Below are 54130 nucleotides of genomic sequence, written 5' to 3'. Positions count from 1 at the left end.
GCTGGACCACCGGCACCGCCTACGATCCCGCACAACACCGAGCCCTCCAACGACTCCTCAACCAAGATCAAACCGTGGCGGGTTGACACAGGGCTACTCATGCGAACTCCTCGTAGTGCAGTTCCGGACGGGTCAACGGGGCCGGGACCGGCCCCGTTACGGGACGCGCTGTAAGGGGGCCGGCGGGGCCACGGGCAGGAGGGCGGCGATCCGGTCGGCGAAGACCGACGGGCGGTGGTCGCGGTCGACGGCGGCACGGGCCAGCATGCTCTGCGCCGCGTACCGGGCCGGGTCGTCGCGGAACCGGCGGACCAGGGACGGCGCCTCGTCCGGCGTGCACGCCACGGCGGCGTCGCCGAAGGCGCCGGCGAGCCGGTCCGGGACGAGCACGACACAGCCGGTAGCGGCCGCCTCCAGGGCCGGGCGGGAGATCGGCTCGGCGGTCTGGTCCGGTGGGAAGTGCAGGTAGAAGTCGAGCTGGGCGGTGAAGGTGCGCGGGTCCAGGTCGGACGGCTCGTAGACCAGCCAGTGGGCGGGCAGCCCGGCCGGGCGCAGCGGGGTCTCCGGCAGGCGCAGGCGCACGTCGGCGTCGGTGCAGCGGCGTGGCACGTCCAGGGCGGCCGCGAGGTCGCCGGGCCACTCCCCGGCGTCGCACAGGTCGACGCCGACGACGGCCGGGCCGCGCGGGCCGGGCAGGGGCCGGGCCACGTCCAGCGGCTCGACGGCCGCCGGCAGCTCCGGCACGTCCCGCGGGCACCACTGGGGCTCCCCGCCGAAGAGCCTCCGCGCCGCCTCCGTGACGGCCGGCACCGTGTAGCGACGGTCGCTGCCGTCGCTCCGGGCCGGGGCCCGGTCGGGGAGGATCAGGGTCCGTCCCGGCCGGAGCAGGACACCGTCCTCGGGCGCGAACTGCAGCACCTCCGGCTGCCGTACCAGCAGGAGGCCGGCCGACACCGGATCGGTCTCCAGCACCTGGTCCAGCCGCCCCGCGTTGATCAGCCGCTGCACGTCCGGGCTGAGCGACCGCCGTTGCCGGTGCACCGAGCGCAGCGACTCCAGGTGCAGGATCGCCACCGAGAGGCCGGCCGCGTGCAGGGCCCGGATCTCGGCGAGCGCTGCCCGCTGCGTGCCGGTGAGGAACCGCCAGTCGGCGGCCACCACCACGTCGAAGTGGCGGGGCTGCGACACGCCGCTCAGGTGGGCGGGCACCACGAACGGACGGTCCGCCCGCTCCCGATGCAGCGGGCGGGTGGTGGCGTGCCAGCACCGGTACGCCGACATGTACGCGGTCCGCGCCGGATGCATCCAGTAGGCACGGATCTCCGCACGGGACAGCGAGCCCTCGGAGAGCCTGATCAGCGCCAGGGGGTGCGCGACCCGGCGTACCGCGCCGGCGCCGAAGGCGGTCTGGATCCTCTCCAGGAACTCCGAGTCGGCCGCCTTGCGCACCCTGTCGAACCAGCCGATCCGCCCGAGCACCGCCGCCCGCCGGAACAGCAGCGACGACACGTTGACGCGGCCGCGCCGGATGCCCGGACGGGTCATCACCAGCCGGTCGGTGACGCTGATGCCCTCGGAGGTGGTGGCGACCACGGCCGGGTCGGTGAGCAGCGGCTGGACCTGCATCTCGACGCGGCGCGGATGGGACCAGTCGTCGGAGTCCTGGAAGGTGACGAAGTCGCCACGGGCCGCCTCCAGCCCGGCGTTGCGGGCCGCGTAGGTGCCGCCGTTGGCGGGCAGCCGGATCAGCCGGACCCGGGGGTCGAGGTCCTCGGCGGCGGCCAGGATCGCGTCGTGCTCCGGCGGCGACGCGTCGTCCACCACGATGATCTCCAGGTCCGGCCACGACTGGGCGGCGATCGACCGGACCGCGGTGAGCAGCCCCTCCCCCGGCCGGTACGCGGTGACGACCACCGAGACCCGCTCGCCGGCCGTGTCGGTGAGGTGCCCGGCGGACCCGGTGAGCCGGTCGAACGGCGCCTTCTCCGGGGCGGCCGCCAGGACCGGCCCCGGCTCCGGGAAGAGCGCCCCGAACCTCGCCGTCCAGGTCTCCAGCTCGGCGGACTCACCGGAGCCACCGGCGAACGGGTTCGCCAGGTCGATCTCCAGCGACTCACGGGCCGCCGCCGGGATCCGCCGGTACGCCCCGAGCAGCTGCCGTGCGTTCGCCGGCCCCTGCCACGCGTAGACCAGCTGGACGTGCAGCGCCTGATGGGCCGGTGGCAGGGCACGCGCCCCGCGGGCGGTACGGATCAGCGCGTACAGGGCGAGGGCGTCGTCCCGGTCGCCGGGCAGCTCGTCCTGCAGGGCGATGGTCTGCGCCAGCCCGGCCAGCAGCACCGGGTCGACCGGCCGGCGGATCCGGCGGGTGTCGCCCCGGCGAGCCGCCTCCAGCACCTCGTCCAGGCCGATCCCGGCGGCCCGCGCCAGCACCCGGCGGGCGGCCACCGAGCGGTTGCGCATCGCCGTGTTCGGCAGCGACACCTCCGCCCCGGCGCCGGCGAGGGCGACGTGATCGTCCAGCAACGCGACCGGCTGAGCCTCGGTCATCGACTCTCCGTCCGTACCCGGCAATGTCCTTTCGGATCAACGCGGGCACGACAGTGGAGTGACGCTAGACGGCGGCGAGGACGGCCGCCTCCACCCGGTTCCGTTCGTCGGCCGAGGCCCACGCCCCGACCAGGTAGAAGGCGTCGACGACATCGCTGCCGAGGGTGGAGATGCGGGCCGCGCGGATCTCCGCCCCGGCCTCGTCGAGGGCGTGCGTCACGCGGTAGAGCAGGCCGGGCGAGTCGGCGGCGCGCAGCTCCAGCACGACGGCGTCGGTGGCCACGTCGCGCTGCCACACCACGCGGGGCGACGCGGTCCCGCCGCGGGCGCTCATCGCGCGGGCACGCACCCGCTGGGTCACCGACACGTCGCCGGCGCCGACCCGGCGCAGGTCGGCGGCGAGAGCGACCGGATCGTACGGCGACCCGTACCGCGGCGAGGTGGAGAACTCGACGATGGCCCGCCCGTCCACCGTGCTCGTGTCCGCGGCGACCACGTCGAGCCGGTGCATGGCCAGGCAGGCGGCCACCCCGGCGAGCAGCCCGCGCCGGTCGGCGGCGGCCACCGCCACCCGGTCGCCGTCCAGGTGCACCACCGGCAGCGCGCCGTCGAGCAGCTCCGGGTCGGGTTCGGGCGGCTCGGGCAGGGCGCCCGTGTCGAGCGCGGTGTCCACCTTGGTGACCAGATCGGCCATCAGCCGGCCCTTCCAGTCCGACCAGGCGGCCGGGCCGGTGGCCAGCGAGTCGGCGCGGGCCAGCGCGTGCAGCAGGTGCAGCGTGTGGGTGTCGCCGACCGCCTCGGCCACGGTGGAGATGGTCTTCGGGTCGCTCAGGTCGCGCCGGGTCGCCACGTCCGGCAGCAGCAGGTGCAGCAGGACCATCTTCTCCACGGTGGCGACGTCGGCGGGGCGCAGGCCGAGCCGGGTGGCGATGTCGGCGGCGATCGGGGCGCCGGCGATGCTGTGGTCACCGGGCAGGCCCTTGCCGACGTCGTGCAGGAAGGCGCCGATCAGCAGCAGGTCGGGGCGGTCCACCTCGCGGGCGAAGGCGGTGGCCTCGTAGGCGGCCTGCACCAGGTGCCGGTCGAGGGTGTAGCGGTGGATCGGGTGGTGCTGCGGCAGGCTGCGCATCCGGGCCCATTCGGGCAGCCACGCGTCGATCAGGCCGTACCGGTCGCAGGTCTCCCAGGTGGGCAGCAGACCGGGACCGGAGCCGAGGAGCGAGACCAGCGCGGCGCGGGCCGCGGGCGGCCAGGGCGACGGCAGCGGCGGGCAGAAGGCGGCGAGCCACTCGCAGGTGGCCCGGGCGATCGGCAGCTGGGTGATGGCGGCGGCAGCGGCGACCCGCAGCGAGAGGCTGGGGTCCGGGACGGGGCCGATCGCGGTGCGGGCGAGCACCAGCTCGCCGTCCTGTTCGACCACGTCGCGGGCGACCGGGCGGCGGCTCGGCGGGGCGGACGGCCCGCCGCGGCGTCGTCCGCCGCGCAGGCGGTCGATGGCACGCCAGGCGTCGTCGACGGCATGGGCGACGGTACGGGCGTCGCCCGCCACCCGGCGCAGCAGATTGTCCGGGTCGTCGATGTCGAGCAGGTCGGCGACGGCCTTGCGCTCCTGGGCGACGAGCCGGTCCACGCGGCGGCCGACGGCCAGGTGCAGGGCGTCGCGGGTGTCGAGCAGGCGCAGGGTGGCGGCGCGGACCGCGGGGCGCATGGTGTCGGCGATCCCGGCCCGTCCGATGCCGCGCAGCAGGGTCACGTCACGCAGCCCGCCGGACGCCTCCTTGAGGTCGCCCTCGAGCAGGAAGGCCAGCTCGCCGTGCTGGGTCCAGCGGCTGGTGGTGAGTTCGCGCAGCTGCGGCATCATCCGGACGGCGGTGCGCCGCCACTGGTCGGAGACGGCCGCGATCACCTCGGCGGAGAGGCCGGCGTCGCCGGCCAGGTGCCGGGCGTCGAGCAGGCCGAGGGCGACCTTCACGTCGTCGTGGGCGACGGACAGGGCTTCGGGGAGGGTACGCACGGAGTGGTCCAGCCCGAGGCGGGCGTCCCAGATCGGGTACCAGAGGGAGGAGGCGATCCGGTCGATCCCGGCGGTGCCGTTGTGCACCAGCACCAGGTCGAGGTCGCTGTAGGGGGCGCAGTCGCGCCGGCCGAGCCCACCGACCGCGATCAGGCTGACGCCGGGCAGGTGGGACGGGAAGAGCTGCTTGAGCCAGAGTTCGAGGGCCGCGGCCCGTTCGTCGCGGGCGGCGGCGCCGATGTGGTGCTTGAGCTCGTCGAGTGAGCCACCGGCGGCCGGGCGTGCCGGAGGGGCCGGCGGCTCACTCAACGGGTTCGTCATGGGATCAGAGGGCGTCGAGGCCGCGCTCGCCGGTACGGACCCGGACGACCTCGTCGATCGAGGTAACCCAGACCTTCCCGTCACCGATCTTGCCGGTCCGCGAGGCGCCGACGATGGCGTCGACGATCTTCTCGACGTCGATCTCGTCGGTCAGCACCTCGACCTTGATCTTCGGCAGGAACTCGACCGTGTACTCGGCGCCCCGGTACACCTCGGTGTGGCCCTTCTGACGGCCGTATCCCTGCACCTCGCTCACGGTCAGCCCGGCGACGCCCAGGGCGTGCAGAGCCTCCTTCACCGCGTCGAGCTGGTACGGCTTGATGACCGCGGTCACCAGCTTCATGCTCAGTCCTTCCATTGCAGCCATCGGGGGAATCTAGCTGGAGACCTTCTGGCTGACGGAAGCCTTGCCGTCAGCGTCCACGGTTTCCTTGGTGCCGATACCGGCCAGGGCGAACGCGCCGCCCCCGCCGGCCCCCGCGGCCGGGGTGAAGTCGTAGCCGCTCTCGCCGTGCGAGGTGATGTCGATGCCACCGACCTCGGTCTCCTCGCTGACCCGGCCGAGCTTGACCAGCTTGAGGATGAGGGCGAGCACCGCCGCGACGGCGAAGGAGTAGACCGTCACGACCGCGCTGCCCTCGAACTGGCGGAGCAGCTGGGTGGCGCCGCCGCCGTAGAAGAGGCCGTTGCTGGCGTTGAGGATCTTCTCGTCGGTGATGCCGGCGTTGACGGCTTCGTTGGCGAAGAAGCCGATGGAGAGCGAGCCGATCCAGCCGCCGACGAAGTGGACGCCGACCACGTCGAGCGAGTCGTCGTAGCCGAAGCGGTACTTCAGGCCGACCGCCAGGGCGCAGACCACACCGGCGATCAGGCCGACCAGGACGGCCGGGAGCGGGGAGATGAAGCCACAGGCCGGGGTGATGGCGACCAGGCCGGCGACCGCGCCGGAGGAGGCGCCGACCAGGGTGGGCTTGCGGTCCCGGATCCACTCGACGGCCACCCAGCCGACGAGCGCGGCGGCCGTGGCGACCTGGGTGTTGATGAAGGCGATGACGGTGGTGCCGTCGACGGTCAGCTCGGAGCCGGCGTTGAAGCCGAACCAGCCGAACCACAGCAGGCCGGCGCCGAGGGCGACGAACGGCACGTTGTGCGGCCGCATGTTCTCCTTCGGCCAGCCGATCCGCTTGCCGAGGATCAGGGCCAGCGCCAGGGCCGCGGCGCCGGCGTTGATGTGCACCGCCGTACCACCGGCGAAGTCCAGTGCGCGGATCTTGGCGCCGATGAAGCCGCCGCCCCAGACCCAGTGTGCGACCGGGACGTAGACCAGGGTGAACCAGCCCAGCGCGAAGAGGACCCAGCCGCCGAACTTGAAGCGGTCCGAGACGGCGCCGCTGATCAGGGCGACGGTGATGACCGCGAACATCATCTGGAAGACGAGGAACGCGTATGTCGGGATGCCGGTGTTGGCCCCGAAGAACAGCCACTCCTCGGTGATCTTGTCAACCGGGGTGTTGAGGTAGCTGAAGTTGCCGATGATGTTGTTCAGACCGGCGTTCTCGTTGACGCCGAAGGCCAGCGAGAAACCGTAGATGACCCACAGGACGCTGATCAGGCCGATGGCCGAGAAGCTCATCAGCATCATGTTCAGAACGCCCTTGGACCGGTTGAGGCCACCGTAGAACAGCGCCAGACCCGGTGTCATGAGCAAAACGAGCGCAGACGACAGGAGCAACCAGGCGGTATTGCCGGTGTTGATCTCCACGCTGCCTCCTCTCGGAATAAGGTGTCCTCGCACACCGGACCTGGGGCAACGCCGCCTGTCGGCCGGTTCGGCGCGAAGCTTTCCGGCCTGCTGTTTCGAGCACGGTCTTCGCGCGATTTCCGAGACGTCACGCGTTGTTTCCGACGTGTGAAGAAAACCTCACAGTCCGCGAGGAGGGGCGCTCTGAGCTGCCACGATATAGGCGCTTTCGCCCCATCGCAGGGCTTTAGCGCAGCGCATACTCCAGCGTGTGGCGCTCGTAGTCGAGCAGCCGCAGGTCGCGCATCGGGCGCCGCAGGTGGCCCTTGTGCACGATCCGCACGAACGCCGGATCGCCGGCCGCGGCCATCCGCCGGATGCCCTCGACGTGGTCCACGATCCGCTTGCGGATGGTCCGCACCAGCCGGTGCCGGTCCCGCGGGATCAACCCGTACGCATCCGCGAACAACCGCAGGCGACGAGGCCGGTTCGGCCGTTTCCACCCGAGGGTGTACGAATCCCGGTCGCTGAACAGCGGCACCCAGGTCCACGCCGCATACGCCACGTCGTAGAGCCGTGAGCCGGGCGACGCCAGATCGAAATCGATCAGGGCGAGGGTGCCGTCGGGCCGCCAGACCACGTTGTGCGGGGCGGCGTCGTGGTGACAGATCACCTCGGTGTCCGGCGGCGGTGGCCCGAACGAGCGCCAGACCGAGCCCGGCGGTGGGACGAAACCATACTGCGCGTCGTGGAACATCCGCAGCATGGTGCCGACGGTGACCAGCGCCTCCTCGGTCACCCAGTGCGGGGCCAGCGGATACTCGCCGCACTCCCCGTCCAGATAGGAGAGGACCTCACGACCCTTCTCGTCCATGCCGAGGGCGTGCGGCGAGCCGGTGAAGCCGACCCGCTCCAGGTGGAGCAGGAGAGCGTGCACGGCGGGCGTCCACGGCCCCGCGTTGCGCCGGACCGTGTCGCCGATCCGGGAGACCGTAGAGACGTTTCCACCGTGCAGCGGTATCTCGCGCAGCGGCTCCTGCGTCACTCACGGCCTCCCAGAGAGATGGTGCACACCCGCGAGCCTACGCGTCCCCGCCCACAAGGGCCTCGACGAAGGCCTTCGGCTCGAACGGAGCGAGGTCGTCCGGACCCTCGCCGAGGCCGACCAGCTTGACCGGGATCCCGAGTTTGCGCTGCACGGCGATGACGATGCCGCCCTTGGCCGTCCCGTCGAGCTTGGTGAGCACCACACCCGTGACATCCACCACCTCGGTGAACACCCGTGCCTGCTCCAGACCGTTCTGACCGGTCGTCGCGTCCAGCACGAGCAGGGTCTCGTCGACCGGGCCGTGCTTCTCCACCACCCGCTTGACCTTGCCCAGCTCGTCCATCAGGCCGACCTTGTTCTGCAGGCGGCCCGCGGTGTCGATCAGTACGGTGTCCACGCCCGTGTCGATACCCCGTTTCACCGCGTCGAACGCCACGCTGGCCGGGTCTCCCCCCTCCGGGCCGCGGACGGTCTCGGCGCCGACCCGCTCACCCCAGGTCTGGATCTGGTCGGCCGCGGCGGCCCGGAAGGTGTCGGCCGCGCCGAAGAGCACGCTGCCGCCGTCGCCGATCAGCACCCGGCCGATCTTGCCGCACGTGGTGGTCTTGCCCGCGCCGTTGACGCCGACGACCAGGACCACCGCCGGGCGGCCGTCGTGCGGCGCCGTCCGCAGGCTGCGGTCCATGCCCGGCTCCAGGGCCCCGACCAGCTCCTCGACCAGCTGCTCCCGGACCTCGGCCACCGTCCGGGTGCCGAGGACCCGGACCCGCTCGCGCAGCCGCTCGACGATCACCTGGGTCGCCTCGATGCCGACGTCCGCGGTGATCAGGCTCTCCTCGATCTCCTCCCAGTCCTCCTCCTCGAGGTGGTCCCGGGAGAGGACGTTGAGCAGGCCGCGGCCGAGCGCGCTCTGCGACCGGGCCAGGCGGGCCCGCAGCCGGACCAGCCGGCCGGCGGACGGCTCCGGCTTCTCCAGGAGAGGCTTCTCCTCGACCACCGGGGGCGCCTCGACGGGCGGCTCCTCGACGGCCACCGGGGGCGCCGCCTGCTCGATGAGCGGCGGGATCTCCTCCTCCACCGGGGGCACGGTGGGCACGGCAGGCGGTGGCGGGAGATCGCGGCGCCGCATCTTCGGCACCACGAGCCCGACCGCGCCCACGATCAGGACGACGAGCAGGATCACTGCGGCGACCACGTATTCCATGCCCGAATCCTGACAGATGAGCCGTCCGGCCGTGGCGCAGGCCGTGCACTGGCGGTTCCGGCCCGGATTGACGGAGGATGGGACGCCCCCTGAATCGGCGTGGAGGACCCCCATGCGTCACACCCCCGGCACCGCCCGGTGACCGCTCAACTACTCATCGGACCGGTGCTGCGCAGGGTCGACGGCGACCGCGCGACCCTGTGGCTGGAGACCAGCGCGCCGGCGCAGGCCCGGGTCGAGGTGGACGGCGCGGGCGCCGGGTCCGCCCGGACCTTCTCGGCGTACGGCCACCACTACGCGATGGTCACGGTCGACGGGCTCGCCCCCGATGCGGCGAACCCGTACCGGCTGTTCCTCGACGACCGGCAGGTCTGGCCCGAGGCCGGCTCGGAGTATCCGCCGCCGGTGATCAGCACCCGGGCCGGCGACGACACCGCCCAGCCGGTCAGCCTGATCTTCGGCTCCTGCCGCAAGGGCACGCCCCAGGTGAGCGGGCGCTGGCTGCCGCCGGACGCGCTGGACGCGTTCGCCCGCCGGCTGATGGTCGACGCGGAGACCCGGCCCGACCTGCTGGTCCTGCTCGGTGATCAGGTGTATGCGGACGAGACCTCACCGAAGGTGCGCCGTTTCCTGCGGGCCCGCCGGCGCAACGGCCATCAGGGCCCCACCGACCAGGTCGTCGGCTTCGAGGAGTACACGAAGCTCTATTTGGAGTCGTGGCGTGACCCGGAGGTGCGGTGGCTCTTCTCCACCGTGCCGAGCGTGATGATCTTCGACGACCACGAGCTGATCGACGACTGGAACACCTCGGCGTCCTGGCGCTCCGACATGGCCGACCAGCCGTGGTGGCGGGAGCGGATCTCCGCCGGCCTGGCCTCCTACTGGATCTATCAGCACCTGGGCAACCTGAGCCCGGACGAGCTGGCCGCCGATCCGCTGTTCCGCAAGGTGTCGGAGGCCGAGGACGCGACCGACCTGCTGCACGAGTTCGGGTTACGGGTGGACGAGCCCGGCTCCGCGGAGAACACCGATGTGCCGTACCAGTGGAGTTTCGCCCTGGACATCGGCCGGACCCGCCTGATCGTGCTGGACAACCGCTGCAACCGGGTGCTGACGCCGGGCGCCCGGGCGATGCTGCCGGCCGCCGAGTGGAACTGGTTCGTCAACCGGGCCCACGGCGACTACGACCATCTGGTGGTCGGCTCGTCGCTGCCGTGGCTGATGCCGCCCGCCATCCACTACCTGGAGGCGTGGAACGAGCGGATCTCCGAGTCGCACCGGCCCCGGTCGGCGGCGTTCGGCGAGAAGGTCCGCCGCACCTTCGACCTGGAGCACTGGGCCGCGTTCGGCAAGTCGTTCGCGGCGCTGGGCGAGCTGTTCCGGCGGCTCGGCGAGGGCGGTCCGGAGGCGCCCGGCCACCGGGTGGGCGCCGGTGGGGCGTATCGTGCGCCGGCTTCGATCAGCGTGCTCTCCGGTGACGTTCATCACTCGTATGTGGCACGTGCCGATTTCGGGCAGGCCATGACGACCCCCGTCTACCAGCTGACCTGCTCCCCGATCCACAACGAGGTGCCGCTGCCGCTGCGCCCGCTGATGCGGGTCGCCTGGTGGCCGGGGGTGGTGCAGTCGGTGCGCGGGCTGGCCCTGACCATGTCGGTGCGCAAACCGGCGCTGCGCTGGAAGAAGCTGGCCGGACCGTACTTCGGCAACGCGATCGGCACCCTGCGGCTGGACGGTCAGGCCGCCACCGCCCGCATCGAGGGCACCACCAAGGACGGCGCCCTGCACGACGTCGCCGCCGTCGACTACCGCACCTGACACGACGAGGGCCCCCAGCGAGACGCCGGGGGCCCTCGTCGTGGCCGGCTCAGGCCGGCAGGTCGAGGACCTTACGCAGGTAGGGCACGTGCTCCGGGCCGGCCCAGCGGTATCCGGAGAGGCCCGCCGAGCGGGCGCCGCGGATCACCCGGTCGTCGTCGTCGACGAAGAGCACGTGCTTGGGCAGCACCCCGAGCCGGGCACAGGCCTGCTCGAAATACTCGGGGGCCGGCTTGTGCACCTTCAGCTCCCACGAGCTGAGGACCAGGTCGACCTCGTCGGTGAGCCCGAGGGCGTCGAGGTCGGGGCGCAGGCGGTCGGTGGCGTTGGTGGCGATCGCGACCTTCCGGCCGCCGGCGCGCACCTCGCGGACGAAGGCGAGCGCCTCGGGGTCGACCTCGCCGCGGTACGACTGCCACTCGGTGACCGCGGCGGCGGCCCGCTCCGGCTCCAGCGGCAGCCGGTCGGCGACCAGCCTCATCCACTCGGCGTCGGTGATCTCGCCGGCCATCGCGGGCCGGTAGATGTCCCACGACATCGCCGTCTCCAGCAGTGTGGCGGGCTTCAGCCCATACCCCACCTCGACGGCGATCATCGGGGCCGGGTCCCAGCGGCGCAGCACGCCGTCCAGGTCGATCATCAGGGCCTGGGCGCGGTCGCGCATCGACTTCCTTACTCCTCCGGGTCGCGGGCGAGGCGCTGGCTGATCACCTGGGTGACACCGGCGCGCATCGTGACGCCGTACAGCGCGTCCGCGACCTCCATCGTCCGTTTCTGGTGCGTGATGATGAGCAGCTGGCTCTTCTCGCGCAGCTGCTGGAAGAGGGTAATCAACCGGCCGAGGTTGACGTCGTCGAGGGCCGCCTCCACCTCGTCCATGATGTAGAAGGGCGACGGGCGGGCGCGGAAGATGGCACACAGCATGGCCACCGCGGTGAGCGAGCGCTCGCCACCGGAGAGCAGCGACAGCCGCTTGATCTTCTTGCCGGGCGGGCGGGCCTCCACCTCGACGCCGGTGGTGAGCATGTCCTCCGGGTCGGTCAGCACGAGCCGGCCCTCACCACCGGGGAAGAGCACCTGGAAGACGGTCTGGAACTCGCGCGCCGTGTCCTCGAAGGCCGACGTGAAGACCTCCAGGATCCGGTCGTCGACGTCCTTGACCACGGTGAGCAGGTCCTTGCGGGTGGCCTTGAGGTCCTCGAGCTGGTCGGAGAGGAACTTGTAGCGCTCCTCCAGGGCCGCGAACTCCTCCAGCGCGAGCGGGTTGACCTTGCCGAGCAGGGTGAGGTCGCGCTCCGCCTTGTTGGCCCGCTTCTCCTGGGTGGGCCGGTGGAACGGGGCCGGCGACGGCTCGGGCTTGCCGTCCTTCTCGGCCTGGGCCACCTCGGCCTGGGTCGGCGGGACGAGCTGGTCCGGGCCGTACTCACTGATCAGCGTCTCGACGTCGAGCGAGAAGTCCTCGGCGGCCTTCGCCTCCAGCTGCTCGATGCGCATCCGCTGCTCGGCCCGGGCCATCTCGTCGCGGTGCACCTCGCTGGTGAGCCGCTCCAGCTCCGACACGAGGCGCTTGGCGTGCGCGCGTACCTCCTGGAGCTCGGCCTCCCGGCTGGTCCGCTCGCTGGCGATCCGGTCGCGGCGGTCGGCCGCGGCGGCCAGCGAGACGGCGACATGTTCCAGGGCGGCGGCCGCGCCGTGCGCGACAGCGCGGGCGATCTCGGCGCCGCGGGCGCGTGCCGCGCGCCTCGCGGCGGCCCGTTCCCGGGCCTGCCGTTCCTGGTTGGCCTGGCGCATCAGCGAGTCGGCGCGGCCGGCGATGGAGGAGACACGTTCCTCAGCGGTACGGACCGCGAGCCGCACCTCCATCTCGTTCTGCCGGGACTGCGGCACGAGCGCGGCGAGCCGGTCGCGCTCCTCGGTGGACGGCTCCTCGTCGAGCGGGGTGTCCTCGGCGAGGCGCAGCCGCTCCTCCAGCTCGGCGACCCGCATCAGATCGGCCTCGCGGGCCGCCTCGGCCTTCTGCCGGGACGCGCCGAGCCGCTCGCTCTCCGCCTTCGCGGACCGGGCGGCGGCGCCGAGCTCGGCGAGCCGGCGGGCGGCCGCGTTGCGCTCGCCCTCGGCGGCCCGCTTGGCCTGCGCGGCCACCGCGACCGCCTGCTTGAGCTCGGCGACCTCGGCGCGCGCGGCGCCGAGCTGCTCCTTGACCTCGGCGATGGTCTGCTCGGCGACGGCCCGTTTCGCCTTCGCCTCGTCGACAGCGGCCTGCACCTCGATGTAGCTGGTCGCCTTGGCCGAGCCGCCGGCCGCCGCGTAGGCGCCGAGCAGGTCGCCCTCGGGGGTGACCGCGCGCAGCTCGTTGTTCGCCGCGACCAGGGCGGCGGCCGTGGCCAGGTCCGGGACGAGCACCACGTCACGCAGCGCCCGGTTGACGGCGGGCCGGAGCTGCTCGGGGCAGTCGACCACCTCGGGCGCCCAGACGGCGCCCTCGGGCAGGCTCGGCCGGAGGCTCGCGAGCGAGCCCTGCATGCCCGGCCCGGCGGATCCGGCGACTACCAGGTCGGCGCGCCCGGCGTCAGCGATCTTGAGGGTACGCATCGCCTCGATCGCCTCGTCCACACCGGAGAGGGCGACCGCGTCGGCCAGCCCGCCCAGCGCCGCGGCGAGCGCCACCTCGTGACCGGGCCGGACGGTCAGCAGCGACGCGAGGCTGCCGAGCAGGCCGGGCACCTGACCGGCCCGGGCCAGCAGCGCGCCGGCGCCGTCCTTGCGCCTGAGGCCCATGGCGAGGGCCTCCTCGCGGGCTTTCCAGCTGGCCGCGTCCTTCTCGGCGGCCCGCTCGGTGTCGCTCAGCTCGCGGACCACGGCGGCGGCCCGGTCGTGGGCGGCGACCGCCTCGTCGTGCCGGGCGTCGAGGTCGGCGTTGTCCCGGTCGGCCTCGGTGGACTCGGCGGACACCAGGTCGACCTCGGCCTGTGCCGCCTCGGCCCGCATCAGCGCGTCCTCGTGGGCGATCGCCAGGCGCTCGATCTCCTCGGCGGCGCTGGTGGTCCGGGCGCGGGCCGCGTTCACGTTGCCGGTGAGCTTGGCCAGGCCCTCCCGGCGGTCGGCGATCGCCTTGGCGGCGGCCCGCAGCTCGCCCTCGGCGGCGGCCAGCTGGCGCTCCTGCTCCTGCCGGTGCTCGACCGCCTCGGCCAGGCGCATCTGGTCCTCGGTGAGGGCCTCGCGCAGCTCCTCCTCCTGCTCGCGGACCCGCTCGGCCTCGGCCTCCAGCATCTCCGGGTCGCGGCCGGGACGCTCGTCGTCGGGGGTGGAGGCCAGGTGCCGCAGACGCTCGGTGGCCAGCTGCTCGGTCGACCGGAACCGCTCCTGCAGGGTGGACAGCTTGTACCAGGCGTCCTGCGCGGCCTGCAGCAGCGGCGCGTCCTCGGCGTGCGCGAACTCCAGGTCGGCCAGCATCCGCTGGACCTCCTGGTTCTCCTCCTCGACCTGGCCGCGGCGCTCCCGCATCGCCGACTCGTCGGCGATCTCCTTGTCCAGGGTGGTGCGCAGCGTGTGCAGGTCGTCGGCGAGCAGCCGCAGGCGGGCGTCGCGCAGGTCGGACTGGATGCCGGCGGCCCGGCGGGCCACCTCGGCCTGCCGGCCGAGCGGCTTGAGCTGCCGTCTCAGCTCGGCGGTCAGGTCGCCGAGGCGATTGAGGTTGACCTGCATGGCGTCCAGCTTGCGGATCGCCTTTTCCTTGCGTTTGCGATGCTTGAGTACGCCCGCCGCCTCCTCGATGAACGAGCGGCGGTCCTCGGGTTTCGCGTGCAGCATGGCGTCGAGCCGGCCCTGGCCGACGATGATGTGCATCTCCCGGCCGATGCCGGAGTCGCTCAGCAGCTCCTGGATGTCGAGCAGCCGGCAGGAGTTGCCGTTGATCTCGTACTCGCTGGCGCCGTCCCGGAACATCCGGCGGGTGATCGACACCTCGGTGTAGTCGATCGGCAGGGCGCCGTCGTTGTTGTCGATCGTGAGCGTCACCTCGGCCCGGCCCAATGGGGCGCGGCCGGCCGTGCCGGCGAAGATGACGTCCTCCATCTTGCCGCCGCGCAGTGCCTTCGCGCCCTGCTCGCCGAGAACCCAGGCGATGGCGTCGACGACGTTGGACTTGCCGGAGCCGTTCGGGCCCACCACACAGGTGATGCCGGGCTCCAGCCGCAACGTGGTGGCGGAGGCGAAGGACTTGAAGCCCTTGACCGTCAGGCTCTTGAGGTGCACGGATCTCCGGAGGGTCGTCTGCGTTCGTCTGCTGGGAGGCAGGCTACCCGCCGATCGCCGCCGAGACAGGAATCACGTGGTGAGAAAAAAGCTGCGCGCCGCCACGGGAGTGGAGGCGCGCTTTTTCTCTGGTGCGTCTGTTGTACGAGGGGATGTGACGCCGGTTGGCTACCCCGCAGTACCGCCCGGCATCAGGTGGGGCTCAGGTCAGCGCCGGCTCGGTCAGCCGTGCGAACTCGTCTGCCTCCGCGGCCGCCGCCGCGAGACGGTCGTTCTCCGCCTGAAGACGGGTGACCTCGAACTCCAGGGACTGGACCCGGGAGCGCAGTCGGGTGACCTCGTCGAGGAGGCGCCGGTCGGGCGCCGCACCTACGTGGCCAAAGAGGGCCTTCGCCATCGTGACTCCTTGTGACGCGCTGCGTCGATTTTGTGTGGTGCGCTGTCTTTTTTCGCTGCCGGAAAAGCCGGCCAGCGTGGCGCCCTTTTCACGCACCCGAGCGGTTCAGTGCGCAGTGAACCTCATGCGAACCGACACACCACATGCTCACGGGCACGCGTGAGCGCAGAATCCCGCCAATCGAACTGCGGGACACTTTATGGTGCGGGAACTCAGGCCGCGGTCAAACCGAGACAGTGCTCAAACCGAGGCATGAGTGGGCGCGACTGGCGACAACTCCATAGTCCGCCGATACCCATCCTCCGTCAAGCCGAGGCAGTGCCGGTTGGGCGCGCGAGTCAAGTGAATCACGCCACCAAGCCGTCTCGAGGCCGCCTCAAGGCTCCTGCGGGGGCATCCCACCAGGCCTTATACATCTTTCGCGGACATGTCGATCTCGTCAAGACCGGTCCGTTTCCGCAAGATCCGGCGCACTCGGACGGGCTCGTCCCGTTCCGTCCGGCGGTCCCGCGGCGGGCGCCGCACGGACGGTCTCCGGCGGGCGACGAAGGGTCACCGCGGGGCGGTCCGGCGGTGGGCGAGCGAGAGATCGACGAGCCACGGGGGTACGGACGGCGCCGCAAGCCCTCGACCCGGCTCGCACGTCGTGGCCTTTCGGGCAAAAACGGGCAAAGCTGGCTGACAAATCGCCTCAAAAGGGACGTAATTGTGTCGCCTAGCCGACATGCTCCGGCACCTTCGGCGGTTTGCGTCGTTGCCTCCAGCGTGAATCCGACCCCGTCCCGCGAGCGCATCTGTCTGCTCACCGGCGGCGGGTACCCGTACCGGCGGGACGCCCTCGGAGGATGGTGCCGGACCCTCGTCGAGGGACTGCGCCGGTTCCACTTCGAGTTGCTGACCGTCACGGACCGTGAACTACCGTCCGCACCCGCGTACCCGCTCCCGTTCAACGTCGGCTCCGCCCACGCCGCCGCGCTGGGCCGGGACCCGGCGCGAGCCGAACGACGCCGCGGCCCCGTCCCCGACGGCGCGGCCGGCGCCGCCGCCCTGCTCTGCCGCGGCCTCCTCGGCGACGAGACGCCGGTCACCGCCCTGTTCGCCGACGGCCTCCGGCGGATCGCCGGACTCTGCCCGCCCGGCGCCGACACCGACCCGCTGGCCCCCCTGCCGCTGACCGACGCCCTGCAGGAGGCCTGGCGGGACCGGCAGACCGCCGCCGACGAGCCGCTGCCCCGGCTCAGCGTGCGCGACGCCCGCACCGCGGCCACCCTGCTCCGCCACGCCCTGCGGGCCCTCGCCGTGCCGATCCCCGAGGTCGAGCTGGTGCACTGCGTCGGCGGCACCACCCCGCTGCTCGCCGCCCTCGCCGGGCACTGGCGCGACGGCACGCCCCTGCTGCTCACCGAGGCCCGCGCCGCCGTGCCCCGGCAGCGGCCCGCCGAGGAACGGCTCTCCCCGAGCGTGCGCACCGTGCTGCGCCGGTTCCGCACCGCCGTCGCCCGCACCGGCTACACCGAGGCCGAGCTGATCGCGCCGCTCAGCACCTACCACCACGGCTGGGCCCTCGACCACGGCGCCCCGCCGGCCCGGCTCGTCCCGGTGCCCGCCGGCGTCGACCCCCGCGAGTACCCGGGCGCCGCCGAGATCGCCGAGACACCCACCGTCGTGTGGGCCGGCAGCGGCGGACCGGACAGCGGGCTGGCCCTCGTGCTGGAGGCGTTCACCGAGGTCGCGGCGGCCGTCCCCGGCGTGGTGCTGCACCTGGTCGGTGTCACCGCCGCCCACGAGGAGCACTGCGCCGAACAGATCGAGCGAACCGGGCTCGGACGGGCGATACGGCTCCACCCGCTGCCCGCCGACCCCCGCGACCGGTACACCGTCGGGCAGGTCGTCGCGCACGTTCCCGGGCCCGCCGACCCGCCCTACCGGCTCGTCGAGGCCATGATGTCCGGCCGTGCCGTGGTCGGTGTCGACATCGGGCCGTCCGGCGAGACCCTCGGCGACACCGGGATCCTCGTCCCGCCCGGCGACCCCTCCGAACTGGCCATCGCCATCGTCGGCCTGCTCCGCTCCCCCGGGCGGCGGCGGGCCCTCGGCGACGCCGCCCGCCAGCGCGCCCTCGGCCACTTCACCGTCGACCGGGTCGTCCGGGTGTACGGCGCGCTCTACACCGACCTGGCCGCGCCACCACCGGCGACGGCCTTCGAACTGGCGCTCACCGTTCCCGCGCCCCGCAACCCGACCCCCGCAACCGTGCGCTGGCTCACCCGGGAGACCTCATGACGATCACGCCACGTGGCACCGGCGGGACCGCGACCACACGTACCGCCCGCAACCGCAACCGCCGCCGGAACGCCGCTGCCGCCACCGGTGAGCCCCGCCACGCCGCGCCCGCCCAGCCGGAACTGGCCCCGCCCCGGCGACGCGGCGGACGCCACGCGGCCGAGGAGCCACTCGCCGACGACACCTCGGTCACCGACGCCGCGGTCGCCGGCACTTCGGCCGCTGACGTCTCGGACATCGACTCCGCGGTGACCGGCCTACCGGTGGACGACGCCTCGGTCGACGACGTCGAGTTTCCGGCGCCGGCCTGGGATCCGTGGGCCGCCGGCACCCGGCAGGCGCTGTCTCCTGGCGCCCCCCACCACCCACACGGGTTCGCCGGGAGCGGTGACCACCGAAACTTCCTGGCCGACGCCGAGGGCCGGGACCACCGGGCCTACCTGAACGACGGCGAGGGCAGGGACCACCGGGCCTACCTCAACGGCGAAGCGGACCCCGACCATTGGGCCCACCTCAACGCCGACAACGACGAAGCGGACCCCGACCACCGGGCCTACCTCAACGACGCCGAGCGCTATGCGCGTCGGGGCGGGCCGGTGGGAGCCGGATGGGGTGATTCCGCTGCGGAGCCCGTCGCGTGGGGCGGCGGCCGGGCCGGTGCCGAGGTCGAGGGCCTGCCGGAACGGGCGACCGGGTGGGACGGCGGTGGCGGGGCCGGGCACGTCGCATGGATGGATCAGACCGGTAGCTGGGTCAATGTCGCCGGCACCGGTCACGCTCCGGTGGAGTCGCCGGCCGCCGGATGGATCGACGGTGAGGTGGCCGGGTGGGGCGACAGCGTGGGGACCGGGCTCGGGCGGCGTAACGGGTGGGCCGACGCCGGGAGTCACGGGGACGACTGGGCGCTGCACACCGGGGTCGGGATCGGCGCCGTCGGCGACTGGACCGACGGCAGCGGATCGCCGGCCGGGTACGCAGAGACGGCCGGAGCGCCCGCGGTACACGGGGAGACGGCGGGAGCGGTGAGCGGGTGGGCCGGCCCCTCCGTGAGCCGGGACGGCGCTGCGGACGGTGTGGTCGAAGGGCTCTGGCTTGCCCTCGACGAACCGGACGACTCCGCCGGGGGGCCGGGAGGCGAGGAAGCCTCTTGCGAGGATGCGGCCGGGCGTGGTCCGTACCGCCGCAGGGGTGTGCCGGAGGCCCGGAAAGCGGGACGGCGGCACATCGGCCGCTGGTCGCATGCGCGGCGGACGCGAAGCGCCTATCTGAACAACGCCCTGGTGCGTTGCGGGCTCTACCTCGGGGCGCTGAGCGTCGCGGTCTCCGCGGCCGAACCGCTCGGACGGGTCGCCTGGCCGGTTCCGGCCGTCATGGTGCTGCTCGGATGGACCGCCGCACAGGGGCTGACCAGCATCGGCGTGACCGTCGCCGGCCGTGGGGGGCCGGCCGCCGCGGCCCGGACCGTCGGCGCCGGGTTCGCCGCGGTCATCGGGCTGTGGTGCTCGCTGGTATGGATCGCGCCCGACGCCCTCCTCGGACCCGACCGGCTGCTCGCCGCCACCGTCGGCATCGGGGGGCTGGCCACCCTCGCCACCGTGACCGCCGCCCTGGTCACCCGCGCCGAAGGGGTGATCGCGGGCTGGTACGCGCCGTGCTGGCTGCTCGCCGCCGCCGTCCTCGCCGACGCCGGCGGGGTTCGCGAGGCCGCCCTCGTCCCGGTTCAGACACTGCTGCCCGCCGCCATGGTGGCGGTCGGGATCCGCGCCTTCCGTCCCGCGTTGCTGCCCCGGCGAGCCGCGTCCGGACGCCGGTCCCGTCTCACCGCCGCCGACCGCCGGCGGGCCGCCGCCTACCTGATCATCGGGGCCGCGCAGGCGATCTCGGTGATCCTGCTGTGGCGCGGCGGACCGGCCGTCATGCCGCTGCCCGCCGCCCTGCCCCTGCTGGTCGCCGTGCCGCTGCTCGAAGGGCTGATCGGCTGGCACACCGACCGGATCGACGCCGGGCTCGACGCCGCCGAGACCCCCGAGGAGCTCGACCGGCACATCCGCAACGTCACCGCCATCACGCTGGCCGGACTGCTGCCGCCGCTCGCCGCCGGATGCGGGCTGCTCGTCGCCGCGTACCGGCTGCCGTACGGGTTCTCCCTCGTCCCCGGCGCACGGGAGGCCGTCCTGGCGCTAGCCGCCGCCACCCTGCTGGGCGGGGTGTTCGCGGTCACCTTCCTGCTCGCCGCCCGTACCCGGCACGGGATCGCCGCGACCCTCGCCACCATCCCGCCGCTGGCCGCGACCGTGCTGGCGCTGTCCGCGCCACCGGCCGGGCTGCTGCCCGCCGCCGTCGCGGTCCTCGCCGCGACCCACCTCGCCGGCCTGCTCATCGTCGCCCTGACCGCCGCCGACCTCCGGAGGACGCCGTGAAAACCCTGTTCCCCCCGTACGCCCATCCGTCGCCCGAGCTGGAACTGGACGCCGACACCTGGATCGTCCGCGAACAGCCCGGCGACCGCCGCACCCTCCACCAGTCCCTCGGCCGGATCGACCTGGACTGGGGCAGCCGCTCCCTCGCCGACGTCCTCGCCGACGTGGACGCCTGGCGCGCCGACGGTGTCGAAGGGCTGTTCCTCGACCGGGCGCCGGCCGGGTCCGGAGGTGTCGGGCCGGTCGCGCTGACCGTCCGGCTCGCCGCCCGGCGCGGCCTGCACCGGGTGGTCCTCAACCCCGGGGTGCCGACACATCCGCTGTACCGGGATCTCGGGGTGCGGATCTGCACCTTCGAAGGGCCGTGGTCGGCGTACCAGAGCTGGGACGGTGACGGGGTGCGGCCGGGAGACGGGCACATCGTGTACGGGGTGCCCGCCCCGCTCCTGACCGCCGCCCGTCGTCTGATGGGCCGGCGGGGCGCCGGGTTCGGGCTGGCCACTGATGCCGTGCCCCGGGTCGGCGCGGCGCCCGCCACCACTCCCGGATAGCCCCCCGGCCGGTCCCGGGAGCTGTCCGACGGCTCGGGACAGCTCCCAGGGCCGGCCCGGGCGGTGACCACCGCACATGCCCGGCGGACGCGCTGGAGGCCGGGACCACCGGCCGCGTCGCGCGGGAGCCACGGGAGGTGGGGGCTGCGGTCGAGGGCGGCCGACGGCGTACCGGCTCAGGCGGTTTTGCGGGGTTTGGGCTGGCAGCGAGGGCAGCTGAAGCTGGACCGGTTCATGAACTGCTCGCGGCGGATGATCGCGCCGCAGCGGTGGCACGGCTCGTTCTCGCGGCCGTAGGCGTTGAGGGACCGGTCGAAGTAGCCGCTCTCGCCGTTGACGTTGACATACAGCTCGTCGAAGCTGGTGCCGCCGGCCACGATGGCCTCGCCGAGGACGTCTCGGACGTGGCCGAGCAGCCGGGCGACGGCCGGGCGGGTGAGCTGGTCGGTGGGGCGCGTGCCGTGCAGTTTGGCGCGCCACAGGGCCTCGTCGGCGTAGATGTTGCCGACGCCGGAGATCAGCGTCTGGTCGAGCAGTGCCCGCTTGACCTCGGTGTGCCGGCCGCGCATCCGGGCGTTGAACGCCGCGTCGTCGAAGAGCGGGTCCATCGGGTCGCGGGCGATGTGGGAGATCTCGTCGGGGAGTTCGGCGCCGCCCTCGGAGACCGACAGGCCGCCGAACGTGCGCTGGTCCACGAAGCGCAGTTGCGGGCCGCCGTCGGTGAAGGTGAACCGGATCCGCAGGTGTTTCTCGTCCTCGGCGTCGGCGGGCTGCATCAGCAGCTGGCCGGACATGCCGAGGTGGCCGATGATCGCGTCGCCGGAGTCCAGCGGGAGCCACAGGTACTTGCCGCGGCGGGAGACGTCCAGGACCGTCCGCCCGGTGAGCACCGCGGCGAAGTGGGCGTCGCCGGGAAGGTGCCGGCGGATCGCGCGGGGATGCAGCACCTCGGCGGTGGCGATGGTGCGGCCGGTCACCCACTTCGCCAGGCCCATGCGAACGGTCTCGACCTCGGGAAGCTCGGGCACGTCAACGTCCTTTACAAGGTGTACGGCCAGACGGTCACCAGGTAGGCGCCATACCAGAGACCGAACAGCGCCCAGGCGGTGATCGACAGGACCGCGACCCGGGGGCGGGCGCGGGCGGCCGCCACGACGGCGGGCAGCAGCGTCAACAGTACGGGCAGCAGCAGCCGTGGCTTGGAGTGGTAGAACCCGGCCTGGCCGTAGACGAGGATCATCGCGACCACGCCGTAGACGGCCAGCGGCAGCCACGGCTTCTGGGCCAGCGCCACCCCGGCCGCGGCGAGCGCCGCCAGCAGGATCAGCGCGACGCTCATCGGGATCCAGCCGTCGCCGGAACGCAGCGTGGTCCAGAGGAACTGGCCGGTGCTGGCGCCGTAGTCGAACGAGGTGCCCCAGCCCGCCGTCTGGATCTTGAACCAGGCGGTGAGGTCGCCGACCCGGTAGGCGACCCAGCCGAGGTAGGCCGGCACGCCGGCGAGGGCGACCGCCGCGGCGGCGAGCGGCTTCCACTTCGGCTGGTCGTCGTGTTTCAGGGCGAGCAGCGCGGCGACCGCGAGCCCCAGCGCGGCGGCGGCGCCGGTCGGCCGGCTCAGCGCGGTGAGCAGGCCGAGGAGGCCGGCCGCCCACCAGACCCGGCGGTGCGCCGCGACGAACATGCCGGCGACGAGGGCGATGAAGAGGCTTTCCGAGTACGCCATCGAGAGCACCACGGACGCCGGGGCCGAACAGCAGATGGCGACCAGCGCCCAGCCGGCCCGTTTGCCGTAGAGCGACGAGCCGAGCAGGTGCAGGACGATCCCGGCGGCGACCGAGGCGAGCCAGGCCACGGTGAGGGCGGCCGCGCTCGGGTCGATGCCGATGGCGGCGCCGGCCCGGATCAGCATCGGGTAGACCGGGAAGAAGGCGAGCTCGTTGCCCTCCAGCTGGCCGGACGAGCTGTAGGTGTAGCCCTCCGGGTAGCCGTCCATCGCGACCCGTAGGAACCAGCCGGCGTCCCAGATGAGCAGCCGTTCCCAGAGCGACCGGGGCTCGGCGACGCCACCGTTCAGCCAGTTGATCATGAGTAACTGGCCGACGCGGGTCAGCGCCAGGATGCCGACGGCGGTGAGCACTCCACTCAGTTCGCCCGCTTTATCCCATAGTGTCTCTTCTTTTTGGGTTTCTTCGACCATGGTCACGGTTCGGTCTTCTCCGACTGTTCCGTAAGGGTGCGCCACGCCGCCGCGGCGGCACGCTGCTCGGCCTGCTTCTTGCTCCGGCCCTCGGAGCCGCCGTACCGCTCACCGGCGACCACCACCCAGGCGGTGAACGTCTTCGCGTGATCCGGGCCGGAGTCCTCGATCTCGTAGTCCGGCACGCCCAGGCCCAGCGCCGCCGTCAGCTCCTGCAGGCTGGTCTTCCAGTCGAGCGCGGCGCCCCGGCCCGCCGACTCGGCCATCAGCGGGTCGAACAGCCGGTGGATCACCTCGCCGGCGATCTCCAGCCCGTGCTCCAGGTAGATCGCGCCGAGCAGCGCCTCCAGAGTGTCGGCCAGGATGCTCGCCTTGTCCCGGCCGCCGGTGGTCTCCTCGCCCTTGCCGAGCAGCAGGTGCGGACCGAGCCCCTCCGGGCCCAGGCCGCGCGCCACGTCGGCCAGCGCGTGCATGTTGACCACGCTGGCCCGGAGCTTGGCGAGCTGGCCCTCCGGCAGATCCGGGTGGTTGTGGAAGAGCGCTGAGGTGATCACCACGCCGAGGACCGAGTCGCCCAGGAACTCCAGGCGCTCGTTCGTCGGCAGGCCACCGTTCTCGTAGGCGTACGAGCGGTGGGTCAGCGCGCGTTCCAGCAGCTCCGGCTTGAACGGGACACCGAACGCCTCCTCCAGCGGTTCAGTGGAGGGGCGACGACGCTTGTCAATCATGCGATACCTCGCTGAGCGCTCAGAAGATCGGCGATCGCCGCGACCGAGTTGCGGCGGTGCAGGTCGGCCGCGAGCGCGATGCCCGCGGCGAGGTCCCGGCCGGTGGCCGCGCCGTGGCAGACGACGACCGTGCCGGAGACCCCGAGCAGCAGCGCCGCCCGGGGAGGTGGATCGGTGTTGCGAGCCGGCGGACCGGAGAGCGCGTACGCCGTCTCCAGCCCTTTCAGCAGGACGTTCCCGGTGAAGCCGTCGGTCACCACGACATCGGCGGCCCGGCCGGTCACGATGTCGCCGCCCTCGACCAGGCCGGCGTAGCGGCCGCCGCCGGGCAGCGGCAGGTCGACGAGGCGGGCGGGCAGGGCGCGGCGCAGGCGGTCGCCCTTGCCGGGCTCGGTGCCGATGGTGAGAAGGCCCACGCGGGGCGAGGGCATGCGCAGGACGACCGAGGCGTACGCCGCCCCGAGCCGGGCATGCCAGGTGAGGGTCTCCTCGTCGGGGTCGACCGACGAGCCCACGTCGAGCAGGACGAGACGGCCGGCGGCGGTGGGCAGCACGGCGGTCAGCGCGGGACGACGGACTCCGGGCCAGCGGCCCATCTCGCGGGCGGCGGAGAGAACCGTGGCCCGGGTGTCACCGGCGGAGACGAGCGCATCGGCCCGGCCCTCGGTGACGGCGTGCACCGCGGCGCCGACCGAGTCGGCCGGGGCGGTGACGGTGGTGATACGGCGGCGGTCGCCCGGTTTCAGGGCGGCCAGAACCGCGTCGGCGGCATCGGCCGGGCCGACGAGCGTCAGGTGAAGGGCCGGGTCTGCTTTGCAAGCGCGCAGAGCGCCGTCAACCACGACGGCGGGAGCTTGGTCCCCGCCGAGGAGGTCGACGGCGATCCGCGCGATGCCCGGCTCCCCGACAGTGCGCTGTCCAGGAGCCGTGGCACCGGTGGCTCGCCACCGCTCGGGCACGACCCGCCCGATGATCGGGCGCGTCACGCGGCGGCGTCAGACCTCGAGGACCTGGCGGCCGTTGTAGGTGCCGCAGACCGGGCAGGCGGCGTGCGGCAGCTTCGGCGACTTGCACTGGGAGCAGGCCGCGGTGGTCACCGCGGTCGCCTTCCAGTTCGCCCGGCGCGAGCGGGTGTTGCTGCGCGACATCTTGCGCTTGGGGACGGCCACGGTTCCTACTCCTTGTTGTTTGACAGGTTGCGCAAAGCGGCCCACCGGGGATCGACTTCCTCATGGCTGTGATCAGCCGGGAGGTCGTCGAAGTGCACCCCGCACTCGGGGCACAACCCTGGGCAGTCCGGGCGGCAGAGCGGATTGGTCGGCAGCATCAGGACGATCGCGTCCCGCACCGCCGGCTCCAGGTCCAGCAGGTCGCCCTGCATCCGGCCGACCTCGTCCTCGTCGGTGGTCTCCTCCGTGGTGCTGTCCGCATAGGCGAACAGCTCCGCGATGGAGACCTCGAACGACTTGTCGATCTCGTTGAGGCAACGCCCGCACTCGCCGGTGAGCGAGCCGCTGACGGTGCCGCTGACGTAGACCCCCTCGGAGACCGACGTCAGGCTCGCATCGAGCGTGAGATCGGACCCCTCGGGGACCGAGATCATCTCCAGACCGAGGTCTGCCGGGGCCGGCACCACCCTGTTCAGGGCACGCGTCGCACCAGGCTGCCGCGGCAGTTTCGTCGTGTCGACGACCAGCGGTTGCCTGGGGTCCAGGTGGCTCTGCGGTGACTTGGGCATCGTGATTCCTCAGCCATGGGTAGGCCGACCGAAAACATTACCTGAGCTTGCTGTACGTCGTCGAATCGGGCTCTTTAAAAGGGGAGCGGTCGCTCCGCGTCCTCGCCCTGGAAAGTGCCGATCTCGCGCAGCGCGTGCATCTTGTCACGTCCCCGCTCGATCGACGCCAGCGCCCGGGTCAGGAACTGCTCGAAGTTGGCCAGCGCGGTGTCGACGTAGTCGTCGACCTCCTCACGCAGCCGCTGCGCCTCGGTCCGTGCCTCGGCGATGATCCGTGCGCCCTCGTGCTCGGCCGAGACCGTGATCTCGTTCACCGAGACCAGGCGGGCATGCTCGCTCTCGCCCTCGCTGACGATCCGGTCGGCCTCCCGGCGGCCGGCGTCGACGATGCGGTCCCGCTCGTCCAGGACCGCGGCCGCCTTGCGCAGCTCCGAGGGCAACTCGGCACGCAACTCCTCGAGCCGCTCGATCATCTCGCCGCGGTCGAACATGAAGTTCGTCCGCGACATCGGCACGGAGCGCGCGTCCTGGACGAGCTCGATGAGCTCGTCGATACGGTCGAGCGGATCCACCGGTGCCTCACTCCCGTCGTCGAACCGCCACCCAGCGTGGTGCGATCACGTTACTGCCAAGCGGCCTAATTCTGCTTCAACCGGCCGACGAGGCGAGCCAGCACATTGTCCGGCAGGTACGACGAGGCGTCGCCACCCCACTTCACGACGTCCTTGACCAGACTGGACGACAGGAACGAGTAGAGCGGGTTGGTCGGCATGAACAGCGTCTCCACACCGGAGAGCCCGATGTTCATCTGCGCCATCTGCAGCTCGTAGTCGAAGTCGCTGACCGCCCGCAGGCCCTTGACCACCACCGCCGCGCCCTGCGCCCGGCAGAAGTCGACGAGCAGTCCGTGGAAGGAGGCGACCCGGACGTTCTCGTACGGGGCGGTCGCCTCGCGGAGCATCTCCAGACGCTCCTCGATGGTGAACAGCCCGGTCTTCGACTGGTTGATGAGGACTCCGATGATGACCTCGTCGAAGAGCCGGCTGGCCCGTCCGATGATGTCGAGATGCCCGTTGGTGACCGGGTCGAAGGAGCCTGGACACACCGCTCGTCTCATGATCGGCGACCGTACCAAAGAGTGGTCTCGCCATAACGCCGGGTACGGTCCCCGATCAGACCGTCCACCCAGCTCAGCGGCTCGCCACGGGTGGATCGCTCGAAAATCACCACGGCGTCCGGAGCCAGCCATCCGTTGGCCACCAACTGCTCCTGCACTCCGGTGATCTCGTCGTCGCCCAGCGCGTACGGCGGATCGGCGAACACCACCTCGTACGGCCCACCGGACGGCGGGTCGCCGAGCGCCTGCAGGACCTTGCCGGTGACCAGCCTGGCCGCGGAGCCGACCTTGAGCGCGACGATGTTGTCCCGGATCACCCGGGCCGCCTTGCCGTCCGCCTCGACCAGGAGCGCGTGGGCGGCGCCACGGGAGAGCGCCTCCAGTCCGATCGCGCCGGATCCGGCGTACAGGTCTGCAAACCGCGTGTCCGACAAATCGGTCATCGTCTCAAGTGTGCTGAAGAAGGCCTCCCGGACCCGGTCCGATGTGGGCCTGGTGTGCGCGCCCGGCGGAGCGGAGAGACGTCGACCACCGTGCGCGCCCGCGATAATCCTTGTCATCACACGGAACGCTACTTCACCACCGGCGCAAGACCACGACGGCGTGGACTTTGTCCCTCCACACGGGCACTGCGCGCGACGTTACGGTGCCGTTCGGTAGATCGAAGATCTCAGGTTGGCAACAACACCATTAGCGGCGGCTGAGACGTTTCTTTGATCTCGCGAAGTGACTATGGTCGGGCGACGTTGCGGGTGCGTTCTATCGTCCCCGCCGATGACGCGGGGAGGCGTCGTCACAGGTTCGCTCAATCCACCGGCGACATCTGTGGTTTCCTCGCGCGCTCCTACCTAAACCCCCTACACAGGAGATGGCGTGAACGTGTCCAAGTCCCCGCTTCGCCGGGTGTCCGCCCTGGTCGCCGGGTCGCTCATCGGTCTCGCCGGCGTCGCGGTGTTCGCCGCCCCGGCTCAGGCCCACCACGGTGTGGTCGGCGGTTCCTCCTCCTGCGATCAGGTCACCGGCGAGTGGGTCGTCAAGTGGGTGGTCGACACGTACGGCAGCCAGAAGGGCAACCAGGTCAAGTTCACCAAGGTGGAGAAGACTTCGGACACCCCGATCGACGGCGGCGAGATCGTCGAGAACGGCCCGTGGCAGCAGAGCAACAAGCAGCTCACCGGCACGCAGCGGGTCGCGGGCTCCGCCAAGAGCGCGGGCCTGAAGCTGACCATCCTGTGGAACAACGAGTACTCGGCCGAGGCCTCGGGAAGCGTCCCGCTCGAGGGTGAGTGCACCCCGCCGAAGCAGGAGACCCCCAGCACCTCCCCGTCGCCGTCGCCGTCGGAGAGCACCCCCGAGACCGAGGAACCGCCGGTCTCCATCCCCGAAGAGGTTCCGGCCAAGCCGATCTTCGAGGAGACCTGCGACACCATCACCATCGGCGTCGACAACACCGACAACAAGACGCCGTTCACCGTCGACTACAAGACCAGCAAGGGCGAGACCCGCAAGCTGGTCGTGGAGGCCGGCAAGAAGGGCTCCGAGACCTTCAGCGCCAACAAGGGCTTCAAGGTCGACGTGACCTTCACCGTCGAGTACAAGGGCAAGATCTACAGCGAGTCCGGGACCATCGCCTGGACCGAGCCCAAGGACTGTGACGACGCCGGCCAGGGTGGCGGCCTGCCCGTCACCGGTGCCGCCGCTGGTGGCGTCGCCGCCGGCGCCGCGGGCCTGCTGGCCATCGGTGGCGCCCTGTTCTTCGTCGCCCGCCGCCGCAAGGTGAAGTTCACCGCCTGATCACGGCGTAGCACCACACGACAACAGCAACAACCGGGGGCGCGTCGAATCCGATTCGGCGCGCCCCCGCCCATTTCCCCTCATCGGAGAACAGATGAACAAAACCCCTCGCGGGCGTCGTGTCCTGGCCGTGCTGGCCGGCGCGCTGCTCGGCCTGACGGCCTTCGCGAACCCTGCCGGCGCCACCCCACGCGGCGCCGACAAGCCCTACCTGTTCACCCACACCTTCACGATCAACGGCGGCATCGCCACCGCCACCGTCACGCCGAACAAGGACCTGGACGTGGCCGAGGAGGTCACCCTGGTGTCCTACTTCGCGCCGAAGCCCCAGTTCGCGACGCCGCAGTACGTCTTCCAGAGCAAGACCGGCACGCTGAAGGAGAAGAACGGCGTCGTCACGCTCGAGGTCGAGGTCCCGGACTGCAACACGCAGGTGGACCTGTTCTTCGGCGGCCAGAAGGACGTCATCGACCCGCTGGACGGCAGCAAGTACTACGGCGACACCAAGCTCGGCGAGAAGAAGGGCCCGGGCTCCCGCTCGCAGGGCCCGGCCGGCTGGTTCAACGGCGGCAACAAGGCCTGCGTGCAGCCGGCCGTGCAGCCGGTGGCCGAGTGCGACGGCACCGTCGACCTGCAGCTGAGCAACAACGGCAAGCTGAGCAAGTACGACGTCGAGTTCCGGGTGACCGGCAACGGCTTCGAGAAGACCGTGAAGGTGCCCGCGGGCAAGGGCGAGACCGTCGAGGTCCCGGCCGGCGTCGGCCCCGTCAAGGTGACCGCTCCCGGTCTGCCGGACTTCACCTACAGCTGGGCGCGCCCGGAGACCTGCGTGCCCACCGCCGCCGGTGAGAACGACTGCGAGACCGTCACCATCACGGTGACCAACCCGGAGGGCAACACCCCGGCCAAGGCCGAGGTGACCTACGGCTCCGAGACCAAGACCGCGACCGTCGCCCCCGGCAAGTCCGAGCTGGTGACCTTCCCGGCCGGTGAGGCCACCACGGCCACCGTGACCTACCCGGAGATCACCGGCGCCGAGCCGGTCACCGTCCCGGTGAAGAAGGGCGAGTGCACCGAGCCCAGCCCGAGCACCTCGGTGTCCACCCCGTCCACCGACGAGCCGTCCGAGAGCCCCTCGGCGACCCCGTCGGAGACCGCCTCGACCAGCCCCAGCCCGATCGCGACGACTCCGGTCGCCGGTGACGACGAAGACGGTGAGCTGCCGCTGACCGGCTCGGCCGCCGCCGGTGTCGCGGGTGGCGCGTTCCTGCTGCTCGTCGCGGGCGCCGTGCTGTTCATCCTGGCCCGCCGCCGCAAGGTGAACTTCACCGCCTGATCCGTCAGGTCACCGTAGGGAAGGTCCCGTCCGGGCGCGGTCGGTAGTCGTGAACGGCTACCACCGCGCCCGTCGGCATCCGGCCGTAGACGTGCGGGAACTGCCGCCCGTCCGGCTCGGGCGGATCGCCGTCCTCCCAGACGACCTGGCCCGGCAGCCGCTCCTCGTCGATCTCCAGCAGCACCATGTCGTCGCGGCCCCGGAAGATCCGGTCGGCGACCACGTGCACCCAGTCCGCCGGTGAGCAGTGCAGGAACGGTTCGGCCTCGAGGAACGGCCCGGCCTCTGCCCACGCCGCGCGCGGGCACAGATGGAAGATCAACCCTTCTCCAAATACTCGGCACGGTCCTCGTCGACCAGTGCCGCGACCGAGGCCGCCAGCGCCGGATGACGGGACAGGTCGGGATCGTCGCCGATCAGCGTGGACGCCTCGGCCCGCGCCTCCTTGATCAGCTTCTCGTCGCGGAGCAGCGACAGCAGCCGCAGGTGCGAGTGCTTGCCGGACTGCGACGCGCCCAGCACGTCGCCCTCCCGGCGCTGCTCCAGATCGATTTCGGACAGCTTGAAGCCGTCGGTCGTCGACGCCACGGCGTCCAGGCGCTCCCTGGCCGCCGAACCCTCGACCGCCTCGGTGTGCAGCAGGCAGATGCCCGGCGCCGAGCCCCGGCCCACCCGGCCGCGCAGCTGGTGCAGCTGCGACACCCCGAACCGGTCGGCATCCAGGATCAGCATCACCGTCGAGTTGGGCACGTCCACACCGACCTCGATGACCGTGGTCGCCACCAGCACGTCCAGATCGCCGGCGGCGAACGAGCGCATCACCGCGTCCTTCTCCTCCGGCGGCATCTTGCCGTGCAGCACGGCGATCCGCAGGCCCTTCAGATACTCGTCGCGCAGCAGCGGCAGCACCTCGGTCACGGCCAGCGGCGGGCGGCGGGACGGCTCGTCGTCCTTCGGCGGCGTCTCCTCGTCCTCACCGATCCGCGGGCACACCACGTACGCCTGATGACCGGCCCGCACCTCCTCCTTGATCCGCACCCAGGCACGGTCCAGGTAGGCCGGTTTCTCCAGGGCCGGGATGACGTGCGAGGCGATCGGCGACCGGCCCCGGGGCAGCTGCGAGAGCACCGAGGTCTCCAGGTCGCCGTAGACGGTCATCGCCACCGTCCGCGGGATCGGGGTCGCCGTCATCACCAGCACGTGCGGTGGTCTCGCCGCCTTCGCCCGCAACGCGTCCCGCTGCTCCACCCCGAACCGGTGCTGCTCGTCGACCACCACCAGGCCGAGATCCTTGAAGTCGACCCCCTCGTACAGCAGCGCATGGGTGCCCACCACGATGCCCGCGGTCCCGTCGGCGACCTTGGCCAGCGCCGCACGCCGGGCCGCCGCCCCCAGCGAGCCGGTGACCAGGGTGAGCTGCGTGCCCTCCGGATCGCCGTCCAGCTCACCGGCCCGGCCCAGCGCGCCCAGCTGCGCCGAGATGCCCCGGAAGTGCTGGGTGGCCAGGACCTCGGTCGGCGCCAGCAGCGCGGCCTGCCCGCCCGCGTCGACCACCTGCAACATGGCACGCACCGAGACGAGGGTCTTGCCGGAACCCACCTCGCCCTGCAGCAGCCGGTGCATCGGATGCGGCCGCGCCAGATCCGCCGCGATCTCCTCGCCCACGTCCCGCTGGCCCTCGGTCAGCTCATACGGCAGGCTCGCGTCGAACTTCGCGAGCAGCCCGGCGTCGGCGCGGGGCCGGGCGGTGCCGGGCGCCGCGGCCGCTTTCGCCCGGCGTTGCACGAGCGTCAGCTGTACGGCGAAAGCCTCGTCCCATTTCAGCCGGTGCTTCGCCGAGTACAGCGACGGCTCGGAGCTCGGCCGGTGGATCTCCCGCAGCGCCGTCCCGATGCCCACCAGGTTGCGGGCCGCCCGGATCCCGGCCGGCATCGGATCGTCCGGCGGCTCGAAGGTGTCCAGCAGGGTCCGCACGCACTTGGCGATCACCCAGGTCGGCACCGCCTGCGCCGCCGGGTAGACCGGGATCAGCGCGCCGGCGAACTCCTCGATCTCGGCGGCCGCGTCGTCCTTCGAGGCGTCCGCGCTGAGCAGCTGGTAGGCCGGGCCGTTGAGCTGCCGCTTGCCGCGGAACTCGGTCACCTTGCCGGCGAACAGCCCCCACACGCCCTTGCGCAGCTCCCGCTCCCGCCACGCCTGGTTGAAGAACGTGCACGTCAGCGTCGCGCCCGAGCCGTCGCCGATGGTCACCTCGAGCATGTTGCCGCGGCGCTGGCGCATCGGCTTCACACTCATCCCCTGCACCTGCGCCAGCACCGTGACCTGCTCGTCCACCTGCAGGCTGCGCAGGTCGGTGTGCTCGCCACGCTGGTCGTACCGCCGTGGGAAGTGATAGATCAGGTCACCGGCCGTCCGCAGATCCAGATGATCCTCCAGCGCTTTGGCGGTCTTCGCCCCCAGCACCTTGGTCAACGGGGTGTCGGTCGTGGTCATTCGACTCCTGCCAACAGGTGGTAACGGGGCTGGCCGCCCGCGTAGCACTGCACCTCGCTGAACGGCCACGCGCGGTGCACGTGCCCCCTCAGAACGTCCTCGAACCCGGGCGGCGCGTCCGCGCCCAGCACCAGGGTCACCAACTCGCCGCCGCCGCCGAGCATCCGGTCCAGCAGGCGGCGGCTCACCTCGGCGACATCCCGGCCGATCACGTGCACCTCGCCGTCGACCAGGCCCAGCAGATCACCGGCGCGACACCGGCCGGCCACCGTGAACGCGTCCCGCTGGGCGGTGCACACCTCCCCGTAACGGCAGGCGCCGGCCGCCTCGGCCATCGCGATCACGTCGTCGGCGAACGGGCGCTGCGCGTCCCGCACGGCCAGAGCGGCGAGCGCCTGCACCGGCGACCGGGTGGGGACGACGCTCACCCGTACCCCCATGGTCTCCGCCTCCCGGGCCGCCGACACGGCGACCGCGTGCGTGTTCGCGTCGTTCGGCAGCAGCACCACCGCACGGGCGCCGGTCGCGTGCACGGCCGCCAGCATCTCCGCCGTCGACGGATTGCGGTCCACGACGACGGCGCCCTCCGCCTCGAACAGCGCCGTGAGCCCGTCCCCGGCGGCGACGACCACGGCGCCGCGCTGATCACTTCCGGTCGGGCGGTCCTCCAGGAGGGTGACATTTATGCGGTACGGCCGACCGGCCTCGATACCCGCCTCGATCGCCGGCCCGATCTCGGTGACATGAACGTGCACATTCCAGGTCGGCGGATCCCCCTCACCGGTCCCCACGACGACGAGCGAGTCGCCCATCCGGTCCAGCGTCAGCCGCAGCCGCGCGACGGCCTCCTCGGTGGCGTCCAGCAGGTACTGAACCTCGAACCCATACCCCGAACAACCCGCCTCGCCGGCACCGTGCCCGCCGCCCCCGGAGGTCGTCCCCCCGCGCCCGGCACCACCGGAAGTCGTCCCGCCATGCCCGGCACCACCAGAGGCCGACCCGCCACGCCCGGCACCACCGGAAATCGTCCCGCCATGCCCGGCACCACCAGAGGCCGACCCGCCACGCCCGGCACCACCGGAAATCGCCCCACCGCGCCCGGCACCACCGGAGGCCGTCGCGCCGTGCCGGGCGCTGCTGGAGGATGTTCCGCCGTGCCCGGCCTGCCGGGCTTCTTCAGGTGGCATGTCGCCCCGGGCCATCGGGGTCGTCCGCTCGGGACCATCAGCGAGTGCACCCGGATCCGGGACACCGCCGGCCTTGATCCGCTCACCCGTCCCGTCATCGGCGCTTTCCCAGGGACGTCCGGCAACCGCATCGGCGCCGTCGGCCCTAGGCGCGCCCTCACCGCCGGGGCCGGCCGCCTCGACAACGGCCGCACCGCCGGCTGAACTGCCCACCCCATCACCGCCGCCGAGACCGGCCATTCCCACAACGGCCGCTCCTCCGGCTGAACGGCCCACCCCATCACCGCCGCCGGGACCGGCCACCCCGACAACGGCCGCACCGGCGGCTGGACGACCCACCCCATCACCGCGGGCCGCTGCGGTGTCGGTCTCGTCGGTGTCGATCGCCTCGACCAGGGCGTCGAGCAGGAGGCACAGCCCGCGACCACCGGCGTCGACCACACCCGCGTCGGCCAGGACGGGAAGCTGCTGCGGCGTGCGGGCGAGGGCCTCGGCCGCGGCCCGGGCCGCCTCCCGGGCGACCGTGACCAGACTGTCGGACTTGATCCGGCCGGCGGCCTCCGCGGCGGCCGCCACGACCGACAGCACCGTGCCCTCGACCGGGCGGGCCACCGCCGCATACGCCGCGTCCGTCGCCGTCCGTAACGCGCGGGCCAGCTCGCCACCCCGCACCGCCACCGCTCCGGCGAACGTGTCGGCCATCCCCCGCAGGATCTGCGACACGATCACACCCGAGTTGCCGCGGGCGCCGAGCAGAGCCCCCCGCGCCATCCTCCGCATGAGCCCCGCCACACCCTCGGGGCCGGGCCGCTCCACCCCGATGTGACCCGAGTCACGGACGACCATCAGCGCCTCGTGGGCGGCGGTGAGCGTGAGGACGAGGTTGGTGCCGGTGTCCCCATCGGGCACGGGGTAGACGTTCAGGTCGTCGATCTCACGCTGATGGACCCGGAGCGCCTCGAGCCCGCCATCGCACCAGCGGCGTACCGCGGCGGCATCGAGGGTCTCCAGCACGCGAAAATCGTACTAACCACCCCTGACAATCGCCGGGGACGCACCCCTGACCGGGGGCGATTGGCTGTCCCCCCAGCGAATCGGGTAAGCTCGCCGGGTTGCCTGGGCGTTGCTTCCCTGGGCGCCTCCAGTTCTTGGAGCAGGTCAGTTTCGAATCACACCCAGGAGTATCCCGTGGCTAGCGTGTGCGACGTCTGTGGCAAGGGACCGGGCTTCGGCCACAACGTGTCCCACTCGCACCGGCGGACCAACCGCCGCTGGAACCCGAACATCCAGTCGGTGCGCACCCCGGCCGGTGGCGGGACCACCAAGAAGCTCAAGGTCTGCACCTCGTGCATCAAGGCCGGCAAGGTCGTCCGCGCCTGATCGAGCTTCAACAGGCCAGTTCGAGTAGCCGCTGAACCTCCGGGTTCAGCGGCTACTCGCTGTTTCCGGCCGATACTCCACGGTGCCGACTGTCCGGGCGCGGCGTGCCCAGTCGCCCGCGGGCGCTACGCCACTCCAATCCGCGCCGCCAACGAGCCAGGCGCGGCGCGCCCATCCACCGACGTGCCCTACGCCACTTCGATCCGCGCTGCCGGCCCGCCGGATGGGCGCCACGCCACTCCAATCCGACGAGCCGGATGGGCGCCACGCCACTCCAATCCGACGAGCCGGGCGGACGCCACGCCACTCCAATCCGACGAGCCGGGCGGACGCCACGCCACTTCAGTCCGGCGAGCCGCGCGGGCACCACACCACTTCAATCCGACGAGCCGCGCGGGCACCACACCACTTCAATCCGACGAGCCGCGCGGGCACCACACCAATTCGGTCCGGCGAGCCGGGCGGACGCCACGCCACTCCAATCCGACGAGCCGGGCCGGCACCACGCCGTGACGATTCACCACCTCAGCGGTGGTGAATCGAGACGGGAACGGCGGGCGTGTCAGAGGGTTTTGGCGTAGGAGAGGACGTCCGGGTAGTCCTTGTAGTAGCCGAAGTCGGCGATTCGGGTGTACCCGGCCGACTCGTAGAGGGCGATCGCCTCCGGCTGGCGGTCGCCGGTCTCCAGGATGACCCGGCCGCAGCCCGCCTCGCGGGCCGATTCCTCGATCCGGGCCAGGAGCCGGCGGGCCACACCGCGGCCCCGGGCGGCCTTTGTGGTGAACATCCGCTTGAGTTCGGCGTCGTCGCCGCGCCGCCGCCAGCCGGCGCTCCCGATCAGCTGGTCGTCGAGGACCGCGACCAGGAACGCCCCGCGGGGCGGGGTGAAGTCGGCGCCCGAGATGGGGCTGTCGTCACCGCTGCCGCCATACCGCTCGGACAGGTCGCGAAGATTTTCGGCGACGAGCGCCTGGACCGCCGCGTCATCGAAGTCCGCCATGATGATCTTGATGTCGTGCACGTCGCAAGACTAACGAGACCAGCCGGACCGGGGCGGCGGCAGCCACGGTCAGCGGAAGTGATCCCAGCCGGAACCGCCGGTCCAGGGCTTGCCGTCCACGGTCACCCCGTCGCCGGACCGGACGGTGCCGATCGGGCGCCAGTGCGGCGGCAGAGCGGCGCCCGGCGGGAACGTCGCCGCCAGCGGGTGGTCGTCGCCGCCGGCGAGGAGCCACTGGTACGGGTCGACGCCGAGCGCCTTGGCCGCGTCTCGCATCTGGTCGGGCAGGTCGAAGGCGTCCCGGTGCACGTCGATCGCGACGGAGCTGGCCGTGGCGATGTGCCCGGCGTCCTGGAGCAGGCCGTCCGACACGTCGATCATGGAGGTGGCGCCGAGTCGCGCCGCCTCGGGCCCGGCCGCGTACGGGACGGCCGGCCGCCGATAGGCCTCCACGAGCAGTTTGGGCGTACGAAATCCTCGGGAGAGAACGGTGAGACCGGCGGCGGCGTGACCGATCCGCCCGGCCAGAGCGAGGATGTCGCCGGGTCTGGCGCCGTCGCGCCGGACCGGTGCGACGCCGCGCAGGTCGCCGAGTGCGGTGACCGCGATGGTGAGGGTGGGGCTGGCGGAGGTGTCGCCGCCGACGACGGTGGCGCCGACCAGCCCGGCTTCGGCGGCGAGGCCGTCGGCGAGCCCTTCGGCCCAGGCGATGTCGAGCCCGGTGGGCACGCAGAGCGCCAGCAGCAGGGCGGTGGGCACGGCGCCCATGGCGGCGATGTCGGCGAGGTTGGCGGCGGCGGCCCGGTGGCCGACGTCCTCGGCGCTGCACCAGTCGCGGCGGAAGTGGCGGCCCTCGACGAGCACGTCGGTGGAGGCGACGACCCGTCCGTCGGGCGTGCTGACCACGGCGGCGTCGTCGCCGGGGCCGATCTCTGTGGTTTCTCCGATGCCGAGCCGGGGAACGATTCGGCCGATCAGCCCGAATTCACCGGCCTCTGCGATGCTCACGTCTAAGTCCTTCGATGGTGGCGTCCCGCTGCCGGGTCGCTTCGTACGGTAGTTTCACGACCGGGGATCACCGACGAAGTGGCGGATTGGAGTCGGATCGTGGTCCAGGCATACATCCTCATTCAAACGGAGGTCGGTAAGGCCCGTGACGTGGCCGCCGCGATCGAGAAGATACCGGGGGTGGTGCGTGTCGACGCGGTCACCGGGCCGTATGACGTGGTCGTGCTGACCGAGGCGCACACGGTCGACGAGTTGGGCGGCCTGATTGTGAGCAAGGTCCAGTACGTACCGGGCATCACGCGGACGCTCACCTGCTCCGTGGTAAACCTCTGACTATGGTGGATGTGGAGACGCCGGCGAAGGCACCGGAGAAGGACCCGGCCAAGAAGGCCGCTGCCCTGTGGGCGACGGTGGTGGCCGTACCGGTGACGTTGATCGTCGGCGTTGTCGCTTTCCTCACCATCATGCCGGATGATCCGGACAAAACCGAAAAAGCGGCCAACCCGATCCCGTCCACCGCCGTGGTGATGGACGCGCCGCAGCTCGACGAGAAGACCGCACAGGCCTGCCTCGCGGTGACGTCGCAGCTGCCGGCGAAGATCCGGGATCTCCAGGGCCGTCCGGTGAGCGCTGGCCCCGAGCAGAACGCCGCCTACGGTGAGCCCGCGATCACGGTCGCCTGCGGGGTGCCGCAGCCGATCATGTGCACCACGCCGGAGGACACCACCCCGGGCTGCGTCGCCATGGACACCGAGCTCCTGATCATGAACAACGTCTGCTGGTATGCGGCGCCCGGCGCCGACACGGCCACCGTCACCACGATGGACCGTGAGGTGCCGGTGCGGGTGACCGTGCCGTCGTATTACGAGAACCCGGCGCAGTGGGCCAACGAGTTCTCCGACACCCTCGTCAAGACGGTCAAGTCGAAGGCGGCCGGCACGATGCCGAGCGGTTGCGAGTGAGCCGGACCGCTCAGTGCAGGCCGGTGCCGCGGCGCAGCGCCGTCCGGATCAGCCGGTCGACGACCTTCGGGTAGTCGAGACCGGTCGCCGTCCACATCCGGGGAAACATCGAGTTCGGCGTCATGCCGGGCATCGTGTTGATCTCGTTGAGGAAGATCTCGCCGGCCTCGGTCACGAAGAAGTCGACCCGGGCCAGGCCGGCGCAGTCCAGTGCGGTGAAGGTGCGCAGCGAATACTCCTGGATCTGCCGCGTCAGGTCGGCGGGCAGCTCGGCCGGAACGGTGTAACGCCCGCCCACCAGGTATTTCGTCTCGAAGTCGTACCACTCGACGTCGTCGATGTGGATCTCGGACAGCACCGACGCCTCGGGTGCGCCGCCGGCCTCGCCCTCCAGCACGCCGCACTCGATCTCACGGCCCACCAGCGCCGCCTCGACCAGCACCTTCGGGTCGATCCGGCGGGCCACGGCGACGGCGTCGTCCAGATCGGCCCAGTCGGTGACCTTGGTGATGCCCAGCGACGACCCGGCCCGCGACGGCTTCACGAAGACCGGCAGGCCCAGCCGCTCCTTGTCGGCCTCGGACAGCGACACGCCGGCACGGAGCACCGCGTACGGCCCGACCGGGATGCCCTCGGCCGCCGCCAGCTTCTTGGTGAACTCCTTGTCCATGGCGGCCGCCGACGCGAACACGTTGGCCCCCACGTACGGAATGCCGGCCATCTCGAGCATGCCCTGGATGGTGCCGTCCTCGCCGTAGGCGCCGTGCAGCACCGGGAAGACCACGTCCACACCGGCCAGCTCGGACACCCCGTCGGCCGGCTCGCGCACGATCAGCTCGGTCGCGGTCGGGTCGGCGGAGAGCATCACCGCGCTGCCCGAGTCGGCGGTGATCTCCGGTAGTCTGCGGCCGTCGATCGCGAGCTGCGACGTGTCACCCGAAGCGAGGACCCAGCGCCCCTCACGGGTGATTCCGACCGGGACCACCTCGTACTGATCGGGGTCGAGCGCCGCCAGGATCGCGCCCGCGCTGACGCAGGAAATGGCGTGCTCAGTGCTGCGACCGCCGAAAACGATCGCGACGCGGGTCTTACGGGGGGACGTCACTTCTCTCTGCGCCTTCCAGCTAGCGGGCGTACCGGGGGTGACCCTACTCTGCGTAAGCCGAATTCGGGATTCGTGACAACCCTTCGAGGAACGCGCACAACAGGGAGGACGAAGCGTTCATGGCTCCTGCACTCCACGTGATCGCCGGCCCGGGCCCGGGTCAGCTGGCGACGATGGCGCATCCGGCGGACGAGCCGTGGTCACCGCAGGAGCTGAGCGCGCTCGCCAGAGCCGGCGTGCAGGTGCTGGTGTCGTCGGCCGCTCCCGGCCCGGACACCGCCGGCATCGAGGTGGTGCCGTTCCCGGCGTCCGCGGCGTCCCCGAAGGAGATGCAGCACGAGGCGAAGCAGGTGGTCGCCCTCGCGATCCGGCTCGCCCGCGAGGTCCGCGCCGGGCGTTTCGTGGTCACCCAGTCCGCCACCGACAACGGCCGCTCCACTCTGCTGGCCACGATGACGCTGGCCCTGCTCGGCATCCGGCCGGGCGAGGCGCTGCGCCGCACGGCGCCGGGCGGCGGCATCGCCCCCGACTGGCTGCACGACTTCGTCGCCACCCACGGCTGACGGGGCTGCCTTCCCGCAAGGTCATTTCCATACCCTTCAGTGGTACGCCCGGCGCAGCCCCTCGCCGCCCTACCCTGTCCCGTCACGTCCGGAGCGAAGCCGGCGACCCAAGACGCCTCCGGAGCCGCCGCCGGGCTGATGCGGTGGCCCCGGCCGGCCGGTTCAGGCGGTGAACGTCTGGGGCAGGGCGCCGGCGTCCCAGAGCGCGTCGAGGTGGGCCAGGAAGCCGGTCAGGCTGCGTTCCAGGTCACGGCGTTCGGCGGTGGTCAGGGTCGCCAGCGGGTCGGAGAAGATCAGACCGTCCGGGTGGCGGGCCCGGGTGCCCACGAACTTGTCGCACGACCCACACCAGACATAGCTGACCAGGGTCGGCCGTTTGGCGTTCTCGGGCGCGGTGAAATAGGCGCGCAGCCGCCGTTGTCCGCAGGCCGGGCAGTCCCGCTCGCCCGGCTCGGTGAAGAAGCTGGCGCCCTGGGTCAGAGCCGCCACCTCGTCGCCGCTGAAGCTGCTCCACGCGGTCACGAGAACACCGACACGACAACGCCGGGCACGAGGCCGCCGGACACCGGGCCGCCGGACACCGAGGCGCCGGCCACAGGGGCATCCGCCACGGGGGCGCGGGTGAGTGGGGTGGTCATGCGGAGAGAGCCGTGGTGAGGTCGGCGAGCAGGTCGGCGGTGTCCTCGATGCCGCAGGAGAAACGCACGAAGCCGGGCGGCGTGTCGTCGCCCCACTGGGCACGGCGGTCGGCCGTGGTGTGCACGCCGCCGAACGAGGTGGCCGCGAACACCAGTTCCGCCGCGGCGAGGAAACGGCCGACCCGCTCGGCGGAGCCGAGGTCGAACGACACGACGCCGGGGATGCGCCGCATCTGGGCCGAGGCGACCGGGTACGACGGGTCGGACGGCAGCCCCGGCCAGCGGACCCCGGTCACGTCGGAACGGGACAGCAGCAGCTCGGCGACGGCTGCCGCGTTCGCGGTCTGGCGGGCCAGCCGCAGGTCGAGTGTGGCGATCGACCGGTGTGCCAGCCACGCGTCGAACGCGCCCGGCACGGCGCCGGTCTGCTTGCGCCAGGTCTCCACCGTGGCCAGCAGGGCGGGGTCGGTCGCCGACACGTACCCCAGAAGGACGTCGGAGTGGCCGGTGAGGGCCTTGGTGCCGGAGGCGACGACCAGGTCGGCGCCGAGCGCGAGCGGGTTCTGCCCGAGCGGTGTGGCCGTCGTGTTGTCCACGGCCACCAGCGCCCCGGCCGCGTGGGCGGCGGCGGACAGGGCCCGGATGTCGCACACGTCCAGGCCCGGGTTCGCCGGAGTCTCCAGCAGCACGAGCCGTACGCCGGTGAAGTCGGGGTACGGCCCGGCCGTCGGCACGGCCACGGAACGGACACCGAGGTCACGCAGAAAACCGTCGGCGAACGCCCGTACCGTGAAATAGCCGTCCGAGGGGATCGCCACGGTGTCACCGGTCCGCGCAACGGCGAGGAGCAGCGCGGTTATCGCGGCCTGGCCGCTGGAGAAGACGAGCGTCGGCCCGCCCTCGAGGGCGCCGATCGCCGACTCCAGCGCCTGCCGTGTCGGGTGCTCGGTACGGGCGTAGCCGTTCGCCCCCGGCCCGGTGACCGGGTCGAGGTGGTAGGGCGCGGCGAACACCGGCCCGGGCAGGAACGGCTCGCCCACCTCCGGAAGCGGGAGACCGGCGTGGACGGCGCGGGTTCCGTCGGAGAAGGAGGAAAGGGAACTCACTCGGGTTTCATCTCCCGTGTCATCAGCAGCTTGACCGCGACGCGCGGGTCCACCCCTTCGTGGCACACGCGCTCCACCTGCTCGACGATCGGCATCTCGACGCCGTTCGCCCGGGCCAGATCGCGGATGGACAGGCAGCTCTTGACGCCCTCGGCGGTCTGCCGGGTGGCGGTCTGCGCCTGTTCCAGGGTCTCGCCGCGGCCCAGGTGCTCACCGAACTTGCGGTTGCGGGCGAGCGGCGACGAGCAGGAGGCGACCAGGTCGCCGAGGCCGGCCAGTCCGGCGAAGGTGAGCGGGTCGGCGCCGAGCGCCACCCCGAGGCGGGCGGTCTCGGCGAGCCCGCGGGTGATCAGCGACGCGCGGGTGTTGTCACCGAGACCCAGGGACACCGCCATGCCGTACGCCAGCGCGATCACGTTCTTGCAGGCCCCGCCGAGCTCGCAGCCGATCACGTCGTCGCTGGTGTACGGCCGGAAGTACGGCGTGGCGAGGGCGTGCTGGACCTGTTTGGCGCGGCCCTCGTCGGAGCACGCCACGACGGTGGTGGTGGGCTGCCCGGCGGCGATCTCGGGAGCCACGTTGGGACCGGAGACGACCACCACCCGGTCGGGGGCGACACCGGCCGTCTCGACGATCACCTCGCTCATCCGCTTGAGGGTGCCGAGCTCGATGCCTTTCATCAGGGAGACGACGGTGGAGTCGGCGGGGAAGAGCCCGGCCCAGTCGGCGAGGTTGCCCCGCAGGGTCTGCGACGGCACCGCGATGGCGATCACCTCGGCCGCGCCGACCGCCTCGGCCAGGTCGGTGGTGGCGGTGACGGACTCCGCGAGCCGGACGCCGGGCAGTGACCCCTCGTTGCCGTGCCGCTCCCGGATCTCGGTGGCGACGGCCTCGCGCCGCGCCCACATGGTCACCGACGATCCGGCGTCACCGAGCACCTTGGCGAAGGCCGTGCCCCAGGATCCGGATCCGATGACGGCGGCCTTCATGGCGCTTCCTCCGAGGTTGTGGCCCGTCGTGCGGGCCGGTCGTAGAGCGCCGGCGCTTCGCCGTCGCGGATCTCGCCGAGCAGGTCCCGGACATCCAGCATGATCTTCTCGGTCATCTCGTCGAGCACGGCCCGGGTCGGGTCGAGGCCGGCCCAGCGGCTGAGGTCGACCGGCTCGCCGGTGGTGACGGTGACGTGCGAGCGGCGCAGCTTCAGCTTGTTGGTGCGCGGGTCGAAGATCGACTGTGCGCCCCAGTTGGCGATCGGCACCACCGGGGCGCCGGTGAGCAGGGCGAGCCGGGCCGCGCCGGTCTTGCCGCGCATCGGCCACAGGTCGGGGTGCCGGGTGGTGGTGCCCTCCGGGTAGATCACCACGGCGCCGCCCGCGCGCAGCGCCTCGACCAGCGTGTCCAGCGACTTCACCGCCTCCACACTGCCCCGTTCGACCGGGATCTGCCGGGTCTTGGTGAGCAGGAACCCGATGACCGGCACCTTCCAGACGCTGGCCTTGCCGAGGAACCGGGGCCAGCGGCCGGATCGGAAGATGTAGTGCGCCACGACGAGCGGGTCGAAGTGGGACACGTGGTTGGGGACCAGGATGACCGGGCCGGTCGCCGGGACACGGTCCTGCCGGAGCCACGTCTTGCTCGTCAGGGCCGTCATGACCGGGATCACCAGCATCACCGCGACACGCTGCCAGAAGCCGAGCCTGAGCTGTGCCACGGCGTCCCCCGTCCCTCGAACGGCGACGTCGCCGCCGCCTCCCCTAGTTCACCTGCGACGAAATCATGCCCGCTCACGTCCCGCCCGACCAGGTAGGGGTCTCCGGAATCACTGAACTCGACGGCTCCGCTGCGCTCCGCGGCAAGCCGCCTGGTAACCGGTGAGGAGCCGGGTGATTTTCCGCCACCGCAAACCCCGCGGCGTCGAAAAATCACGCGGCTCCTCACCGGCGGCGGCTTGCCGGTCACGACTGCACGGATCAGTCAGGCAGGATGGTCGGGTGCAGATGTGGACGGCGGTGATCCCGGTCAAGCGGCTCGGGGCGGCGAAGACGCGGCTGCGTGGCGCCGTGCCGGCTGATCGTCATCCGGAGCTGGCTCTCGCCATGGTGTGTGACACCGCGGCCGCCGTGCTGTCCACCGCAGCGGTGGCCGAGCTGCTGGTGGTCACCGACGATCCGGAGGTCCGGGCGGCGGTGCGGGAGCTGGGCGCCCGGGTGGCGGCCGATCCGGGCGGCGGGCTGAACGCGGCGATGCGTTTCGGGGCGGACGAGGTGGCCGGCCGGTCCGCGCACCGGGCGGTGCTGGCCGGTGATCTGCCGGCGCTGCGTCCGGAGCAACTGGACGAGGCGTTGCGCCGGGCGGCCGGGCGGGCTTTCGTGCCGGACGCGGCGGGCATCGGGACGGTGCTGCTGGCCGTGCCGGCCGGGCCGGCGCTGGATCCGCGGTTCGGTGGGCCGTCGGCGGCGGCGCACGCCGGGTCGGGGGCGGCGCTGCTGCGCGGCGACTGGCCGGGCCTGCGGCAGGACGTCGACACCGCCGCCGATCTGGACGCGGTGGTGCGTCTCGGCGCGGGCGAGCGCACCTGCGGGCTGCTGCGCGAGCTGGGCCGCGCCACGGTGTGCGCGCCGGCCGCCTGACACGGGTAGCGTTCCGTCCCATGCAGGGCACGATTGCGACTTTCGACACGGACACCCGCAGCGGGACGCTGCTGCTCGACGACGGCACCCCGCTGTCCTTCGACGCGGCGGCTTTCCAGCGCTCCGGCCTGCGGCTTCTGCGGCTGGGCCAGCGCGTGACGGTGGAGTCGGACGCGACTGGTGTGGTGCGGCGGGTGTTAATTCCCGGAGTCGCTTGATGTGATCATCCGGTAGTTCGTTTCACGTTTCTCCGGAAGCGGCAATGATGGGAGCATGACGACCCCGCCCCGGATTCCCGAGACCCGCCGGCGTGGCCCCAACGGCCGCTTTCTGCCCCGACCCGAGTCGGCGGACGAGCAGCAGCTGATCGAGGCCCCCGACTCCGCGGAGGCGGTTCTCGACCCGGATCCGGAGCCCACTCTCACCGAGCGCGAGGTCACCGAGCTGGCGACGAGTGAGATGGTCGCCGATCTGAGCGCCGACGACGACGGCGACGAGGACGAGGACGAGCCGGGGTACGAACTGCCCGAGGACCGTTTCCTGAACCGGGAGCTGTCCTGGCTGGACTTCAACGCCCGGGTGCTGGCCCTGGCCGAGGATCCGGGGACCCCGCTGCTGGAGCGGGCCAAGTTCCTGGCGATCTTCGCGAGCAACCTGGACGAGTTCTACATGGTCCGGGTGGCCGGGCTGAAACGGCGGCTGAGCGCGGGCCTGCCGATGCGCGGGGGCGACCGGTCCCCGCTGCGCCACCAGATCGAGATGATCACCGAGCGGACCACCGATCTGGTCACCCGGCACGCGGCCTGCTTCTCCGACGAGGTGCGGCCGAAACTGGCGGCGGAGAGCATCGAGCTGGTGTCGTGGAAGGAGCTGGACGCCGCCGAGCAGGGCCGGTTGCGGACCTTTTTCCGGGAACAGGTCTTCCCGGTGCTGACGCCGCTCGCTGTCGATCCGGCGCACCCTTTCCCGTACATCAGCAGCCGGTCCTTGAATCTGGCCGTTGCCCTTCGTTATCCCGACGGCGATTCGCCGGAGCTGTTCGCGCGGGTGAAGGTGCCGAACAATGTGCCGCGGTTCGTGACCGTGCAGAACGACGGCCGCGGCATCCGGTTCCTGCCGGTCGAGGAGCTCATCGCGGTCCACCTGAGCCAGCTGTTCCCGGGCATGCAGATCCTGGAGTGGCACCTGTTCCGGGTGACCCGCAACGCCGAGCTGGAGGTCGACGAGGACCGCGACGAGGACCTGCTGCAGGCCCTGGAGCGGGAGCTGGCACAGCGCCGGTTCGGCCCGCCGGTGCGCCTGGAGGTGGCCGCGTCGATCAGCGACCACGTGCTCGACCTGCTGGTCCGCGAGCTCGACATGGACAGTCAGGACGTGCTGCGGGTGCCCGGCCTGCTCGACCTGTCGGCGCTGTGGCAGGTCTTCGGCGAGTGTGACCGCGACGATCTGAAGGACCGCCCGTTCGTCCCGGCGACCCACCCGCACCTGGCCGACGGCGAGGTGCCGCGTAGCGTCTTCAACCGGCTGCGTGAGTCGGACATCCTGGTCCACCACCCGTACCACTCGTTCTCCACCAGCGTGCAGCGGTTCATCGAGCAGGCCGCGGCCGACCCCGGCGTGCTGGCGATCAAGCAGACCCTCTACCGCACGTCGGGCGACTCGCCGATCGTGGACGCGCTGGTCGACGCGGCGGCCGCCGGCAAGCAGGTGGTGGTCCTGGTCGAGGTGAAGGCGCGGTTCGACGAGGTGGCCAACATCGCCTGGGCGCGGACGCTGGAGCGGGCCGGCTGCCACGTCGTCTACGGCCTGGTCGGCCTCAAGACCCACTGCAAGACCTCCCTGGTGGTACGTCAGGAGGGCAACCAGATCCGCCGGTACTGCCACATCGGCACGGGCAACTACCACCCGAAGACGGCCCGGCTGTACGAGGACTTCGGCATGCTGACCGCCGACCCGGAGGTGGGCGCCGACGTCACCGATCTGTTCAACGTCCTCACCGGGTACAGCCGGCAGACCACGTACCGCCGGCTGCTGGTGGCCCCGCACGGGGTGCGCAAGGGCCTGCTGGAGCGGGTCGACGAGCAGGCCCGGATCGCCCGTGCGGGCGGCGAGGCGCTGGTGCAGTTCAAGGTGAACTCGCTGGTCGACGAGAAGACCATCGACGCGCTCTACCGGGCCTCGCAGGACGGGGTCAAGGTGGACCTGATCATCCGTGGCATGTGCGCGCTGCGGCCCGGGGTGCCCGGCCTGTCGGAGAACATCCGGGTCCGCTCGATCGTCGGCCGGTTCCTGGAGCACTCGCGGGTGTTCCGGTTCGGCCCGGGCCCCGACGCCGAGTACTGGATGGGCTCCGCCGACCTGATGCACCGCAACCTGGACCGCCGGGTGGAGGCGCTGGTCAAGGTGACCCTGCCGTCGGCCCGGGAGGAGCTGCGGCATGTTTTGGAACTGTCGATGGCGGAGACCACCGAGGGGTGGGACCTGGACGGCGACGGTGTGTGGCACCGCAACCAGGGCACCACCGGCCGTCCGCAGGTCCATCTGCAGGCGGCCATGCTCCGGCGGATCATCGGTAAGAAGAACACCTGAGAAACGGGCCTATGACGGAGTTGGAACGTGCGGCCGGCGGAGTCCTCTGCCGCCGGTCCGGTGACCGGGTCGAGGTGTGCCTGGTGCACCGGCCGCGCTACGACGACTGGAGCCTGCCCAAGGGCAAGCTGGCCGGCGGTGAGGAGCCGCTGGCCGGGGCGCTGCGGGAGGTCGAGGAGGAGACCGGCGCGGCGGCGGTTCCCCAGCTGCGGCTGCCGGACGTCGACTACGTGCTGCCCGGCGGGCGGCCCAAGAACGTGGCGTACTGGCTGATGGCGGCCGCCTCGGACGGGCCGGTACGGGACACCGCCGAGGTGGACGAGACGGTGTGGCTGCCTCTGGAGGAGGCGGCCGGGCGGCTGACGTACCCCGATGAACGGACCGTCCTCGCCGGAGTCGCGTCGCTGCCGCCGGTCACCGCGGTGATCGCGCTGGTCCGGCACGCCCGGGCCGGGGAGCGCAAGAAGTGGGCCGGGCGGGACGAGCTGCGGCCGATCGACCCGGTCGGCGCGAAACAGGCGGACCGGATCGCCGCGTTGCTCACCGCGTTGCGCCCGCGCCGTCTGGTGGCCGCGACACCGCTGCGGTGCACGCAGACGCTGGAGCCGCTGGCCGCCGCGATCGACCGGCCGATCGTGCGGGACGCGGCGTTCGCCGAGCCGTCCGGTCCGGACGGTCTGCCGGCCCGGGTGGCGGCCGCCGAGGCCCGGCTGGCCGAGCTGCGCGGCTTCGATCGGGTGGTGGTGTGCAGCCAGGGCAAGCTGATGCCGCATCTACTGGCGTCACTGCACGGGGAGACCGACCACCGGCCGTTCAAGACGCGGAAGGGCGACGGCTGGTTGCTGGCCTGGTCCGGCGAGACGTTGCTGGGCGCTTCGCGGCTGTGACGGCGCGGTGCGCGGGGGCGTCGGCCCGCCAGTGGCCGACCAGGTCGCCGGTGAGCCAGCGGGCCTGCCACAGCTCGTCGCGGCGGGGTTCCCAGTCGCGGTACGGCAGCAGCGCCAGCCGCCAGCTGAGGACCGCGGCCAGATACCAGCCGTAGAGCGGCACCGCCCCGGCCAGCCCGTCCACGCGCCGGTAGGAGCCGTACGGCGCGCCCACCGTCACCGCGAGGCCCGACCAGCCGCAGGTGATCAGCCAGTCCAGGACCGGCCATCCGGTGCCGTCCTCGGCCAGGTCGCCGAGTGTCCACCCGGGCAGGACCGCGGTCGCGAACAGCACCGCGGCGATGCCGGCCCGGCTGGTCAGGCCCCGTGGTCTCGATCCTCGCTGCATGATGCGGACGGTAGGACGGCCGGGCGGGGCCGCGCCGGAACACCGAAAAGGCGTCCACCGTACGGGTGGACGCCTTCGCGATGTGCGGGGTCAGCGGCTGCGGCGGGGTGACGCCGCACGGGCCGGCGCGGCCGCCGGGGTGGCCGTCTTGCGCGCGGTCTTCTTGGCCGCGGGCGCCGCCTTCGCCGTCTTGGTGGCCTTGGCCGCCTTGGTCGCCTTCGTCGCCGGGGCGGTCTTGGTCGCCTTGGTCGCGGGCGCCGTCTTGGCCGCCGCGGTCTTGGCCGGCGTGGTCTTGGCCGCCGTGGTCTTGGCCGCCGTGGTCTTCTTCGCCGTGGTGGCAGCCGTCGTCTTCGCCGGCGTGGCCTTGGCCGTCGTCTTCTTCGCGGCGGCGGTCGTTGTCTTGGCCGCCGTCGCCTTGGTAGCGGTGGTCTTCTTGGCCGCCGTCGCCGTCTTCGTGGCCGCCGCGGTCTTGGCAGCGGGGGCCGCCTTGGTCGCGGTGGTCTTCTTCACGGCCGCCGCCTTGGCCGGCTTTCCGCTCGCCACCAGCTCGCGGAATGTGTTGCCGACCTTGAAGACGGGGACCGACGTCTTCTTCACCTTGACCGGTTCGCCGGTTCGCGGATTACGCGCGACCCGCGGATTACGGACCCGCTTCTCCCAGGAACCGAATCCGGTGAGTGCCACCCGGTCGCCCTTGGCGACAGCGTTCTGCACTTCACTGATGAACGCGTCGAGCGCCAGGGTCGCGGTCTTCTTGTCGCCCAGCTTGACTGCGAGCGCCTCGATGAGCTCGGCCTTGTTCACGGTTTCCTCCCGGACGTGAGAACTGGCCCGTCACGGGCCATTCTGCGCGCACGGTATGCCCTGTGACCTGGTTACAGAAACATTCAGGGGAAAAAACCGTTGTGTCCCAACGAATTCGCCCCTGCCGGGTGACCCGGCAGGGGCGGAAACGGTGCTGGAGCTAAAGGACGACGACCGGCTTGAAAGCGGGGCGACCGTTCTCGTACGCGGTAATCGCGTCCTCGTGGCGCAGTGTCAGTCCGATGTCGTCGAGGCCCTCCATGAGACGCCAGCGGCTGAAGTCGTCAATGGGGAAACCGTAGGCGGCATCGTCGACCCGGACCACGCGGCCGTCCAGGTCGACGGTGATCTCCTTCTCCGGCTCGGCGTCGGCCAGGTCCCAGAGGCTCTCGATGACCTTCTGATCCAGCTGGATCGGCAGCAGGCCCTCCTTGAGGGCGTTGCCCCGGAAGATGTCGCCGAAGCGGGAGGCGACAACCGCCTTGAAGCCCCAGTCGCGCAGCGCCCAGACGGCGTGCTGGCGGGACGATCCGGTGCCGAAGTTGGGGCCGGCGACGAGGATGGTGGCGCCCGCGTGCCGTGCCCGGTTCAGCACGAAGTCCGGGTCCTCACGCCAGGCGCTGAAGAGGCCGTCCTCGAAGCCGGTCCGGGTGACCCGCTTCAGGTAGACCGCCGGGATGATCTGGTCCGTGTCCACGTCGGAACGGCGCAGCGGCATGACCTTGCCGCTGTGGGTGACGAACTTGTCCATGTCTTCTCTCCGGCGGAATCAGAGGTCGGCGGGGGCGGCCAGCTTGCCGACCACGGCGGTGGCGGCGGCGACCTGCGGCGAGACCAGGTGGGTGCGCCCGCCCTTGCCCTGCCGGCCCTCGAAGTTGCGGTTGGAGGTGGACGCGGCACGCTGGCCGGGGCTGAGCGTGTCGGGGTTCATGCCGAGGCACATCGAGCAGCCGGCGAACCGCCACTCGGCGCCGGCCTCGGTGAACACCTTGTCCAGGCCCTCGGCCTCGGCCTGCTCGCGCACCTGGTAGGAGCCGGGCACGATCATCATGCGGACGCCGTCGGCCACCTTGCGGCCCCGGATCACGTCGGCGGCGGCCCGCAGGTCCTCCAGCCGGCCGTTGGTGCAGGAGCCGACGAAGACCACGTCGACCGGGACCTCGCGGAACGGGGTGCCGGGGGTGAGGTCCATGTACGCCAGGGCGCGCTCGGCGGCGCCGCGCTCCACCTCGTCCAGGAAGTCCTCCGGCGCCGGGACCACGCTGTTGAGCGCGGCGCCCTGACCCGGGTTGGTGCCCCAGGTGATGAACGGGCTGATCTGCGAGGCGTCCAGGATGATCTCGGTGTCGTACTCGGCGTCCGCATCGGTGGCGAGGGTCTTCCAGTACGCCACCGCGGCGTCCCACTGCTCCCCCTGGGGGGCGTGCTCGCGGCCCTTGAGGTAGTCGAACGTGGTCTCGTCCGGCGCGATCATGCCGGCCTTGGCGCCCCACTCGATCGACATGTTGCAGATCGTCATCCGGCCCTCCATGGAGAGCTTGCGGATGGCCTCGCCGCGGTACTCCACGATGTGGCCGTTGCCGCCGCCGGTGCCGGTCTGCGTGATCAGGGCGAGGATCAGATCCTTCGCGCTGACGCCGGGGCCGAGCTCGCCGACGACCGTGACGGCCATCGTCTTCGGCTTGGACTGCGGCAGCGTCTGGGTGGCGAGCACGTGCTCGACCTCGCTGGTGCCGATGCCGAAGGCCAGCGCGCCGAACGCGCCGTGGGTCGCGGTGTGCGAGTCGCCGCAGACGATCGTCATGCCGGGCTGGGTGAGACCCAGCTGCGGGCCGATCACGTGCACGATGCCCTGGTTCACGTCGCCCAGCGGCCGGATCTCCACACCGAACTCGGCGCAGTTCTTGCGCAGGGTCTCGATCTGCGTCCGCGAGGTCGTGTCGGCGATGGTGAACAGCTCGCCGCGCTTGGTGTTGAACGCCGGGTCGGCATAGCCGGTCGGCGTGTTGTGGTCCTCCGTCGCGAGCGTGAGGTCGGTGCGGCGGACCGGCCGGCCGGCCATCCGCAGACCGTCGAACGCCTGCGGGCTGGTGACCTCGTGCAGGAGATGCAGGTCGATGAAGAGCAGGTCGGGCTCACCCTCGGCCGTGCGCACCACGTGGTCATCCCAGACCTTCTCGGCCAGGGTCCTGGGTTTCCCGCTCTGGGGAGTGACTCCCACCATCTGGACATCCTAAATTCTGGAATGTATGTTTCGGCTTGTGGGACACAGTATGAGCGGTGTAGGCGTTCTCGACAAGGCGGTTGTCATCCTCGCCGCATGTGTCGACGGCGCCAGCCTTGCCGAGTTGGTCGAGCGCACCAAGTTGCCACGGGCGACCGCACATCGCCTGGCCCAGGCCTTGGAGATCCATCGGATGCTGGTGCGCGACACTCAAGGAAGATGGCGTCCGGGCCCCCGATTGGGCGAGTTGGCCAATGCCGCGCCGGACGTTCTGCTGACCGCCGCCGAGCCCCTGCTGTCCGCACTCCGGGACGCCACGGGTGAGAGCGCTCAGCTTTACCTGCGCCGTGCCGATGAGCGGATCTGCGTCGCCGCGGCCGAGCGCGCGAGTGGCCTTCGCGACACCGTGCCGGTCGGCTCGGTGCTGCCGATGGTGGCCGGGTCGGCCGCGCAGATCCTGCTCGCGTGGGAGCCGCCGGAGGCTGTGATGCCGCTCCTGCCCCGCTGCAAGTTCACCGGCCGGACCCTGGCCGAGGTCCGCCGCCGCGGCTGGGCGCAGAGCGTCGCCGAGCGCGAGCCGGGTGTGGCTAGCGTCTCCGCGCCGATCCGTGACCGCACCGGCCGGGTCATCGCGTCCATCTCGATAAGCGGTCCGATCGAGCGCCTCGGCCGCCGCCCCGGCGAGCGGCACGCGATGGCCGTCGTCCGCGCCGGCCAGCGCCTCTCCGGCCTCTGACCTCCTTACCCCCTTTTCGGCTGGGCCGTCCCGCTTCGCGCTGGGCGGCCCCGCATCCGTATCGCTCGATAGGCTGCCGGCGTGCGGCTATTCGGGCAGGGCGATCGGCTCTTCGGGCGCGACATCGAGTGCGCCACCCTGGACCACCTCATCACCGAGGCGCGATCCGGGCGCAGCGCGGCGTTGGTCCTGCGCGGCGAGGCGGGCGTCGGCAAGACCGCATTGCTTCGGTACGCCCGGAGCACCGCCCCCACCTCCCTGGCCATCAGTGGTGTCGAGGACGAGGCCGGGTTCCCGTTCGCCGGGCTGCACCGGTTGCTCGTCCCGCTCCTGCCCGGACGCGGGCCGCTCCCGGCCGGCCAACGCGCCGCCCTCGAGGTCGCCTGCGGCCTCGCCGACGGCCCACCACCCGACCTCTATCTGGTCAGCCTTGCCGCGTTGAGCCTCCTGGCGGCCGCACCCCGCCTCTGTGTCATCGACGACGTGCAGTGGCTCGACCGTGAGTCGGCGCTCGCGCTGGCCTTCGTCGCCCGCCGCCTGCACGCCGAAGGCGTCGTGATGCTCTTCGGCGAGCGGGTGACCGGTGACGACTCCGGTCTGCTGGCCGGCGTGCCGGTCCTGGCGGTCGGCGGCCTCGCTCCGGACGCCGCGCTCGCACTGCTCTCCGACATCGTCACCACCGATCTCGACCTGGCCCTGGCCGAACGGGTGGCCGAGGAGTCCGGCGGCAACCCGCTGGCCCTCACGGATCTGGGCCTCGAACTGACCGCCGACCAGTGGCGCGGCGCCACCGCCCTGCCCGAGCCGGTGCCGATCGGCAGCCGTCTGGAAGCCCACTACGCCGCCCGGGCGCGCACCTATCCCGCCGCCACCCGGACCTGGCTGCTGATCGCGGCCGCCGGAGCGGGCGCCGACGCCGATCACGTCCTGGCCGCCGCACGCCTGCTCGCCGTGGCCCCGCGGGACGCCGCGCCGGCCGAGGCGGACCGGCTGGTCACCGGCTCCCCACCGGTGGAGTTCCGGCATCCCCTGGTGCGATCGGCGATCTACGGAGACGCGCCACCCGCCGAACGGCGGACCGTGCACGCCGCGCTGGCCGAGGCCGTCATCGACGACACCGAGGCCGACCGCCGGGCGTGGCACCAGGCCGCCGCAGCGGCCGAACCGGACGAGGAGGTGGCCGCCGCGCTGGAACGCAGCGCCGCCCGCGCCGGAGCCCGGGGTGGATACACCGCCCGGGCGACGTTCCTCAACCGGGCCGCCGAGCTGAGCCCCCGCGCCGGCGACCGGGCCGCCCGCCGGGTCGAGGCCGCCGCCGCCGCGATGACGGCCGGCGCCTACGCACGCGCGCTGGTTCTGCTGGACAGCGTGGACGCCGATCACCTGTCCGGGCCGGTTCGCGGATCCGCCCTGCTGACCCGGGCGCTCGCCGCGGTCAACACCGGCTCGCCCACCGGGCTGCGCGACGCGCCGGCGATGTGCCTGGAGGCCGCGGCCGCCTTCGGGACCGACCACGACCGGGCTCGTCGCGCCGTGGTCCAGGCGATCGATCATCACATCGGAGCGGAACATCTCTCCGGGACGGGCGACGAGCCGGTGGCCGCCGAGGCCGCCCGGCTGGCCGAGACCGATCCGGACGGCCTGGACGGACGGCTGCTGTCCGCCTACGCCACCTTCATCCGGGACGGGTATGAGGCCGGGGCGCCCGCGCTGCGCCGGGCGGTCGCCGCGATCACCGACCCGGGGCTCCCGGACGAGACGCTGATCAGACGTTTCGTGGTCGCCATCAACTACTGCAACATGCTGTGGGACGACGACACCAAACTGCTCCTTCTCGACCGGGCCGAAGCCGCCGCCCGCCGGGCGGGCGCTCTGCACACACTGGACCTCGTACACTTCGTCGGCACGATGACCGACGCCGCGCTGGGCCGTCTCAACCACGCGGACCGGCACGACGCCGCCGGACAACGCCTCCGCCGCTCGTTCGGCATCACCGTCGAGCAGGAGCAGGTGTGGCGGCACCCCGAGCTGGTCACCTGGCGTGCCCCCGACGGGATCCGGGAGACGCTCCCCCACGCCCTGCAGGTCTTCGAGATGCTGCACCTCGGCGGCATGCACGGGACCACCCGCCTCGCCATGGCGGTCCTCGAGATCGGCAGTGCCGGCTATCCCGCGGCCCGGGAGCTTCTGCTCGGTCTCGTCGATCTCGGCCGCCCGCGCCGTTACGCCTGGGCGCTGCCCGATCTGGTCGAGGCCGCGCTCCGGGCCGGCGACCTGCACACCGCCGAACGCGCCCGCGCCGACCTCGAACTCGCCGCCACCGCCGCCGGCACCGCCCGGGCCCTCGGCCTCCTGGACCGGTCGCGGGCGCTGCTGGCCGAGCCCGGCCACGCCGAGACCCACTACCGCGACGCGATCGAAAGGCTGGCCGGCACCCCGGCCCACGGCGACCTGGCGCGGGCTCACCTGATCTACGGCGAGTGGCTGCGCCGACGGCGGCGGCGCCGGGACGCCCGTGCCCAGCTCGCCAGTGCGCTGGACATGTTCCAGGAGGTCCGGGCGGTCGCGTTCACCCACCGCACCATGCAGGAACTGGCCGCCCTCGGGCTCGGCGAGAGCGCGCGGGTTCCCGATCCGGGCGCCGGCCAGACGATCCTCACCCCGCAGGAGGCCGCCGTCGCGATCCTGGCCCGCACCGGCGAGACGAACGCGGAGATCGCGGCCCAGCTGTTCCTCAGCGCGAACACGGTCGACTACCACCTCCGGAAGGTGTTCCGGAAACTCGGCGTCAGCTCCCGGCGCCAGCTGCGCGACGTGTTGCCCGACTAGACGAGTAAGTCCTAACTCAGGTCAGTGGTCGTAGGCGATCAAGGACCTGGTCAAGGGCTGGCCGGTGGCGCGGTTGTGCCAGATCGCGGC

General features: G+C 72.0%; 48 protein-coding genes. 16 read left to right on the top strand and 32 right to left on the bottom strand.

Annotated elements, in window-relative coordinates; genetic code table 11:
- Nucleotides 1–156: 156 nt before the first annotated feature.
- The 6 genes from BM290_RS45430 to ftsY all read right to left on the bottom strand — a co-directional run bounded on the left by BM290_RS45430 (nt 157) and on the right by ftsY (nt 8878).
- Nucleotides 157–2550, bottom strand: coding sequence for a glycosyltransferase (locus BM290_RS45430; protein WP_093622231.1), 2394 nt, complete (start codon nt 2548–2550; stop codon nt 157–159).
- A gap of 64 nt (nt 2551–2614) precedes the next feature.
- Nucleotides 2615–4885 carry a [protein-PII] uridylyltransferase gene (locus BM290_RS45425; RefSeq protein ID WP_093622230.1) on the bottom strand — a complete coding sequence of 757 codons (2271 nt, stop codon included), beginning with the start codon at nt 4883–4885 and terminating at the stop codon, nt 2615–2617.
- A 4-nt stretch (nt 4886–4889) separates the two neighbouring features.
- On the bottom strand, nt 4890–5228 hold the full coding sequence (locus BM290_RS45420; RefSeq protein WP_170167218.1) for a P-II family nitrogen regulator: 339 nt from the start codon (nt 5226–5228) through the stop codon (nt 4890–4892).
- A 33-nt stretch (nt 5229–5261) separates the two neighbouring features.
- A complete protein-coding gene (locus tag BM290_RS45415) occupies nt 5262–6647 on the bottom strand; it encodes an ammonium transporter (RefSeq protein WP_093622228.1) in 1386 nt (461 codons plus the stop codon).
- 226 nt (nt 6648–6873) lie between these two features.
- Entirely contained in the window at nt 6874–7671 is a 798-nt protein-coding gene (locus BM290_RS45410; protein WP_093622227.1) for an aminoglycoside phosphotransferase family protein, read from the bottom strand.
- Nucleotides 7672–7708: 37 nt separating this feature from the next.
- Nucleotides 7709–8878: a signal recognition particle-docking protein FtsY gene (gene ftsY, locus BM290_RS45405; protein ID WP_093622226.1), complete on the bottom strand. Its 1170-nt coding sequence runs from the start codon at nt 8876–8878 to the stop codon at nt 7709–7711.
- Nucleotides 8879–9016: 138 nt separating this feature from the next.
- Between ftsY and BM290_RS45400 the strand changes: the two genes are divergently transcribed.
- Entirely contained in the window at nt 9017–10696 is a 1680-nt protein-coding gene (locus BM290_RS45400; RefSeq protein WP_093622237.1) for an alkaline phosphatase D family protein, read from the top strand.
- 49 nt (nt 10697–10745) lie between these two features.
- Here the strand turns inward: BM290_RS45400 and BM290_RS45395 are convergent, their stop codons facing one another.
- The 3 genes from BM290_RS45395 to BM290_RS45385 form a co-directional block, all read right to left on the bottom strand.
- Nucleotides 10746–11360: an HAD family hydrolase gene (locus tag BM290_RS45395; protein WP_093622225.1), complete on the bottom strand. Its 615-nt coding sequence runs from the start codon at nt 11358–11360 to the stop codon at nt 10746–10748.
- 8 nt (nt 11361–11368) lie between these two features.
- Nucleotides 11369–14950 carry a chromosome segregation protein SMC gene (smc, locus tag BM290_RS45390; protein WP_093622224.1) on the bottom strand — a complete coding sequence of 1194 codons (3582 nt, stop codon included), beginning with the start codon at nt 14948–14950 and terminating at the stop codon, nt 11369–11371.
- Nucleotides 14951–15152: 202 nt separating this feature from the next.
- Nucleotides 15153–15347 (bottom strand): hypothetical protein, encoded by a 195-nt coding sequence (locus BM290_RS45385; RefSeq protein WP_043532705.1) that lies wholly within the window; start codon nt 15345–15347, stop codon nt 15153–15155.
- Nucleotides 15348–16112: 765 nt separating this feature from the next.
- Here BM290_RS45385 and BM290_RS45380 point away from each other — a divergent pair.
- From BM290_RS45380 to BM290_RS45370, 3 genes are read left to right on the top strand one after another with little or no spacing between them, the layout of a single operon-like run.
- Nucleotides 16113–17630, top strand: coding sequence for a DUF3492 domain-containing protein (locus BM290_RS45380; RefSeq protein WP_093622223.1), 1518 nt, complete (start codon nt 16113–16115; stop codon nt 17628–17630).
- Nucleotides 17627–20050, top strand: a complete 2424-nt coding sequence (locus BM290_RS50495; RefSeq protein ID WP_239144131.1) for a hypothetical protein — start codon at nt 17627–17629, stop codon at nt 20048–20050. The genes BM290_RS45380 and BM290_RS50495 overlap by 4 nt, the downstream gene beginning before the upstream one ends.
- Nucleotides 20047–20601 carry a spherulation-specific family 4 protein gene (locus BM290_RS45370; protein ID WP_093622222.1) on the top strand — a complete coding sequence of 185 codons (555 nt, stop codon included), beginning with the start codon at nt 20047–20049 and terminating at the stop codon, nt 20599–20601. The genes BM290_RS50495 and BM290_RS45370 overlap by 4 nt, the downstream gene beginning before the upstream one ends.
- A gap of 176 nt (nt 20602–20777) precedes the next feature.
- Here the strand turns inward: BM290_RS45370 and mutM are convergent, their stop codons facing one another.
- The 9 genes from mutM to rsmD all read right to left on the bottom strand — a co-directional run bounded on the left by mutM (nt 20778) and on the right by rsmD (nt 26941).
- The gene (gene mutM, locus BM290_RS45365) at nt 20778–21629 is read right to left on the bottom strand and encodes a bifunctional DNA-formamidopyrimidine glycosylase/DNA-(apurinic or apyrimidinic site) lyase (protein ID WP_093622221.1); all 852 of its coding nucleotides are present in this window, start codon (nt 21627–21629) and stop codon (nt 20778–20780) included.
- Between the two features lie 11 nt (nt 21630–21640).
- Entirely contained in the window at nt 21641–22738 is a 1098-nt protein-coding gene (locus tag BM290_RS45360) for a mannosyltransferase family protein (protein ID WP_239144132.1), read from the bottom strand.
- A 62-nt stretch (nt 22739–22800) separates the two neighbouring features.
- The gene (gene rnc, locus BM290_RS45355; RefSeq protein ID WP_093622219.1) at nt 22801–23526 is read right to left on the bottom strand and encodes a ribonuclease III; all 726 of its coding nucleotides are present in this window, start codon (nt 23524–23526) and stop codon (nt 22801–22803) included.
- Nucleotides 23523–24485 (bottom strand): phosphate acyltransferase PlsX, encoded by a 963-nt coding sequence (locus BM290_RS45350; RefSeq protein WP_239144134.1) that lies wholly within the window; start codon nt 24483–24485, stop codon nt 23523–23525. The genes rnc and BM290_RS45350 overlap by 4 nt, the downstream gene beginning before the upstream one ends.
- 36 nt (nt 24486–24521) lie before the next feature.
- Entirely contained in the window at nt 24522–24695 is a 174-nt protein-coding gene (gene rpmF, locus BM290_RS45345; protein WP_093622217.1) for a 50S ribosomal protein L32, read from the bottom strand.
- Between the two features lie 5 nt (nt 24696–24700).
- Complete coding sequence (locus BM290_RS45340; RefSeq protein ID WP_093622216.1) at nt 24701–25264, bottom strand: YceD family protein; 564 nt, start codon at nt 25262–25264, stop codon at nt 24701–24703.
- 74 nt (nt 25265–25338) lie between these two features.
- On the bottom strand, nt 25339–25836 hold the full coding sequence (locus BM290_RS45335; protein WP_093622215.1) for a hypothetical protein: 498 nt from the start codon (nt 25834–25836) through the stop codon (nt 25339–25341).
- Between the two features lie 65 nt (nt 25837–25901).
- Nucleotides 25902–26381, bottom strand: a complete 480-nt coding sequence (gene coaD / locus BM290_RS45330) for a pantetheine-phosphate adenylyltransferase (RefSeq protein ID WP_093622214.1) — start codon at nt 26379–26381, stop codon at nt 25902–25904.
- Nucleotides 26378–26941: a 16S rRNA (guanine(966)-N(2))-methyltransferase RsmD gene (gene rsmD / locus BM290_RS45325; protein WP_093622213.1), complete on the bottom strand. Its 564-nt coding sequence runs from the start codon at nt 26939–26941 to the stop codon at nt 26378–26380. The genes coaD and rsmD overlap by 4 nt, the downstream gene beginning before the upstream one ends.
- A gap of 313 nt (nt 26942–27254) precedes the next feature.
- On the opposite strand from rsmD, the gene BM290_RS49380 reads away from it, so the two are divergent.
- Together BM290_RS49380 and BM290_RS45315 are read left to right on the top strand one after the other, a co-directional pair.
- On the top strand, nt 27255–28175 hold the full coding sequence (locus BM290_RS49380; RefSeq protein ID WP_203779923.1) for an LPXTG cell wall anchor domain-containing protein: 921 nt from the start codon (nt 27255–27257) through the stop codon (nt 28173–28175).
- 94 nt (nt 28176–28269) lie between these two features.
- Entirely contained in the window at nt 28270–29511 is a 1242-nt protein-coding gene (locus BM290_RS45315; protein WP_143134208.1) for an LPXTG cell wall anchor domain-containing protein, read from the top strand.
- A gap of 4 nt (nt 29512–29515) precedes the next feature.
- Here BM290_RS45315 and BM290_RS45310 read toward each other — a convergent pair whose 3' ends face one another.
- Genes BM290_RS45310 through BM290_RS45300 form a run of 3 tightly spaced genes read right to left on the bottom strand, consistent with a single transcriptional unit; the run spans nt 29516 to nt 34205 of the window.
- Nucleotides 29516–29833: a DUF952 domain-containing protein gene (locus tag BM290_RS45310; protein WP_093622211.1), complete on the bottom strand. Its 318-nt coding sequence runs from the start codon at nt 29831–29833 to the stop codon at nt 29516–29518.
- Nucleotides 29830–32004, bottom strand: coding sequence for an ATP-dependent DNA helicase RecG (gene recG / locus BM290_RS45305; protein ID WP_093622210.1), 2175 nt, complete (start codon nt 32002–32004; stop codon nt 29830–29832). The genes BM290_RS45310 and recG overlap by 4 nt, the downstream gene beginning before the upstream one ends.
- Nucleotides 32001–34205, bottom strand: a complete 2205-nt coding sequence (locus BM290_RS45300; RefSeq protein ID WP_093622209.1) for a DAK2 domain-containing protein — start codon at nt 34203–34205, stop codon at nt 32001–32003. Before BM290_RS45300 ends, recG begins: the two co-directional genes overlap by 4 nt.
- 174 nt (nt 34206–34379) lie before the next feature.
- On the opposite strand from BM290_RS45300, the gene rpmB reads away from it, so the two are divergent.
- Nucleotides 34380–34571, top strand: coding sequence for a 50S ribosomal protein L28 (gene rpmB, locus BM290_RS45295; RefSeq protein ID WP_026207002.1), 192 nt, complete (start codon nt 34380–34382; stop codon nt 34569–34571).
- A 562-nt stretch (nt 34572–35133) separates the two neighbouring features.
- Here the strand turns inward: rpmB and BM290_RS45290 are convergent.
- A complete protein-coding gene (locus BM290_RS45290) occupies nt 35134–35592 on the bottom strand; it encodes a GNAT family N-acetyltransferase (RefSeq protein WP_239144135.1) in 459 nt (152 codons plus the stop codon).
- 48 nt (nt 35593–35640) lie between these two features.
- Nucleotides 35641–36579 (bottom strand): thiamine-phosphate kinase, encoded by a 939-nt coding sequence (locus tag BM290_RS45285; protein ID WP_093622208.1) that lies wholly within the window; start codon nt 36577–36579, stop codon nt 35641–35643.
- Between the two features lie 99 nt (nt 36580–36678).
- Here BM290_RS45285 and BM290_RS45280 point away from each other — a divergent pair, with 99 nt between their 5' ends.
- Together BM290_RS45280 and BM290_RS45275 are read left to right on the top strand one after the other, a co-directional pair.
- A complete protein-coding gene (locus tag BM290_RS45280; protein ID WP_014447186.1) occupies nt 36679–36912 on the top strand; it encodes an Lrp/AsnC ligand binding domain-containing protein in 234 nt (77 codons plus the stop codon).
- Between the two features lie 2 nt (nt 36913–36914).
- On the top strand, nt 36915–37541 hold the full coding sequence (locus tag BM290_RS45275; protein WP_093622207.1) for a DUF3515 domain-containing protein: 627 nt from the start codon (nt 36915–36917) through the stop codon (nt 37539–37541).
- 10 nt (nt 37542–37551) lie between these two features.
- Here the strand turns inward: BM290_RS45275 and BM290_RS45270 are convergent, their stop codons facing one another.
- Nucleotides 37552–38646 carry a D-alanine--D-alanine ligase family protein gene (locus BM290_RS45270; protein WP_093622206.1) on the bottom strand — a complete coding sequence of 365 codons (1095 nt, stop codon included), beginning with the start codon at nt 38644–38646 and terminating at the stop codon, nt 37552–37554.
- Between the two features lie 119 nt (nt 38647–38765).
- Between BM290_RS45270 and BM290_RS45265 the strand changes: the two genes are divergently transcribed.
- The gene (locus tag BM290_RS45265; protein WP_093622205.1) at nt 38766–39209 is read left to right on the top strand and encodes a hypothetical protein; all 444 of its coding nucleotides are present in this window, start codon (nt 38766–38768) and stop codon (nt 39207–39209) included.
- A 162-nt stretch (nt 39210–39371) separates the two neighbouring features.
- On the opposite strand, the gene BM290_RS45260 is transcribed toward BM290_RS45265, so the two are convergent.
- From BM290_RS45260 to BM290_RS45245, 4 genes are all read right to left on the bottom strand, one after another.
- Nucleotides 39372–39731, bottom strand: a complete 360-nt coding sequence (locus BM290_RS45260) for a hypothetical protein (protein ID WP_093622204.1) — start codon at nt 39729–39731, stop codon at nt 39372–39374.
- A 112-nt stretch (nt 39732–39843) separates the two neighbouring features.
- Entirely contained in the window at nt 39844–40953 is a 1110-nt protein-coding gene (locus BM290_RS45255; protein WP_093622203.1) for a cystathionine gamma-lyase, read from the bottom strand.
- Nucleotides 40950–41942, bottom strand: coding sequence for an NAD(P)H-dependent glycerol-3-phosphate dehydrogenase (locus BM290_RS45250; protein ID WP_093622202.1), 993 nt, complete (start codon nt 41940–41942; stop codon nt 40950–40952). The genes BM290_RS45255 and BM290_RS45250 overlap by 4 nt, the downstream gene beginning before the upstream one ends.
- Complete coding sequence (locus BM290_RS45245) at nt 41939–42664, bottom strand: lysophospholipid acyltransferase family protein (protein WP_093622201.1); 726 nt, start codon at nt 42662–42664, stop codon at nt 41939–41941. Before BM290_RS45245 ends, BM290_RS45250 begins: the two co-directional genes overlap by 4 nt.
- A 286-nt stretch (nt 42665–42950) precedes the next feature.
- Here BM290_RS45245 and cofC point away from each other — a divergent pair, with 286 nt between their 5' ends.
- Genes cofC through BM290_RS45225 form a run of 4 tightly spaced genes read left to right on the top strand, consistent with a single transcriptional unit; the run spans nt 42951 to nt 47059 of the window.
- Nucleotides 42951–43583, top strand: a complete 633-nt coding sequence (gene cofC / locus BM290_RS45240) for a 2-phospho-L-lactate guanylyltransferase (RefSeq protein ID WP_093622232.1) — start codon at nt 42951–42953, stop codon at nt 43581–43583.
- A 20-nt stretch (nt 43584–43603) separates the two neighbouring features.
- Nucleotides 43604–43801, top strand: coding sequence for a cold-shock protein (locus BM290_RS45235; protein WP_093622233.1), 198 nt, complete (start codon nt 43604–43606; stop codon nt 43799–43801).
- Nucleotides 43802–43856: 55 nt separating this feature from the next.
- A complete protein-coding gene (locus BM290_RS45230) occupies nt 43857–46172 on the top strand; it encodes an RNA degradosome polyphosphate kinase (protein WP_093622200.1) in 2316 nt (771 codons plus the stop codon).
- Between the two features lie 11 nt (nt 46173–46183).
- Nucleotides 46184–47059: an NUDIX hydrolase gene (locus BM290_RS45225; RefSeq protein ID WP_093622199.1), complete on the top strand. Its 876-nt coding sequence runs from the start codon at nt 46184–46186 to the stop codon at nt 47057–47059.
- Here the strand turns inward: BM290_RS45225 and BM290_RS45220 are convergent.
- The 4 genes from BM290_RS45220 to leuC form a co-directional block, all read right to left on the bottom strand.
- Complete coding sequence (locus BM290_RS45220) at nt 46986–47447, bottom strand: hypothetical protein (protein WP_093622198.1); 462 nt, start codon at nt 47445–47447, stop codon at nt 46986–46988. The two genes, BM290_RS45225 and BM290_RS45220, sit on opposite strands and share 74 nt — an antisense overlap.
- Before the next feature lie 90 nt (nt 47448–47537).
- The gene (locus tag BM290_RS45215; protein ID WP_093622197.1) at nt 47538–48251 is read right to left on the bottom strand and encodes an HU family DNA-binding protein; all 714 of its coding nucleotides are present in this window, start codon (nt 48249–48251) and stop codon (nt 47538–47540) included.
- A gap of 160 nt (nt 48252–48411) precedes the next feature.
- The gene (leuD, locus tag BM290_RS45210) at nt 48412–49002 is read right to left on the bottom strand and encodes a 3-isopropylmalate dehydratase small subunit (protein ID WP_093622196.1); all 591 of its coding nucleotides are present in this window, start codon (nt 49000–49002) and stop codon (nt 48412–48414) included.
- A gap of 18 nt (nt 49003–49020) precedes the next feature.
- On the bottom strand, nt 49021–50475 hold the full coding sequence (gene leuC / locus BM290_RS45205; protein ID WP_093622195.1) for a 3-isopropylmalate dehydratase large subunit: 1455 nt from the start codon (nt 50473–50475) through the stop codon (nt 49021–49023).
- A 49-nt stretch (nt 50476–50524) separates the two neighbouring features.
- On the opposite strand from leuC, the gene BM290_RS45200 reads away from it, so the two are divergent.
- Complete coding sequence (locus BM290_RS45200; protein ID WP_014447202.1) at nt 50525–51211, top strand: IclR family transcriptional regulator; 687 nt, start codon at nt 50525–50527, stop codon at nt 51209–51211.
- Between the two features lie 81 nt (nt 51212–51292).
- Nucleotides 51293–54040, top strand: coding sequence for a helix-turn-helix transcriptional regulator (locus BM290_RS45195; protein ID WP_093622194.1), 2748 nt, complete (start codon nt 51293–51295; stop codon nt 54038–54040).
- The last annotated feature ends 90 nt before the right edge of the window (nt 54041–54130 follow it).

It is taken from the genome of Actinoplanes philippinensis (assembly GCF_900113015.1).
GTDB classification, from domain to species: domain Bacteria; phylum Actinomycetota; class Actinomycetes; order Mycobacteriales; family Micromonosporaceae; genus Actinoplanes; species Actinoplanes philippinensis.
Note: the sequence above shows the minus strand (reverse complement) of the source record. Positions and strands in the feature narration are given on the sequence as shown.

What these genes read in the sequence shown, in the direction of transcription:
- ftsY (WP_093622226.1), bottom strand. Translation starts at nt 8,878, where the DNA reads ATGGAATACGTGGTCGCCGCAGTGATCCTGCTCGTCGTCCTGATCGTG.
- recG (WP_093622210.1), bottom strand. Translation starts at nt 32,004, where the DNA reads ATGACCACGACCGACACCCCGTTGACCAAGGTGCTGGGGGCGAAGACC.
- BM290_RS45315 (WP_143134208.1), top strand. Translation starts at nt 28,270, where the DNA reads ATGAACAAAACCCCTCGCGGGCGTCGTGTCCTGGCCGTGCTGGCCGGC.
- BM290_RS45225 (WP_093622199.1), top strand. Translation starts at nt 46,184, where the DNA reads ATGACGGAGTTGGAACGTGCGGCCGGCGGAGTCCTCTGCCGCCGGTCC.
- BM290_RS45420 (WP_170167218.1), bottom strand. Translation starts at nt 5,228, where the DNA reads ATGAAGCTGGTGACCGCGGTCATCAAGCCGTACCAGCTCGACGCGGTG.
- BM290_RS45425 (WP_093622230.1), bottom strand. Translation starts at nt 4,885, where the DNA reads ATGACGAACCCGTTGAGTGAGCCGCCGGCCCCTCCGGCACGCCCGGCC.
- BM290_RS50495 (WP_239144131.1), top strand. Translation starts at nt 17,627, where the DNA reads ATGACGATCACGCCACGTGGCACCGGCGGGACCGCGACCACACGTACC.
- leuC (WP_093622195.1), bottom strand. Translation starts at nt 50,475, where the DNA reads ATGGTGGGAGTCACTCCCCAGAGCGGGAAACCCAGGACCCTGGCCGAG.
- BM290_RS45275 (WP_093622207.1), top strand. Translation starts at nt 36,915, where the DNA reads ATGGTGGATGTGGAGACGCCGGCGAAGGCACCGGAGAAGGACCCGGCC.
- cofC (WP_093622232.1), top strand. Translation starts at nt 42,951, where the DNA reads ATGTGGACGGCGGTGATCCCGGTCAAGCGGCTCGGGGCGGCGAAGACG.
- BM290_RS45385 (WP_043532705.1), bottom strand. Translation starts at nt 15,347, where the DNA reads ATGGCGAAGGCCCTCTTTGGCCACGTAGGTGCGGCGCCCGACCGGCGC.
- rnc (WP_093622219.1), bottom strand. Translation starts at nt 23,526, where the DNA reads ATGATTGACAAGCGTCGTCGCCCCTCCACTGAACCGCTGGAGGAGGCG.
- BM290_RS45250 (WP_093622202.1), bottom strand. Translation starts at nt 41,942, where the DNA reads ATGAAGGCCGCCGTCATCGGATCCGGATCCTGGGGCACGGCCTTCGCC.
- BM290_RS45200 (WP_014447202.1), top strand. Translation starts at nt 50,525, where the DNA reads ATGAGCGGTGTAGGCGTTCTCGACAAGGCGGTTGTCATCCTCGCCGCA.
- BM290_RS45230 (WP_093622200.1), top strand. Translation starts at nt 43,857, where the DNA reads ATGACGACCCCGCCCCGGATTCCCGAGACCCGCCGGCGTGGCCCCAAC.
- BM290_RS45340 (WP_093622216.1), bottom strand. Translation starts at nt 25,264, where the DNA reads ATGCCCAAGTCACCGCAGAGCCACCTGGACCCCAGGCAACCGCTGGTC.
- BM290_RS45395 (WP_093622225.1), bottom strand. Translation starts at nt 11,360, where the DNA reads ATGCGCGACCGCGCCCAGGCCCTGATGATCGACCTGGACGGCGTGCTG.
- coaD (WP_093622214.1), bottom strand. Translation starts at nt 26,381, where the DNA reads ATGAGACGAGCGGTGTGTCCAGGCTCCTTCGACCCGGTCACCAACGGG.
- leuD (WP_093622196.1), bottom strand. Translation starts at nt 49,002, where the DNA reads ATGGACAAGTTCGTCACCCACAGCGGCAAGGTCATGCCGCTGCGCCGT.
- BM290_RS45220 (WP_093622198.1), bottom strand. Translation starts at nt 47,447, where the DNA reads ATGCAGCGAGGATCGAGACCACGGGGCCTGACCAGCCGGGCCGGCATC.
- BM290_RS45430 (WP_093622231.1), bottom strand. Translation starts at nt 2,550, where the DNA reads ATGACCGAGGCTCAGCCGGTCGCGTTGCTGGACGATCACGTCGCCCTC.
- BM290_RS45235 (WP_093622233.1), top strand. Translation starts at nt 43,604, where the DNA reads ATGCAGGGCACGATTGCGACTTTCGACACGGACACCCGCAGCGGGACG.
- rsmD (WP_093622213.1), bottom strand. Translation starts at nt 26,941, where the DNA reads ATGACAAGGATTATCGCGGGCGCGCACGGTGGTCGACGTCTCTCCGCT.
- BM290_RS45265 (WP_093622205.1), top strand. Translation starts at nt 38,766, where the DNA reads ATGGCTCCTGCACTCCACGTGATCGCCGGCCCGGGCCCGGGTCAGCTG.